The 57,671-nt window shown below is 30.4% G+C and carries 69 protein-coding genes (2 of these 69 cut by a window edge); 29 read left to right on the plus strand and 40 right to left on the minus strand.

What is annotated here, in order from left to right:
- The 3 genes in view from G9F70_RS24905 to G9F70_RS24915 are tightly spaced (at most 29 nt apart) and all read left to right on the plus strand, a layout consistent with a single transcriptional unit that may run on beyond the window.
- Positions 1–504, plus strand: the 3' portion of a protein-coding gene (locus tag G9F70_RS24905) for a Mu transposase C-terminal domain-containing protein (RefSeq protein WP_224617921.1). The gene continues 195 nt to the left of window position 1, outside the view; 504 of the gene's 699 nt are visible here — the last part of the coding sequence; the start codon falls outside the window, past its left edge; it ends in the stop codon at positions 502–504.
- Complete coding sequence (locus tag G9F70_RS24910) at positions 497–1,300, plus strand: ExeA family protein (RefSeq protein ID WP_164948101.1); 804 nt, start codon at positions 497–499, stop codon at positions 1,298–1,300. The genes G9F70_RS24905 and G9F70_RS24910 overlap by 8 nt, the downstream gene beginning before the upstream one ends.
- 29 nt (positions 1,301–1,329) lie before the next feature.
- On the plus strand, positions 1,330–1,647 hold the full coding sequence (locus G9F70_RS24915; RefSeq protein ID WP_164948100.1) for a DUF6618 family protein: 318 nt from the start codon (positions 1,330–1,332) through the stop codon (positions 1,645–1,647).
- A gap of 183 nt (positions 1,648–1,830) precedes the next feature.
- Here the strand turns inward: G9F70_RS24915 and G9F70_RS24920 are convergent, their stop codons facing one another.
- The gene (locus tag G9F70_RS24920) at positions 1,831–2,001 is read right to left on the minus strand and encodes a helix-turn-helix transcriptional regulator (RefSeq protein WP_164948103.1); all 171 of its coding nucleotides are present in this window, start codon (positions 1,999–2,001) and stop codon (positions 1,831–1,833) included.
- A 283-nt stretch (positions 2,002–2,284) separates the two neighbouring features.
- Here G9F70_RS24920 and G9F70_RS24925 point away from each other — a divergent pair, with 283 nt between their 5' ends.
- Positions 2,285–3,229, plus strand: a complete 945-nt coding sequence (locus G9F70_RS24925; RefSeq protein ID WP_224617942.1) for a GNAT family N-acetyltransferase — start codon at positions 2,285–2,287, stop codon at positions 3,227–3,229.
- 179 nt (positions 3,230–3,408) lie between these two features.
- Here the strand turns inward: G9F70_RS24925 and G9F70_RS24930 are convergent, their stop codons facing one another.
- On the minus strand, positions 3,409–3,663 hold the full coding sequence (locus tag G9F70_RS24930) for a hypothetical protein (RefSeq protein WP_224617360.1): 255 nt from the start codon (positions 3,661–3,663) through the stop codon (positions 3,409–3,411).
- A complete protein-coding gene (locus G9F70_RS24935) occupies positions 3,632–4,855 on the minus strand; it encodes a transposase (RefSeq protein WP_224617359.1) in 1,224 nt (407 codons plus the stop codon). The genes G9F70_RS24930 and G9F70_RS24935 overlap by 32 nt, the downstream gene beginning before the upstream one ends.
- A gap of 512 nt (positions 4,856–5,367) precedes the next feature.
- Between G9F70_RS24935 and G9F70_RS24940 the strand changes: the two genes are divergently transcribed.
- A complete protein-coding gene (locus tag G9F70_RS24940) occupies positions 5,368–6,609 on the plus strand; it encodes an Ig-like domain-containing protein (protein ID WP_164946787.1) in 1,242 nt (413 codons plus the stop codon).
- A 256-nt stretch (positions 6,610–6,865) separates the two neighbouring features.
- On the opposite strand, the gene G9F70_RS24945 is transcribed toward G9F70_RS24940, so the two are convergent.
- Together G9F70_RS24945 and G9F70_RS24950 are read right to left on the minus strand one after the other, a co-directional pair.
- Positions 6,866–8,365, minus strand: a complete 1,500-nt coding sequence (locus G9F70_RS24945) for an O-antigen ligase family protein (RefSeq protein WP_164946788.1) — start codon at positions 8,363–8,365, stop codon at positions 6,866–6,868.
- 398 nt (positions 8,366–8,763) lie between these two features.
- Positions 8,764–9,540, minus strand: coding sequence for an MFS transporter (locus tag G9F70_RS24950; RefSeq protein ID WP_224617923.1), 777 nt, complete (start codon positions 9,538–9,540; stop codon positions 8,764–8,766).
- Positions 9,541–10,326: 786 nt separating this feature from the next.
- Between G9F70_RS24950 and G9F70_RS24955 the strand changes: the two genes are divergently transcribed.
- Positions 10,327–10,872: a transcription elongation factor GreAB gene (locus G9F70_RS24955; RefSeq protein WP_164946790.1), complete on the plus strand. Its 546-nt coding sequence runs from the start codon at positions 10,327–10,329 to the stop codon at positions 10,870–10,872.
- Between the two features lie 708 nt (positions 10,873–11,580).
- Here the strand turns inward: G9F70_RS24955 and G9F70_RS24960 are convergent.
- The 7 genes from G9F70_RS24960 to G9F70_RS24990 form a co-directional block, all read right to left on the minus strand.
- On the minus strand, positions 11,581–12,300 hold the full coding sequence (locus G9F70_RS24960; protein ID WP_164946791.1) for a transposase: 720 nt from the start codon (positions 12,298–12,300) through the stop codon (positions 11,581–11,583).
- A complete protein-coding gene (locus G9F70_RS24965; protein ID WP_164946792.1) occupies positions 12,269–12,745 on the minus strand; it encodes an IS4 family transposase in 477 nt (158 codons plus the stop codon). The genes G9F70_RS24960 and G9F70_RS24965 overlap by 32 nt, the downstream gene beginning before the upstream one ends.
- Positions 12,646–13,023 carry a hypothetical protein gene (locus tag G9F70_RS24970; protein ID WP_224617917.1) on the minus strand — a complete coding sequence of 126 codons (378 nt, stop codon included), beginning with the start codon at positions 13,021–13,023 and terminating at the stop codon, positions 12,646–12,648. The genes G9F70_RS24965 and G9F70_RS24970 overlap by 100 nt, the downstream gene beginning before the upstream one ends.
- Positions 13,024–13,453: 430 nt before the next feature.
- Positions 13,454–14,812, minus strand: coding sequence for an MATE family efflux transporter (locus G9F70_RS24975; protein ID WP_164946793.1), 1,359 nt, complete (start codon positions 14,810–14,812; stop codon positions 13,454–13,456).
- Positions 14,790–15,125 (minus strand): PqqD family protein, encoded by a 336-nt coding sequence (locus G9F70_RS24980; RefSeq protein WP_164946794.1) that lies wholly within the window; start codon positions 15,123–15,125, stop codon positions 14,790–14,792. Before G9F70_RS24980 ends, G9F70_RS24975 begins: the two co-directional genes overlap by 23 nt.
- 2 nt (positions 15,126–15,127) lie before the next feature.
- The gene (locus G9F70_RS24985; protein ID WP_224617925.1) at positions 15,128–15,697 is read right to left on the minus strand and encodes an SPASM domain-containing protein; all 570 of its coding nucleotides are present in this window, start codon (positions 15,695–15,697) and stop codon (positions 15,128–15,130) included.
- 102 nt (positions 15,698–15,799) lie between these two features.
- Positions 15,800–16,231, minus strand: a complete 432-nt coding sequence (locus G9F70_RS24990) for a radical SAM protein (RefSeq protein ID WP_202882653.1) — start codon at positions 16,229–16,231, stop codon at positions 15,800–15,802.
- Positions 16,232–16,778: 547 nt separating this feature from the next.
- Between G9F70_RS24990 and G9F70_RS24995 the strand changes: the two genes are divergently transcribed.
- A complete protein-coding gene (locus G9F70_RS24995; RefSeq protein WP_164946795.1) occupies positions 16,779–17,009 on the plus strand; it encodes a hypothetical protein in 231 nt (76 codons plus the stop codon).
- A 356-nt stretch (positions 17,010–17,365) separates the two neighbouring features.
- Here G9F70_RS24995 and G9F70_RS25000 read toward each other — a convergent pair whose 3' ends face one another.
- The 4 genes from G9F70_RS25000 to G9F70_RS25015 form a co-directional block, all read right to left on the minus strand.
- Complete coding sequence (locus G9F70_RS25000) at positions 17,366–18,040, minus strand: reverse transcriptase domain-containing protein (protein ID WP_224617927.1); 675 nt, start codon at positions 18,038–18,040, stop codon at positions 17,366–17,368.
- Positions 18,041–18,049: 9 nt separating this feature from the next.
- A complete protein-coding gene (locus tag G9F70_RS25005; protein WP_224617930.1) occupies positions 18,050–18,289 on the minus strand; it encodes a hypothetical protein in 240 nt (79 codons plus the stop codon).
- Between the two features lie 96 nt (positions 18,290–18,385).
- A complete protein-coding gene (locus G9F70_RS25010; RefSeq protein ID WP_164946796.1) occupies positions 18,386–18,634 on the minus strand; it encodes an MFS transporter in 249 nt (82 codons plus the stop codon).
- Positions 18,631–19,068, minus strand: a complete 438-nt coding sequence (locus tag G9F70_RS25015) for a MarR family winged helix-turn-helix transcriptional regulator (RefSeq protein ID WP_164946797.1) — start codon at positions 19,066–19,068, stop codon at positions 18,631–18,633. Before G9F70_RS25015 ends, G9F70_RS25010 begins: the two co-directional genes overlap by 4 nt.
- Positions 19,069–19,329: 261 nt before the next feature.
- Here G9F70_RS25015 and G9F70_RS25020 point away from each other — a divergent pair, with 261 nt between their 5' ends.
- Together G9F70_RS25020 and G9F70_RS25025 are read left to right on the plus strand one after the other, a co-directional pair.
- Positions 19,330–19,893 (plus strand): DUF4362 domain-containing protein, encoded by a 564-nt coding sequence (locus G9F70_RS25020; protein WP_164946798.1) that lies wholly within the window; start codon positions 19,330–19,332, stop codon positions 19,891–19,893.
- Between the two features lie 116 nt (positions 19,894–20,009).
- On the plus strand, positions 20,010–20,567 hold the full coding sequence (locus G9F70_RS25025; RefSeq protein WP_224617931.1) for a hypothetical protein: 558 nt from the start codon (positions 20,010–20,012) through the stop codon (positions 20,565–20,567).
- A gap of 187 nt (positions 20,568–20,754) precedes the next feature.
- Here the strand turns inward: G9F70_RS25025 and G9F70_RS25030 are convergent, their stop codons facing one another.
- Positions 20,755–21,933 carry an ATP-binding protein gene (locus G9F70_RS25030; RefSeq protein ID WP_164946799.1) on the minus strand — a complete coding sequence of 393 codons (1,179 nt, stop codon included), beginning with the start codon at positions 21,931–21,933 and terminating at the stop codon, positions 20,755–20,757.
- Between the two features lie 338 nt (positions 21,934–22,271).
- Here G9F70_RS25030 and G9F70_RS25035 point away from each other — a divergent pair, with 338 nt between their 5' ends.
- Together G9F70_RS25035 and G9F70_RS25040 are read left to right on the plus strand one after the other, a co-directional pair.
- Positions 22,272–22,766, plus strand: coding sequence for a GNAT family N-acetyltransferase (locus G9F70_RS25035; RefSeq protein ID WP_164946800.1), 495 nt, complete (start codon positions 22,272–22,274; stop codon positions 22,764–22,766).
- A 509-nt stretch (positions 22,767–23,275) separates the two neighbouring features.
- Entirely contained in the window at positions 23,276–23,647 is a 372-nt protein-coding gene (locus tag G9F70_RS25040; RefSeq protein ID WP_164946801.1) for a hypothetical protein, read from the plus strand.
- 91 nt (positions 23,648–23,738) lie between these two features.
- On the opposite strand, the gene G9F70_RS25045 is transcribed toward G9F70_RS25040, so the two are convergent.
- Positions 23,739–24,176, minus strand: a complete 438-nt coding sequence (locus G9F70_RS25045) for a hypothetical protein (protein ID WP_164946802.1) — start codon at positions 24,174–24,176, stop codon at positions 23,739–23,741.
- Between the two features lie 220 nt (positions 24,177–24,396).
- Positions 24,397–25,593: a MerR family transcriptional regulator gene (locus G9F70_RS25050; RefSeq protein ID WP_164946803.1), complete on the minus strand. Its 1,197-nt coding sequence runs from the start codon at positions 25,591–25,593 to the stop codon at positions 24,397–24,399.
- A gap of 480 nt (positions 25,594–26,073) precedes the next feature.
- Between G9F70_RS25050 and G9F70_RS25055 the strand changes: the two genes are divergently transcribed.
- From G9F70_RS25055 to G9F70_RS25080, 6 genes are all read left to right on the plus strand, one after another.
- Positions 26,074–26,235 (plus strand): recombinase family protein, encoded by a 162-nt coding sequence (locus G9F70_RS25055; RefSeq protein WP_224617933.1) that lies wholly within the window; start codon positions 26,074–26,076, stop codon positions 26,233–26,235.
- 57 nt (positions 26,236–26,292) lie between these two features.
- Entirely contained in the window at positions 26,293–26,592 is a 300-nt protein-coding gene (locus G9F70_RS25060; protein WP_164946804.1) for a hypothetical protein, read from the plus strand.
- An 81-nt stretch (positions 26,593–26,673) separates the two neighbouring features.
- Positions 26,674–27,462: a GNAT family N-acetyltransferase gene (locus G9F70_RS25065; RefSeq protein WP_164946805.1), complete on the plus strand. Its 789-nt coding sequence runs from the start codon at positions 26,674–26,676 to the stop codon at positions 27,460–27,462.
- A 330-nt stretch (positions 27,463–27,792) separates the two neighbouring features.
- The gene (locus G9F70_RS25070) at positions 27,793–28,320 is read left to right on the plus strand and encodes a PadR family transcriptional regulator (RefSeq protein WP_164946806.1); all 528 of its coding nucleotides are present in this window, start codon (positions 27,793–27,795) and stop codon (positions 28,318–28,320) included.
- A 121-nt stretch (positions 28,321–28,441) separates the two neighbouring features.
- Positions 28,442–30,124 carry an MFS transporter gene (locus G9F70_RS25075; protein ID WP_164946807.1) on the plus strand — a complete coding sequence of 561 codons (1,683 nt, stop codon included), beginning with the start codon at positions 28,442–28,444 and terminating at the stop codon, positions 30,122–30,124.
- 824 nt (positions 30,125–30,948) lie between these two features.
- Positions 30,949–31,485, plus strand: coding sequence for a cysteine hydrolase family protein (locus tag G9F70_RS25080; RefSeq protein WP_164946808.1), 537 nt, complete (start codon positions 30,949–30,951; stop codon positions 31,483–31,485).
- A 419-nt stretch (positions 31,486–31,904) separates the two neighbouring features.
- Here G9F70_RS25080 and G9F70_RS25085 read toward each other — a convergent pair whose 3' ends face one another.
- On the minus strand, positions 31,905–32,084 hold the full coding sequence (locus G9F70_RS25085) for a hypothetical protein (protein ID WP_164946809.1): 180 nt from the start codon (positions 32,082–32,084) through the stop codon (positions 31,905–31,907).
- 287 nt (positions 32,085–32,371) lie between these two features.
- On the opposite strand from G9F70_RS25085, the gene G9F70_RS25090 reads away from it, so the two are divergent.
- Both G9F70_RS25090 and G9F70_RS25095 read left to right on the plus strand, forming a co-directional pair.
- Positions 32,372–33,289 (plus strand): class I SAM-dependent methyltransferase, encoded by a 918-nt coding sequence (locus G9F70_RS25090; RefSeq protein ID WP_164946810.1) that lies wholly within the window; start codon positions 32,372–32,374, stop codon positions 33,287–33,289.
- 154 nt (positions 33,290–33,443) lie between these two features.
- Positions 33,444–34,367 (plus strand): hypothetical protein, encoded by a 924-nt coding sequence (locus tag G9F70_RS25095; protein WP_164946811.1) that lies wholly within the window; start codon positions 33,444–33,446, stop codon positions 34,365–34,367.
- A gap of 84 nt (positions 34,368–34,451) precedes the next feature.
- Here G9F70_RS25095 and G9F70_RS25100 read toward each other — a convergent pair whose 3' ends face one another.
- From G9F70_RS25100 to G9F70_RS25110, 3 genes are all read right to left on the minus strand, one after another.
- Complete coding sequence (locus G9F70_RS25100) at positions 34,452–35,453, minus strand: anti sigma factor C-terminal domain-containing protein (protein ID WP_164946812.1); 1,002 nt, start codon at positions 35,451–35,453, stop codon at positions 34,452–34,454.
- Positions 35,440–35,949: an RNA polymerase sigma factor gene (locus G9F70_RS25105; RefSeq protein ID WP_164946813.1), complete on the minus strand. Its 510-nt coding sequence runs from the start codon at positions 35,947–35,949 to the stop codon at positions 35,440–35,442. Before G9F70_RS25105 ends, G9F70_RS25100 begins: the two co-directional genes overlap by 14 nt.
- Positions 35,950–36,604: 655 nt before the next feature.
- On the minus strand, positions 36,605–37,024 hold the full coding sequence (locus tag G9F70_RS25110) for an OsmC family protein (protein ID WP_164946814.1): 420 nt from the start codon (positions 37,022–37,024) through the stop codon (positions 36,605–36,607).
- A 137-nt stretch (positions 37,025–37,161) separates the two neighbouring features.
- Between G9F70_RS25110 and G9F70_RS25115 the strand changes: the two genes are divergently transcribed.
- Positions 37,162–38,064: a LysR family transcriptional regulator gene (locus G9F70_RS25115; RefSeq protein WP_164946815.1), complete on the plus strand. Its 903-nt coding sequence runs from the start codon at positions 37,162–37,164 to the stop codon at positions 38,062–38,064.
- Positions 38,065–38,915: 851 nt separating this feature from the next.
- Entirely contained in the window at positions 38,916–39,086 is a 171-nt protein-coding gene (locus G9F70_RS25120; protein ID WP_164946816.1) for a hypothetical protein, read from the plus strand.
- 22 nt (positions 39,087–39,108) lie between these two features.
- Here G9F70_RS25120 and G9F70_RS25125 read toward each other — a convergent pair whose 3' ends face one another.
- Together G9F70_RS25125 and G9F70_RS25130 are read right to left on the minus strand one after the other, a co-directional pair.
- On the minus strand, positions 39,109–39,450 hold the full coding sequence (locus G9F70_RS25125) for a hypothetical protein (protein ID WP_202882654.1): 342 nt from the start codon (positions 39,448–39,450) through the stop codon (positions 39,109–39,111).
- On the minus strand, positions 39,437–40,660 hold the full coding sequence (locus tag G9F70_RS25130; protein ID WP_164946817.1) for a hypothetical protein: 1,224 nt from the start codon (positions 40,658–40,660) through the stop codon (positions 39,437–39,439). The genes G9F70_RS25125 and G9F70_RS25130 overlap by 14 nt, the downstream gene beginning before the upstream one ends.
- Positions 40,661–41,653: 993 nt before the next feature.
- Here G9F70_RS25130 and G9F70_RS25135 point away from each other — a divergent pair.
- From G9F70_RS25135 to G9F70_RS25145, 4 genes are all read left to right on the plus strand, one after another.
- Complete coding sequence (locus G9F70_RS25135; RefSeq protein WP_164946818.1) at positions 41,654–42,259, plus strand: GNAT family N-acetyltransferase; 606 nt, start codon at positions 41,654–41,656, stop codon at positions 42,257–42,259.
- A 207-nt stretch (positions 42,260–42,466) separates the two neighbouring features.
- Positions 42,467–42,631 (plus strand): HDOD domain-containing protein, encoded by a 165-nt coding sequence (locus G9F70_RS27370; RefSeq protein ID WP_318011024.1) that lies wholly within the window; start codon positions 42,467–42,469, stop codon positions 42,629–42,631.
- Positions 42,632–42,637: 6 nt separating this feature from the next.
- Positions 42,638–42,931 carry a hypothetical protein gene (locus G9F70_RS27375; RefSeq protein ID WP_318011025.1) on the plus strand — a complete coding sequence of 98 codons (294 nt, stop codon included), beginning with the start codon at positions 42,638–42,640 and terminating at the stop codon, positions 42,929–42,931.
- A gap of 194 nt (positions 42,932–43,125) precedes the next feature.
- A complete protein-coding gene (locus G9F70_RS25145; protein ID WP_164946819.1) occupies positions 43,126–43,995 on the plus strand; it encodes a DUF4037 domain-containing protein in 870 nt (289 codons plus the stop codon).
- Between the two features lie 211 nt (positions 43,996–44,206).
- Here the strand turns inward: G9F70_RS25145 and G9F70_RS25150 are convergent, their stop codons facing one another.
- Positions 44,207–44,695: a cysteine hydrolase family protein gene (locus G9F70_RS25150; RefSeq protein ID WP_164946820.1), complete on the minus strand. Its 489-nt coding sequence runs from the start codon at positions 44,693–44,695 to the stop codon at positions 44,207–44,209.
- 776 nt (positions 44,696–45,471) lie between these two features.
- On the opposite strand from G9F70_RS25150, the gene G9F70_RS25155 reads away from it, so the two are divergent.
- On the plus strand, positions 45,472–45,621 hold the full coding sequence (locus G9F70_RS25155; RefSeq protein WP_164946821.1) for a hypothetical protein: 150 nt from the start codon (positions 45,472–45,474) through the stop codon (positions 45,619–45,621).
- A gap of 42 nt (positions 45,622–45,663) precedes the next feature.
- Here the strand turns inward: G9F70_RS25155 and G9F70_RS25160 are convergent, their stop codons facing one another.
- Entirely contained in the window at positions 45,664–46,248 is a 585-nt protein-coding gene (locus G9F70_RS25160) for a TetR/AcrR family transcriptional regulator (protein ID WP_164946822.1), read from the minus strand.
- A 179-nt stretch (positions 46,249–46,427) separates the two neighbouring features.
- Between G9F70_RS25160 and G9F70_RS25165 the strand changes: the two genes are divergently transcribed.
- The 3 genes from G9F70_RS25165 (at position 46,428) to G9F70_RS25175 (ending at position 49,106) form a co-directional block, all read left to right on the plus strand.
- Positions 46,428–46,649, plus strand: coding sequence for a hypothetical protein (locus tag G9F70_RS25165; protein ID WP_164946823.1), 222 nt, complete (start codon positions 46,428–46,430; stop codon positions 46,647–46,649).
- 174 nt (positions 46,650–46,823) lie between these two features.
- Positions 46,824–47,756: an alpha/beta hydrolase gene (locus G9F70_RS25170; RefSeq protein WP_164946824.1), complete on the plus strand. Its 933-nt coding sequence runs from the start codon at positions 46,824–46,826 to the stop codon at positions 47,754–47,756.
- 849 nt (positions 47,757–48,605) lie between these two features.
- The gene (locus G9F70_RS25175; protein WP_164946825.1) at positions 48,606–49,106 is read left to right on the plus strand and encodes a DUF2798 domain-containing protein; all 501 of its coding nucleotides are present in this window, start codon (positions 48,606–48,608) and stop codon (positions 49,104–49,106) included.
- Between the two features lie 236 nt (positions 49,107–49,342).
- Here G9F70_RS25175 and G9F70_RS25180 read toward each other — a convergent pair whose 3' ends face one another.
- From G9F70_RS25180 to G9F70_RS25240, 13 genes are all read right to left on the minus strand, one after another.
- Entirely contained in the window at positions 49,343–50,566 is a 1,224-nt protein-coding gene (locus tag G9F70_RS25180) for an IS256 family transposase (protein ID WP_164946826.1), read from the minus strand.
- A gap of 484 nt (positions 50,567–51,050) precedes the next feature.
- A complete protein-coding gene (locus G9F70_RS25185; RefSeq protein ID WP_164946827.1) occupies positions 51,051–51,563 on the minus strand; it encodes an N-acetylmuramoyl-L-alanine amidase in 513 nt (170 codons plus the stop codon).
- A gap of 41 nt (positions 51,564–51,604) precedes the next feature.
- Complete coding sequence (locus G9F70_RS25190) at positions 51,605–51,973, minus strand: hypothetical protein (RefSeq protein ID WP_164946828.1); 369 nt, start codon at positions 51,971–51,973, stop codon at positions 51,605–51,607.
- Positions 51,974–52,243: 270 nt separating this feature from the next.
- Positions 52,244–52,468 carry a hypothetical protein gene (locus G9F70_RS25195; RefSeq protein ID WP_164946829.1) on the minus strand — a complete coding sequence of 75 codons (225 nt, stop codon included), beginning with the start codon at positions 52,466–52,468 and terminating at the stop codon, positions 52,244–52,246.
- A 13-nt stretch (positions 52,469–52,481) separates the two neighbouring features.
- Complete coding sequence (locus G9F70_RS25200; RefSeq protein ID WP_164946830.1) at positions 52,482–52,883, minus strand: hypothetical protein; 402 nt, start codon at positions 52,881–52,883, stop codon at positions 52,482–52,484.
- Between the two features lie 19 nt (positions 52,884–52,902).
- On the minus strand, positions 52,903–53,454 hold the full coding sequence (locus G9F70_RS25205; protein ID WP_164946831.1) for a hypothetical protein: 552 nt from the start codon (positions 53,452–53,454) through the stop codon (positions 52,903–52,905).
- Positions 53,455–53,468: 14 nt separating this feature from the next.
- Positions 53,469–54,641 (minus strand): hypothetical protein, encoded by a 1,173-nt coding sequence (locus G9F70_RS25210; protein ID WP_164946832.1) that lies wholly within the window; start codon positions 54,639–54,641, stop codon positions 53,469–53,471.
- A gap of 14 nt (positions 54,642–54,655) precedes the next feature.
- On the minus strand, positions 54,656–55,021 hold the full coding sequence (locus G9F70_RS25215) for a collagen-like protein (protein ID WP_164946833.1): 366 nt from the start codon (positions 55,019–55,021) through the stop codon (positions 54,656–54,658).
- A 30-nt stretch (positions 55,022–55,051) separates the two neighbouring features.
- A complete protein-coding gene (locus tag G9F70_RS25220; protein WP_164946834.1) occupies positions 55,052–55,450 on the minus strand; it encodes a tail fiber protein in 399 nt (132 codons plus the stop codon).
- Positions 55,447–56,100, minus strand: coding sequence for a putative phage tail protein (locus G9F70_RS25225; RefSeq protein ID WP_164946835.1), 654 nt, complete (start codon positions 56,098–56,100; stop codon positions 55,447–55,449). Before G9F70_RS25225 ends, G9F70_RS25220 begins: the two co-directional genes overlap by 4 nt.
- 1 nt (position 56,101) lies before the next feature.
- A complete protein-coding gene (locus G9F70_RS25230) occupies positions 56,102–57,163 on the minus strand; it encodes a baseplate J/gp47 family protein (protein ID WP_164946836.1) in 1,062 nt (353 codons plus the stop codon).
- On the minus strand, positions 57,156–57,599 hold the full coding sequence (locus G9F70_RS25235; RefSeq protein WP_164946837.1) for a DUF2634 domain-containing protein: 444 nt from the start codon (positions 57,597–57,599) through the stop codon (positions 57,156–57,158). The genes G9F70_RS25230 and G9F70_RS25235 overlap by 8 nt, the downstream gene beginning before the upstream one ends.
- Positions 57,596–57,671, minus strand: the 3' end of a protein-coding gene (locus G9F70_RS25240; RefSeq protein ID WP_164946838.1) for a DUF2577 domain-containing protein. It continues 296 nt past the right edge of the window; the window shows 76 of its 372 coding nt (coding positions 297–372); its start codon lies beyond the right edge, outside the window; its stop codon occupies positions 57,596–57,598. Before G9F70_RS25240 ends, G9F70_RS25235 begins: the two co-directional genes overlap by 4 nt.

The following is a 57,671-nucleotide window of genomic DNA, read 5'->3' on the forward strand; positions in this document are numbered from 1 at the left end:
GTAAGAGACGGTGCATCAAAAGGGAAGGTAGAAAGGAATTTCAGGACATTAAAAAGCAGATGGCTAAATGCTTTAGACGTAGAATCCATTTCCTCCTTAGCGGAGCTAAATGATGAATTATTCACCTATATTAATAAGCATAACATAACTATTCATTCTTCTACAAAACAGCGTCCTATTGATAGATATAAGAGCGATTTAGCTCATGTAAAAGTAGCATCTGACAGTGAATGGATAGATAATTGTTTTATGAATCGCGTACAACGTAAAGTAAATAATGATGCAACTATAAGCATTGATAAAATATCTTATGATGTACCTATGCAATTTATAAAACAGAAGGTTGAAGTGCGGTATCTACCTGATGACATGGACAGTGCTTATATCTATTATGAAAAGATTAAATATAGCATTAGAAAAACAAACAAGGTTGAAAATGGTAAAACCAAACGTAAAAACCCACTTAATATAGATTATTCAAAGGATGGTGTTAAATATGTTTAAGCAGTTTTATGGTATGACCTTAAACCCTTTTGAAAAAGGTATTAAAGAAAAAGATGCATATATCTCAAGGGATTTAAAAGAAATGATATCAAGACTTGATTATCTTAATGAAACTAGAGGCATTGGATTATTTACGGCTTCGCCTGGATCAGGAAAAACTTTTGCTCTAAGATGTTTCGCGAAAAAAGTTAATCCAAATTTAACAAAGGTTATTTATCTTTGCTTTACTACCGTAACTACTGCTGAGTTTTATCGGCAGTTTTGTATCTCACTAGGACTCGAACCTTGCTCTCGCAAGTCAGACATGTTTAAAAATATAAAAGACTATATGGAAAACATGAGCAGTGATAAGGGTGTCCATTACATACTTGTATGGGATGAAGCACAGTATTTAAGTAATGATATATTGAAAGATTTAAAATTACTCATGAATTTTTCTATGGACTCAAAGGACTGTTTTTCACTGGTTTTAATAGGTCAACCTATACTTAATAATATCTTAGAAAAACAGATACATGAAGCATTAAAGCAAAGGATCATAATAAATTATGATTTTGAAGGGTTTTCAGAGACTGAGGCTGTAGAATACATTCATTCGAGACTATCACTAGCAAGTGCTTCTTCTGAAATAATTGATGGTAATGCCATTTTAGCTGCATACAGAAGTTGTACTGGTTCTATAAGACGTCTAAATATGATATTAACAAAGGCCTTAATAATAGGTGCACAGCACGAAAAAACGGTAATTGACACTGACACAATAATGGCTGCCGCCAATGAAATGTCGCTTCGTTAACCGTAGAATATTTTTTAGGAGGATTTTCTATGCCAATTAAATTTGAATGTACAATGAAAACAGGTAAAAAAATAGAAAGCTGGTCTGGGATGATAACTAAGTTAACTAAATTCGGAAGTCATTACGAGTTTAAGATTGAAAGTAGAAGTGGATTTATTGTAGTTATAGGCAAAACAAATTATGGTAATTTCGCTTGTATTCCTGATTATGATGTAGGATGTCATCTTTCTACCTTAAACGATTTGTTTTGGAACTCTGAACGCTTATGTGAAATTATGAACAAAGTAGATGCGATAACTGTGGCTCACGCCCTAGAATCTGTCGCTGAACATATTGATTTAAACTAACATACTTGAGTAGCTATTATTGCTACTCATTTTTTATATAAAAGTAGCCTGCCGGCTAAAAGAAATTATATTAATAAAATGATTTTTCCTTATTCATAAAGTGATTTTTTAGAGATAATCTGACGTAAATCACCTACTAATAATAGAAATAAAATGACGTTTCAATTAGTTATAATTTGACGTTTAACAATCTGTATTAAAAACACAAGCTATCTTATATGCCAGCATAATTGAGGGGTTGTACTGACCTTTCTCAAGTGAAATAATCGTTCTTGAGGAAACAGAAACTAAATCAGCAAGTTGCTGTTGTGTTATATTTGCTAGGGTTCGTAATTCTTTTACTCTATTTTTCACTTATACACCTCCAAACAATATGAAGCAAGCTTCATGTGAAGCTTGCTTCATATTATCACTATATAAACATATTGTCAATAAACATAATACAATTATTTACTCTCGCTGAAGACACACCATTGGTATAGTAGTATAGCTGGGGTATGTCTTATATTCGTATGAAAAATTCTCGGAATATACATTTACGCCTTATTCTTGTAAAATAAATATTATTGTGGGACTTGAAAAACTTGGAAATGAAGATTATAATCAAAAACCCATTAATAAGCCTTCTACGAAAGGGGTGAATATTTTGAGTATTTCTTTTAGATATTATATAGATGAAGATTTTTTAAAATTAGAAAAACTTATTTTAGCAAGTTATGCATGGGGAAATCCACCATGGGGATTAAGCCATCATGAGTTTTCTCGTGGAGTTCATAGTGCATGGGCAAATGTAAAAGATAATTGGAGACATATCGTTGGAATATGGCACGAAGATGGCAATATTATTTCAGCAGTTATATGCGAAGGCGTATGGAACGCAGATGGGTTTTTCCTTTTTGATTCTTTAGAACGACAAAGAGACAGCGAACTACTTGTGAAAATGTTTCATCATGCAGAGACACATTTGTCCTGTTTTACAAGGGGCACAAAAGATTATGAAAATAAGATCAGACATTTGCATATAGTGATTCCACCAGAATATGATTTGGTAAGAAAGATGGCGAAAGAGAGGGACTATACGTTATCACAGGATGTTGAGCGGTCACTTATACTTCCATTTTCAGGAAAGAAATTTGATATTGTGCTTCCAGTAGGATATACGATAGCTGATGGAAACCAAACACCAGACTTTTTCCTTTCCAATTCGCATATGTTTTCCTTTAACTATACACTTCCAACATCGGATACTGGTGAAAGAGGATTTCATGATTTGAGAAAAATGCCAGGGCATAAACCAGAACTTGATTTGTGCGTATTGGATAAGGAAGGAAAACCAGTGGGAGTTGCTATCGTCTGGTATAATGAAAAAATGCCTTATTGTGAATTAGAGCCACTTGGAGTTACATGGTGGTGTAGACGAAAGGGAATAGCAAGAGCATTGATATATGAGCTAGCCAACCGTGTTATGAAGATAGCACCACAATGTAGGGGAATGCTTGGGGGAGACCAGTCATTTTATTGGGATTTAGATTTTAAAGTTGAAACAACTAATGAGATTTGGGATTGGAGCATAAAATTTTAATCTTCTTTTATTGTTCAACAACTAAAGCCACATGATGGAATTAATATCCATTATGTGGCTCATTTTTTCACATATGCCAGCTTTACCCCATAAATGGTGGTTTATCGGGCTTTTACAAAAAAGAACAAAATCTCCCTACGGTCGAGTAAAAACCCTTATGCCAAGCAAATATGATAATTTCATCGTCCTTTAATTATCATATTTGCATCACATTCTGGGCATAGAACAATAGGACTACCACTCTTCTTGTCAAATTCCTCAGGTGTATAACATTCAAACGCAACAAATTCTGGTACCTCTTCTTCATACCCACATTTCTTACATTTAAAAAGTATCATCTTATCGGGCCCCTCTGTTTGAAATGGTATCTCCCTTTCATCCATTTTAATTTTAAAAATCCTTTTAATACGTTCCCATATCATAAATATACCCATACTTTCTGTGCCAAATTTGGAATAACTCCATTAGCTGACCGCATTTTGAACATTTCCCTGGATCTTTAGAAAAATTAATAATCATTAATTCTCTATACTTCATTTTTCTTATTTCCTTTTTCCAATTTATTTTTAATGTGTACTGAATTGCTTTAAGCCCACTTTTTATGTATTGCAATAAACCAAAACATTTTCTAATCTTTATACTTATACTTCCAGCATATACTCCATATAATCTAACCATTTTAAAATATTTAGGCGATATATGCATTAGTAACCTGCCTATAAACACTTGTGCCGTAACTGTTTCTTCTACTCTCTCATTAGTTTCATGACTCTTATACCAAAACGTTACATTTTTCCCATCATAGCTAAGTATTCTATATTCTGCTATCGCAGGTCTTGCTAAATATCTACCGATATATCTTGCTGCACCTCTTGCACTTTTCATTCTTGATTTGGCATTTATGTAAAATCCGTTAGGATAATCTTTGAACATTTTTAAGTACTCTGCTTTTTTATCTGGGTTTTTACTAACCATATAATTTATTAATTTGTACTGCCAAACTTTTCTAAAATATTTATAGTCAAAGAATTCCATATCCTTAACTTCATTATCCCTTGTTTTTATTTCTGGAACCAATGCATGCACATGTGGGTTAAACCCTATATTCCTTCCAAAAGTATGCACTACGCCAATCATTCCACTTTGCCAAAGCACTCCACCTTTTTTGCTTCTTTTCTTCTTTTTATATTCTTCTCTATTTTTATAGTTTACACCATTTGCAAACTCATTTATAACCTCATATACCATGTCTTGCAGGTCTTTCAGACTCTCTCTATTCCAAAAAAAATATTTTCTGTACTCAGTCGGTATCGTAAAAACACAATGCCTATGTGGAACATCCAAGATTTTACTTACTTGTTTCTCTACCCATTCGCTTATGTATTTTTTACCACATTTACTACAAAACCTACTTTTACATGTAAATCCTATTTTAAATACTTCCAGACATTTTAAACATATGTACGCAACAAAACCTAATGAAATATCTCCACATCCTATCATTTTCATTACTTCGATATTCATATGTTCTCTCATCTTTTCAGGATACTTTTCTTTATTCAATTTCCAAAACTTTGAATAATTATCTTCAAATATTTGTTTTATGGTAATCTTATTTTTTCTCATGATTTAATCATCTCATATTTATCTGATTTTTTCTATATATCTTTTAGCTAGAATGTTATCCACAGCGGCTTCCGCAAGCTGTTTCCTATATAATAAAAAAAGTAACCTGAGAAAAATTCAGTAAATTTTTTTTGCCTAAATTTCTCCAAAAGTACTTACCAATACCAAATGTATGGTAAAATTAATCATATATAAGAAATTTAGATATTCAAATTGTAATTTTATGACTAAATGTTGAATGAGTTACAAACTCCTTTGAAACTTCATCATCATTATTTGTATGCCTATAACTTTTGAGTAACATCAAAGTTAATGCTTTTGCTTGCGAAAAAGTGTTATGCTAATAAAAAAATTGGACAACTTGTAATTATAATGTAGGAAGTCATTAATTTACCTTGAAATTTTTTGAAGATCAAATTATATATAATTATTAGAAATCAAAGGATTAAAGCAAAGGTTGCTTCTCTACTTTTGCCAATACCTAAATTTAAGATGGGGTGTAAATATATACAATGAAAAAACATATTAAAAACTTAGCTAGAATTTTTATTATTTGTATTGTGTTTCAGAGCTTGAAATGCAATATTGTTTTTGCGAAAGAAAACACTTTAATTAAAACAAATGCAGAAATCGGTAGTTTAAAAATCACAAACGATGTAGACTATAATTTGGAGGTAGATGAAAAAAGTCCTACTGAACATAATAATTTATCAAAATCTGTTAGTGCCAAAGTTAATACTGATTCAACCTTAGCAAGTGTATCTGTGAATAAGGTTTGGAAAATTAAATTTAATAATGAATTAGATATTAATAGTGTAAAGAATAATGTAAGAATTATAGACAAAGATACAAATGAAGAATCAAATATTAGTATAGATTTTCAAGAAAATAATAAAACTTTGAGCGTTTCTTGTAAATATTTACCAAATAAGAATTATACTTTAATTATTAATAAAAATGTTAAGTCAAAAACAAATAAATATTTAAATAGTGAAATTTCAAAAGATTTTATAACCAATAAAGCTATAGAAGCAATAATAACACACATAGCTGATATTAACGTAGCTATACAAGAAAAAGAGGAATTCAAGTTACCTGCTACAGTAAATGCACTTATGAGTGATGGTCTTGCTAAACAAGTAAATGTTAATTGGTCTGATTGTCCTGAGAATATTGATGTACCAGGTACATATGTTTTTTGTGGAGAGGTTTCTGGATATGAAAAAAAAGTACTGTTAAATTTAGTAGTACTTCCAACTCCTATAGAAAAACCAACTGATGATAATGATTTACAACCACGAGGCACTTTGCACAAAAACTTATATGATTATCTTATGAATGAAGAAAATAGACAATCAGTAATGAAAAGAGCTGTCCAATTACATGATGGAGATTTGAGTAATAATTGTGTATATTTTTCAAGTGAAGCATTAAGAAGAGCAGGGCTTAATAAATTACCTCAATCTGTATGTAATACAGTACAACTTACAAATAATCTAAAAAGTATGGGTTGGAGTATAAGCACAGATTTTTCTAAACTTCGTCCAGGGGATATATGTTTTACAAAAGCTTATGGTTACGGACCTACACACGCATATGTATTTATGAAATGGGTTAACCCAGGTAAATATGATTATGCTTATATATGTGATAATCAAGGGTCTGAATATGATAATCACATATATCATAAGAGAAATGTAAATTTTGCCACGAAAGCTAAAGATCCTACTACATATTTTATGTACAAGCCTTAACAGGTTGTTAAATCATCACCTACGGAGCTGCAATTAACGACTTCAGAAGGAGATTTACCTCATTGCAGACCTCTGGGGGGGATAACAATTCTCAATTGTTATCCCCCCACTGAAGTTTTCTTTTTGTTGTAGCATGTAACTCCCACTTATAGAAGTAGGAGACTTTCCTTCTGAAATGTCGTTAAAAATAAAAAATTAGTACAGGAATAAATCCCCATACTAATTTCTAGTTAGATATACACTTCTAAATTTACTTTTAGTTATTTGAAATAGTTTGTTCTTTCACTGTTATTAATAAAATAGTCACTAAACTAATTAATACAAATGCTGGAACCACGCTTATAGGATGCTTTGAAGTAATGAATGCCTGGCCTGTAACATTACCATATGCCATAAGTGAGGTCATGCCTATAAATGCTGGAAGTATAATGCTTTTATTATATTTTTTCTTTTTAGTAAATCCATATATTAAAGCTTTAAACATGGTACCCCACCAAGAAAAGAAAAATACTAGTGCAAAAGGTACACCAAATTCAGTAGCTACATTTAAAAATATATTATGAGCATCAATGTATGCTTTTTTTAGTTCCGGTGCATATGATGGAAAATAATACTTAAAATTAGCTGGGCCTACTCCAAAATAAGTATGGTCTTCTATCATTCTAAGTGCTGCTGCCCCGATAGGCCTTCTATTACGAGTCTGCTCAGCTAATTGATAAAAGAATCCTTTATGGTTTGCTACATTTCCTTCAATTTTAGGCACTCCAACATTTACAATTGATTCCTTTATTTCTGCCATTTCACCTCTTTGTAATACATTAAAAGTAATACACCCTAGTATTACTAGGGACACTATTAAATATTTTTTATAATTTTTATGATCTATTATAATAATAGCTACAAAGGTTATTATTAACGCACCCAAGAAACCTCTAGATCTTGAAGTACATAAATTAACAATCTCAACTAATAACAGTAACCTGTATATAGAATTATACTTGCCTGAAACTTCTTTGTTAACAGCATATATTAATATAAATGGAAGCACCATTAAAGTATATCCAAGCATAAAATTACTGCCTAATACTCCATACAGGTGAGTATTTTCCCCACTTAATATTAAACTATATAGAGCTATAAAAGTATCTGGTATTCCTGATATTGCAACTCCTATACATAAAAACAAAATAATTTTTTTATAAAAATCATGTTCCTTTATTTCTAAACATATTAATATTAAACTATAAAGAAGCATAAATATGACTCCGATAAATGTTAATCTAAATGCTTCAAATTTATATGCACTTCGTAATGATGAAATTAGTGCAATAGCACATAGGAAAACATATACTATGGTAACTATTCCATATTTACTTTTTACATTAATCTTTTTAAAATTTAATTTTTCTTTTCTTATACCAATTATTAAAAATATAAAATATATAAAATACATCGTAGCACCAATACTATTTAGGTTCAATCTATTTAATAAGTATAACTGCATAGGCAGTATTGGTATGGAAATATTATATATTAGTATGGCAGTTTTTGAATCCTTTAGCATTAAAACTAATGAACTAATTATAAATATCGTTGTAAAAAAACTAGCTGCAAATATAAAATAGTTGGTTTTTCCTATAAGCATATATATACCTAATTGACAAACTAAATATGCTACTAAAATTAACATTTTATATTTTAATAAATACTCTAAATATTCTTTTGACCCGTCTCTAATATCCTTTAGTAAATTCATTTATTACCTCCTGCAATTCCTCTGATGTGCTGAACAATTATGAATTATTCATTTTTTACTTTATATAGTTTGTCCTAAAAACATTTTATAAATGTTTTCCACTTTAGACAAAACAATTTTGTTTTACTATATGCCAGCAGATTTGCTATTTAAAAAATCACCACTTTTCTTCTTAAAGCTAAAAACTGTTATTAAACAAACCATGGTAATTATACCATATATTATAACCCATTTGCCTTTAATGAAATAAAAAACCAAGATACAACTATAAACAAAATCCCATATATAAAATGCTTAATTTTAAATACTCTTACATCAACACGGTGATGTAGCTATAGGAAAGCTGTGCCCGTATGTCTCCTGGGTCGCTGCAATTAATGACTTCAGAAGGAAGGTCGTTAAATTAATTCATTTATATTATCTAGTTTTATTTCTTGATTTTCAATTGAAAACTGTTGTATAGATGCTGATTTTTTTCCGTATATAAAATAGTATAAAAAGATAGACAAAAACACAATAGCAGCTAGTGTCATATACATTCCACGAAAACCAACTATAGGCACTATAGTTCCTATTAGTAAAGGGCCAACTCCTATTCCTGCATCCATAAAAATGAAAAAGGTTGAAGTAGCAAGTCCTACTCTGTGCTTAGGTGATGATTTTATAGCAATGGCTTGAGTACAAGTATAGACAGTTCCATAGCCAAGACCTATTAATGCTCCTGCTAACAAAAAAGTGAGACCAGTGCTAGCTTGACTAATTAATGCTAAGCCCAAAACAAATAATATTAGTGAAGGATACATCACAGTATTATCACCTTTACTATCCAACAACTTACCAGTAAATGGCCTTGAAATAAGACAGACTATAGAATATACAAGAAAAAAGAAACTCGCAGCTTGTGTTAAATTAATTTCCAGTGCATATGAATTAATATAAGACAGAATTCCTGAGTAAGCTATACCCATAATAAATGCAATAATTGAAATAGGAATAGCTTTTTTTTCAAAGAAATCTTGCAATTTAAATCCTTTCATAGCTTTGATCTGTTCTTTTGTTAATTTTGCTTCGGGAATCTTTGCAAATAACATAACAACAATACTAATTACTGAAAAAACAGTACAAGCAACAAATATCAAATTAAAATTTGCATGTTGAGCGGGTATAGCCGACATACGTGCAAAAATGAGCCACATCGTGGATAATATTTCCATGATGTGGCTTTTTAAGCATTTTATTTGAAAAATACAATATATTTCACCAAGTATACCCTAATGACACTATAGGGTAGTAACCGCAAAACACGGATTTTATACGTTAATACATATATTACCAAAGCGACGATGGATTCATGGAAAATACATCACCGTTAATTTAATTATTTCCACAAAGATTTTATATTAGCTAATAAATATTTTAGTTAGCTTTATTAATACTATTATCATAATTTAACTAACTCATTTTGAGATAATCAACAAAGGCATTATCATTTAGTTATTAGCCCCTAAATAGAGATGCAAATAAACTTCAATATGTAGGTCCTCTTGTTTTATTTTTAAAATTTTCCTAGTTTCTTTAATTTTTTCACTTTGCGTTAAGTATTACATTTCCGTTATTATAATAATTTATCCTAATTATTAATTAGATTAAACTCAATTATAGTTTTATTTATCGTTACTTACAATATATTGAAAAATGCAATGTAACAAATATTAAATTAAATAATTTCATAACATTTAACTTCACTATTTAATATGATATAATATAAGAATAAGTAAAAAATATACAAATATTAAAAAAATAAGGTTGTTCATGCTGAAACTTTATAATATTTAGGGGGACCAGTTGAATCATAATAATGACTAGTCCTGTAAATATATTGATTGTAAAGCCTTGAAGTCACTTAACTACAAGGTTATGCAATTAACTACTATTAAATAAATTAGGAGGTACCTTTAAGTATGAAAAGAATTCGAGGTTATTTTTTATTAGTTATAATAAGTGTACTCACAATACTTATTGTGAGTACAGCTTGTAATAAAACACAATCAGTAAAAACTAATATGTATAATGATAAAGCTTTACGGATTGGAATTATTGGTGAGACACCTAAATTAATGGAAGAAAAAGTGACGTTTGACAAAATACAATTTTCCGATTTAGAAAAAAATACGTTTGATTCTCAGTATGATGCAATTTTCATAACTAAAAATAACTTATCCGAAGCTTCACAAGAGAAATATGCAGCTATCTACAAGAAATCTAAAATTCCATTCTTTTTTATTCAGACTGAAAAGAGTTTTGTCCCATTTACAGAGAAAGACCTCACTTACGATAATGCACCTAAGTTTACTGATCACTCATATGCAACAGGTATTATGTATAATGGTGATAAATTGAATTTCTGGGGATACGGTTTATATAATGATATTGAAAATCAAGCGAATATTAAAGATGTCTACTTTCGAATGTTTGAGACCATTTCTCAGAACACAACGCAAAAGTAATATCGTGTAAAGCCGACATACGAGTATTACCTATACTAGAAAAACCATAGTGCTGATAGTACACATAAAAGCTAAAAATCAAAGTTTTATACGTTGGGTATTTTTGCCTATCTCCCCGAAAAGGTATGTTAGGATGCTAATGTGAGGCAGTACCAGTGTTACACGCACTTAAAAATACTATTTAATAATTTTAAACCATGAATGTTACATAGCTTAAATATTGGTATCGATAAGTAACATTCATTTTGCAATTTTCATTTAAACTCTTGTAAAGCGTGATAAATCAAGGAATAGAAAGTTACACAAAAAGGTATGTTAGGCGGATGGAATACCTTTTTGAAGTGATTTATTTTAACCTTTTTAAAATATTTGAAAGTTACACAAGTACTTGTGTGAGGGGATAGGCAAAAACACCCTACTAGAAGAACTAGAGAAGAAAAAAACAACTCCAAGAGCAAAAAGAAAGTGCAGTAGTAAAAAAGTAACTTTATATAAAACATAGGTAAAATTGGGGTACCGCCACATAGCCATCAAGCTAAGCAATATTAGATAATATTGGATTATCACAAAATAGAATATTTTACCATCGGTTTTTCCTTCATGAATTTAAATGATGTATTGTAAGTGCATATTAGCATTTGAACGATTTTAAGGCGCACCAAAAAAAACACGTATACAGTGGAAATTTTATGATTTTATTAATTTGATTTATGCTGCAAATTTAGAATTTGCTGACATTTGCTTATAACATACTCCGAGAATATCAAAAACAGTTTTTTTGTCCTTTTTATGAGATTTAAGGCCATTTTTAACTACATTTTCAAACACTAACTTTAAGTTATTGAAAGTTTTACTAGGAAACTTTATAAGATCAAAATACAGTCTATCAATATATCCATGAACTATCTCGGAACCCTTCATTTCACTGGCTTCAAGCTCTTTGTTTTTCATTGCCAAAGTCCTCATTTTAAACATTACAGAAGAGCTTAATAATAGCAAAATAAGTTTCCCGTAAAGCTGACATTGAAACCGTTCTATTTTAACTTGCTTTACAGCATGTATATGAAATATGGATTTCCACGTTTTAAAAATTATTTCAATTTGCCAACGCAATTCATAAAACTCATATACTTGCTTTGCACTTAAAACTTCTTGCTCAATATTTGTTATATACATAGATATTCCTAATAATTCAGTCGTATTATCGCTTTTTTCTATACCTTTCTTTTTAGCATTCTTTTTACTTTTTTCTGACCTCTTTTTCAATTGCTCATTTGTTAGTTTATATAAAATAAGCCTGGTTTTCAGCTTTTTCCCTTGACCAATATAGACATCATTAATTTCATAATGTTCTCCATCACTCATCTGTTTCATGATGTCAGAAATATAGATTCTTTTAAAAAGGCTTGATTTTTTTTGGAGTACCATTCTTGTAATACTCTATATCATTACTTTCTATATACACTGCTATATTAGGTTTGAGTCTTGATATATAAAAGGCTTTTCTTTTTTCTATGTCCAAAAAATCTTCAAAGTTGAAATATCCAAGGTCTCTTAAAATAAGATCCCCGGCTTTGATAGTCTCTCTTATTTTGCTCCCAAAAGTATTGTCACTTCCAGAGCCAGCTCCTACTTGCACATTAAGAAGATTTCCGGATTTTAATTCATATTCTAGTTGTATTTTTACACCTGAAGCTTGAGAGCATCCACCAGATCCAGGATAAATATTTTTATAGCTTTCTGGTACTTGAAAAGCAGTAGAATCAAGTATTCTTATTCGTTTAAAATATTCATCCCATTTACTTGGTATACGGGTATTATTTGTGATTGTTTGGCGTAATTTTCGAAGATCTTCTTCAAAAACTTTACACATCTTTCATTTAAACGTTGGTCTAATGCCTGATTGGAAACAAGTATGCCTGTATTTTCACTAAGTTTTGTGCATAAGATCACAAGTGTATTATTCGCAACCTCTACATCCATAAAGCAGCATAAGCAAACGAATTCCCATGCGCGAATTTTACTTTTTCTTTTCACAAAACCCGTCTCTCTCGCGACTTCTTCAATCTCGTCTTTTGAAAAACAGAGTTTAAGTTCATCTGCAAAAAGCTTTATATCTCCATCCAATTTTAAATTTTTTCCTCCTGTCATGTATAATTCCCCCCACTGTATCTTTTTATTGTCTCTTTAATAATAACATTTTTACAAATGGGGGGATTTATTTTTATAGAGTTTTCTTAGCTTGATGGCTATGGGTGTAGACAACGGAACCAACCAAACTTTTATCCACGTTAAGCCAATCACAAGTACCCCCATATCATTGATGTGGGGGTTAATAAATTTAGTATCTCTTAATATTCTGAATGTAACACAACTATAATTGAGTTACATTCATATTGGCGCTTAATCAAGAAAATCACTAACTATTAAAAGTTAGTGATTTTCTTGATTAAAGCATTGGTTTATATGTGCTGTTAAGCATTCAGTTAAATTTAACTAAGCAATTATGCTTTTGAATGTATCCTTTTTTATTCAATATAACATTTAATTATCTTGAACGGGGCTTTTGGCTTAGAACCCCTTAACTTGATTTTTTCATAGTTTCTATAATAAATTTTGTGTATATTGTTTTATTATATTTATAATAAAACAATATACAGAGTAATAAATAATTTATACCTATTCCTATATAAATCCCTGAAAGAGTCATTTTAAAAATAAATACTAAGCATATAATAATTGTCATACTAATAATATTTACAATTAAACTTACGATAAATACCCAACGTTCCTCGCTAATACCTTGTAAGCTATACTTATAAATTGAATGTGGAAAATTAAAAAATTGAGTAAATATTGCAAGTATGATATAGGCACCTGCGAAGTTAATAATTGTTATATTATTTGTCATCAATCCTAACACTGGTGTTTTAAAAACAATATATACGAGCGAAATAACTATATAAAATAAAAATGACATCATTAAGCAAATTTCTGGTATTGTCTTCAATTTTTTTTTGTATTTACCTACCGAATATTCACTTACAAAATTTAATGAGGCTGAAGAATATGCATACATAGGCATCAGTAATACATTTAATACATTCCATAGCAATGTATAGGCAGCTACTTCTACAACTCCTATCCTAGAAATAATAGCAATAATACTAATATTAAAAAGAGTACCTTCTAAAAACTCTTGTCCCATTAATGGAGTCGTTACTTTTAGTAGCTGTTTTATATAAACTTTACAATCATTTACTTTTAATTTTAATATACCTGTATTTCTTACTGCAAATATGTATATAATTACATTTATAAGTAATGCGATTATGGAACCTATTGCGGCTCCAGTTACCCCCATTTTAGGGAATCCAAGTTTTCCAAATATTAAAATATAGTCTAGTATTAAATTACTTATACTCGCACTTAAAGATCCATAAAAAATCCATTTCGTTTGTTTAAGTATTTTAAATAATGCAGAAAAAACAAATAAAATTAAGGTTAAGCCTACTGACATACTATATATATTTATATACTTTATGGCTTCATTCAATATTTCTCCATCTAACCCAAAACAAATTTTTAATATAGGGACTTTAAAAAATAAAATAAATATATAAAATAACACACCAATGAATAGACTTAAGGCCATAGTTATTCTAGTTTTATTAAATAAGTCATCCTTATCATCTAATCCCTTACTTTGCGCTCCTAAAATATTAAAAGATACTCCAATCATTCCTAGTATCCCACTTATGCTATAAAGTGTTGTTGCTACTACACCCACTGCTCCATAAGCAAAAATAGAAATTCTACCTACCATCGCTTGATCTACCAGCCCTATAATAAGGGATGAAATAGAATTTAGTATTAAAGGAAATGCCATACTATTAATAGATTTAATATCATTAATTTTATTTTTGAAATTGAACATCATCTGTTAGCACCCCTATTGGAAATTTCAAATAAACCAATAGCTCATAGATTATACCTAGGCATGTATATCTTTTTAGAAATTCCACGAGGTCACCATAAATGGTTTTTTTATCCACATTGTATTTATCAACAAAATATTGAAGTATGTCACTAAACTCATATTTTTTAGAAATTAAATATAAAATTTCTGAACCAATTAGATTGATTTTTACAAATTCTAAAGCTAAAGGATCAAAACTTATAAAACATTCCCCTTCTTTTCTAAAAATCAAATTCTTTTTTCCAGTTATATAAAATACATTTACTTCGTTCATATTTAACACTCCTCTGTTACAAAATAACAACTTTCATCTGAACCATAAATACTTTCATATAAATTATATGCTGCTGACCTGCATCCACCGCCACACCAATTATTATTACATTTTTTACATTTACCTTCTATCGTTTCAAAATTTATATTGCGAAGCTTTTCAAAAACTGGAGATTTTTTGCAAATATCTTCAAATGAACTATCTTTTATATTTCCTGCTCTAAACTCATCAATACCAATCATTAAATCACACCCATAGATATCACCATTTTCTGTCACCGAACATGCCTTTACTCCAGCTTGACATGAAACTTCCCTTTTGGAAGCATCAATATTTAGATCACTTTGCCCCCATACGGAAAGTAAGTCTAGTCTATTGTAATACTTTAATGGAAAATAATATAACCAATGAACTTCACTTTCATTTGGTGGAACGATCTTAATTTTAATTTTTATCTCTTTATTAGCCATCAATTCCGATAACTCTAAAAAAACTGGATACCATTGATCTTTATTGACCGATATGTTTCCATCTGCTGCTCGGCCAGTAGGACAAACTACCATTACTGACATATACTCTATCCCTAATTTCTCATTAAACTTTATACACTCAATTAAGTTATCAACACTATTTTTATTAAGAGTAAATAATGTTGATACAGGTAATTTATACCTCTAAAGATTTTTAATCCCATCTATAGTTTTTTTGAAAGTATCTTTCCCTCTTATCTTTTCATGAACTTCTCTATTACTTCCATCTAAACTTACACAAATTCTATCAAATTGATAAGTAGATAATTTTTTAGCGGTAGCATCATCTATTAAGGTTGCATTTGTATTTATTATCTTAGCAAATCTGTATTTTTGAGTTGCTTCTAATATTTCAAAAAAATCTTCTCTAATAAAGGGTTCTCCTCCAGTTAAAGAAATTCTATGTACATTTAATTTTTCTAAATTATTAAATAAACACTTATAATCATCTAGACTTAATTCTTGATTGCTCATAGCCTCCGGACCTGAAGCTGCGTAGCAATAATCACACTTCAAATTGCATCTATTGGTGATACTTATGTCAACTAATGATGGTGCTGAAAAGAATTTTCTCAAATTATTCACTCCTTAATTTATAATTACGCATTACAAAGTTATATCTTTTATCAAAATAAAACCTATGTTTTGCATAGGGTTTATTTTGATAAACATTGTTATAGTTTACTCTTAACTAATTCTAGTGTTTTCCCCATACGATTACTGTTTCTACTGTTGGCTTTACATAAGTCATTTTGCTCTCCACCCCATATTATTACATTTTATTGGATAAATTTATCTATTAACCCAATAATTTTACTTTAACACAGGTTGTCTTATATATCAATTTATATAACATTATATATATATAATCCTATTTTGTGGTACGGCAACCATTCATGTAAAAATGGGCCACCTCCCATATTATGTAATAATCTAAGTTTTTTTATTAACTTAAAGCTGCTACTTCTTATAAAAACCAATTTAATAGATAATTCAAAAAATTTACTCTAAATAATAGTGACATGTGATACATACTGGTATACTTTACTTGTAAGTTAATTCACAATCATAATAAATGTGAACTGTAGATTATTTATTTAAGTTTGAGTAAGGAGGTGCTAAAATGGAGAGGAGTAATTTAGAAAAAACATCAAAAATTTCTTTATACATTATGATTGCCCTGATTATTGTAATGATAATCCATGTAGCAATTGCAATACTTGTACATATGCAACATCCCGAATACAGTGCTCCTGCATATACGGATTTGTTTAATGGAGTAATTTATATCATTCCAATAATTATTTCTTTAACGTTACATTTGATTTTCAAAAATAAAGTGCAAAATAAATAGTAGGTACTTAAATTATGTGCATAATCTTTACATATTGTTCATCAACAAGGGTAGAAATGCTCTTGTTTTATTTTTTTGTAAGAGCACCATAAACGACCGTTTATAGTTCTTAATTACTAATTAGGTAGGTCAGACCTACTAATGCTATGCTAACGGGTTCTATAACTCAGTACCATAATCAAAGTACTAAGTTATATCTAATTTAACGTTTATGGTACTTTGAAATTTTAATGATAATTTCAAAATAATGTTAAGTGGCCCTAAATTAGGTAAGTAGACGGTGATCTTCACAGATACCGCCCCTTTCAGAACCGGACGTGCCCAATTAAGGCATCCGGCTCCCCATATGAACCTCTTTACACATAAGCAGGATTTAGATTAACTAAAGATTTTGGTTTAGGATTTTCTAAAGGATAATGTTTTAGAAGTTTACTCATTTTATCCCAGTTTAAGCTAGTTCGCTGACTTCTCTTTTGAAGCCAATAGAGCATACTTTTTACAATTTGCCTTTTATATTTTACTAGATTGCTCCAGTTATCACTAACACCGTAATAATTATAATGACCTCTTAGTTTTAGATTCACCTTTTTCCATATTAAACCTAGTGGTAGATTACGATTTTCTTTTATCCACTTATTAAAATCATTTACTTTAGCATGAAATTTCTTTGATGCTGTTTTCCATTTTAATTTAAAGTTTCCATTTCTACTTTTACTGCAATAGTGTGTAAATCCAAGAAAATCAAAGGTTTCCGGTTTCTTTATTCCTCTTCGGTTTAATCGTTCTTTAGCATAGCGTCCAAATTCTATAGTTTTAGTCTTTTCTTCTGCTATACTTAATCCGAATTTTGCTAGTCTACCTTTTAGTGCTTCATAATATCTTTTTGCATCATTTTCATATTGAAAACAGGTTACACTATCATCTGCATACCTAGTTATGTAACATTCGCCTTTACAATGCTTAGTTACAACTTTTGTAAACCACAGGTCAAGAGTGTAATGCAAGTATATATTTGCCAGAAGTGGGGACAAGCTGCCGCCTTATGCACTTCCTTTAGGGTCATATATCTTACACCCTTTTTCAAAGTATCCTTTTTTAATGAAACGATATATATAATTCAAAATCACTTTATCTTTAATACCAATACTCCATAACTCTCTATACATTACATCAGCATCTAATGTTTCAAAATAGTCTTCCATATCAACTGATAATACATAAGGCATAGTTGTGCATTGATTTTTAACTTTAGCTATTGCATTATGTGTAGATACTTGCACACAACGTTTTCGCTAACTAAAAAGGTCGCACACCCAGTCAATTCTACCTCGCTAACTTTCTGTCTACGCTTAAAATGTTACGTTACCGCAACACCTCTAAGACTCGATACAAAGCGATTTGCTAAATCTTACCTTGACAGGATTCCCACCTGCTAGAATACGTGAAAAAAGTGCACCAATAACGAACATACTAGAAGCAAGACCAGCTTGGCTTTGCGAAGCACTAAATTGTTTAATAGCATAAACAGTCAATGTGGTCATTAATAAGTAAAAAGTTAGATAAAGAAAAAATGTAGTTAAAGTAATAATTGTAAAATCTTTAGTCCATAATTTAGATTTATTCATTTTTTTCCTCCAGGTTCATTATTTATATTGTTCATTATTTTAAGTAGCACTTGAAAGGTAGTTTCTAGATCCTCCTTTGAAATACCCTTCATCGGATTATCGTCAAACTTTACTGCAATTTCATAACCTAAAACATATGCTTCTTCTCCCAAATCACTTAGTTTGATTCTTCTTTCTCTTTTATCTTTTCCGGGCACTGCTTCGATGAATTCACTCTTTTTCAGACGATTCACAGTACGAGTAACCGACGATTTTTCTACACTTAAATAATCAGCTATCTCCACAAGCGTAGAAGGACCAAATTCTTTTAGAAAACGGATAATCCTCCACTGAGAATGATGAAGGTTATGTATAATGATTTCTTTATTGAAGTTGCTAACAAGAGTTCTAGAGAGTTTTAAAAGTCGATGAAAAAACTCATAATAATATGTCAAAAGATTACCTCCTTTAAAAAGATTGCCTATGCAACTATATCTTTTTTTTCTAATATGTCAATAATTTAGTTTATCTTTGCTTAAGCTACCTTATCAGATTGTTTTTGTAATTTCAAGTTCTAAATTCTTATGTAATCATTTAATCTTTCGGTTAAAATCATACATTCCTTTTTATATCCAATTTACGGTAATAATAGTATAATTAAATAAATGTTTTGTGTTGCAACATTAGAATGATGTGAACTAAAAGAAAGGAGCTTTATGAGAAAAAGATTAAAAAATATGAGTGTTATATTGATGTTTGTTTTATTTTCATTTAGTTTGATTGGGTGCAGTGATATATCAAAGAAAATTTCAGTAGATAATAATGATTTTAATAAAATAAAGTCTGAGTTATCACTTTTTCCAAAAGAATACAAGGCAGATATGGCTGTTAAAGATGGTTGCTTTGTCATTGTACGTGGCGTGTTAGAATCAAAAATAAGTATTATGGATGCCTTTGTTTCTAATTCTAAAAGCGGAAAATCATCTTCAATAACCATTGTTAATTATATAGATGGAGGAGATGCTCTAATAACAAAAATTGTATATAGTAACCATAAATATTATGGTATATATGATGGTACAAGAGATGCTTTTGCAAGTTTGGAATATAGAGAATTTGAATATAAATACTTAAAAGTATTTGAAGAAAAAAATAATATAGCCTATTATTTGGTCAATGATGACAAACTGTCAAGTAACGACATTTGGAAAAGTAAGATAAGTAGCAATTCAAAGGATTTTATAAATTATAATTTTCTATGTTCTTATAATAACCAATAGAATTTTAACCTTTTAAAAGTATGTCACTTCAGAATATTCTTAAGCTATGTAACAACTGTATAGTGTAGCGAACTTAATAATGATATTATAAGAATAGAAATAGGGAGGCTGAAAGCATGGATAAATATCAATTTGTTATCAATATATTAGATTTATACTGGACACATGGTGAAAACGATGAAGAAGATAATCCAGAGGATTTGTGCCTTCATGGTGATGTTTATGTAAGAATAGGTGAGGAGATAGTTGCAGATAACTATTCATGTACAGTAAGTTCAACTGGATTATATTTATTGAAATCGCTTAAAGAGAACCATGTACTCGGAGAAAGTCAAAATCAGATGTTACCCTGTTGTGGTTTTTTTATTATTCCGAATGACGTTGATGATACTGTTGAAATAAGTGGTTGTCCTACAGGGGTAGATTGGTCTGTTTTGCACACTAATGACTATGTAAAGTTAATTACAGAAAAAGGAAACGAGGTGGATATAGAACTAAATTCATATCGGGAAATAGTATTTAGTTTTGTGGATAAAATTGAAGACTTTTATAGGAAGTGCCAAGAAAAAAATATTCCACAAAAACATATTCCAACAAATGATTTTGAATATAATGGATATATTAAATTCTGGCGGGAATGGAGTAATAGAAGGAATAAACAAAATTACAGGTAAAAACACAATGTAGCATATCTTCATTTAAATAACTAGCAATGCAATTTAGACACTTTAAATGCAGTATTATTCAGTATATTAGAAATATCCTTAGTATTATGGGTGCTGGAAAGTTCATTTATTTGACTATTCAAGAAATCTAAAACTTCACATATAGAATATTTTAATGATATATTATATTTGATAATTATCTCCCCCATCTTAAATAAAAAAGAAATAAAGGATCGGTTATATAAATCATGTCATCTTTCCATTCTAATACCTTGAAAATATCATCTTTATCAGTAATTATTTTTTGCATTTGAGTCACTGTGTTTTTGATTTTTTGTCTATCTGGTTTGAGAGTATCATTTTCTATTAAATCCTCTACTCTTTCTTTAATATCATCTATTGTGAGTCCCATTAATGGTGGATTTTTAGATAGAGATTCCACTACTAATTTATATAAATCCATTTTTTCACCCAATTTAGTGGCATACATAGTTCTTTCCTTACCCTTACTTAAAGGACCTTTTGAAATTAATTTTATAACATCTGCATAGTCAAGATTAGACGTTGTAAATTTATAAGCTTTCTCTAGGATATCCGATGTTATTTCCTCAGTCTCTCCATTATCAACATTAAGTGCGATACAAATACTTAGACATATATATTGCATAAGCTGTGGTGAAGTTAAGCTTTCTATAGCAATATTTTTAGCAACCTGCTCTGAAATCTTAACATCTAGTTGGTTAAATCCTTTTATAGCTATTTCTTCTAATTCATTTATTTTCCATGCTTCAATATCAATTAAACTTAATCTTCCAGCTAAATCAGCATTATTTCTAATGGGAGCATCTGCTCTGTGTGGTAATGAAATTATAATTGATCTTAGACCTCTCCTTATGGCATCTTTAAGATGACTTGCAATACTCTTTTGGGCTTCATTTGACGCATAATGAAAGTCATCTAAAATTAAGACTTTATTATTACTAGCAAAATATTTAATAACCATATCCTTAGTCAAGATAAAAGATTCGGTTTTACTATGCTGCTCAGTATTACTAATTTGTTTACTTTCAGTTGTTTTACCCTCAAAAGGTAGCCCAATCTTCTGTGCAATTACACTCCAAAAGTCCTCTCCATTTGAAAAATCAGCACCGGATATGTTAACTTGTCTTTCAAGGGGGATAACTTTTTCACATAAAACAGTTTTACCCATTTTAGACGCACCAATTATTGAAATTAGTGCACCTGATACATTTAGAGCTAAATTAAGCCTTTGCTCGTAGTCTATTCCGAATTTAGACTCTCTTGGTATGTATGTATGCTCTGGAAAGTTGCAGGGTTTAAAAACATCTGAAGATAATAATTTTTTAGTATACATAAATACCACTCCTCTACAAGTAACCTTATTTTTTATAAATCAATCTGTTTAATCTAATTTATGGGATGTCTATAGTATTTAATACATTTTAAATAGGAATCTTCCACTAATATTAATATGGTGGCCCAGATGCATTAATTGGCAAATCCGGTTCTGAAAGTTGGTATTCGTGAAGATTACCGGCTACTTGCTTAAAAACAGCCATAGTACAATATTCACCTCTGAATACTATCACAGAAGTCCTATATTACTTTTTGTGACAGCTTGCATAAAGCAATGGTATAATATTGATAAAATTATGAACAAGTCATGCTTTTAAAGTATGGGGAGGAATCAAAATGATTTTTCAATCAAAAGGTTTTTATATAGATTTAGTTCAAAACAAAGATTTAAAGGATATTGTTGAAGTATATAATTCAAATAAATATTTTTTAACAAATCATATGGATACAGACATTATTAAATACGAATGGATACTTGAGGAGTTAGCATCCATGAAAAAAGCCGATTTTTATTCTTGTAAGGTAGTTGAAAAAAGTCCAGGTAAAATAATTGGTATAATAGATTTCAAAATAGGTGAGGAAACTTATTTATCATTATTAATGATACACAATGATTATAAAAATAAAGGGTTTGGAAGATTAATCTATCAGGCTTTAGAGGAATATATTACATCAGTAAAAAGTAAATGTATGAGAATAGATGTAGTTATTAACTATGATGATAGCGTACTTAAGTTCTGGGTTAAAAATGGTTTTTCTAAAATTAAAGATATAGAATTAAATTGGACAGGAAAAATTTTACCAGCTATTATTATGAAAAAATTTCTATAATTAGTTATTCCGCATCTTTCTTGTTTTATGTCATACCCGCCACAAAATAGTAGTTCATCAAAAATGCAAAATACTGTCTTGTAGCTGTTTTTTTCACTAATCATTTCAAAACACATATATTTAAAAGCTGTTTTAAGAAAGATCGATGAATATGCTTATTATAATGATGTTGATAGTAGGGATGAAGTACAATTTATTTGGTATCTTGATTTATAAGTAGATATGGATTATGAGCATAATGTGAAGTAGAGTTAATTCGCACACTTAATATATTAAGTGTATATTGATATTCTGAGTGTAACACAATACCAATTGAATTACATTCACATTGTGTCTATTCCTCATTTTTGAGTAGTGTAAATATACTCTATTTTTAAAATTAGGGAAACAATTTATATATAATTATGTTAAATATTTGAATAATTATATTAATATGTGTATAATGAAATAAAGACATAATTGTGAAATTAACCTATTTGAAACATTATACATAAAAAGGAGGTGATTATATGCGTAAAAAAAGACCTTTAGGTATAACACTACTTGGATGTTTATATATTTTGCCAGCAATATCAATTATAGTAATGATAATTACCAATCCTACAAAAAAATTTGAAACTTCATTCAGATTTGGCGTATCAATTATATCAGGAAATGTTCAAATATTAATATTTGCTATAATTTCTTTGATAATAAGTTATGGATATTTAAAACTTAAAAAATGGGGCTACTGGGCTATGATAATTTACACAATATGCTTTTTAGTAGTAGGTAATTTTACCCTATCCTTCCTTATCGCAAATATGATAGGCTCAATTATAGTATTAGTCTATACTTTTAGCAAACGAAATTATTTTCTTGACAAGGGTTTATGTCAATAATATCCATAAAATGCGAATTAAATCATCATCTGCGCAGCTGTTTATCTTCTTCGAAGCTGCAATATTAACGACTTCAGAAGAATATTTAGAACTATTCTTTAAAACTTTTATTGGTGTTATCTATATTGTCACTTTCTACTTTACAATTTTCTTTTAATTGTCTATATCTATCCTGACCTACAATGTATTGAGTTAGAGAATTTATTAAACCAAAAATAATACCCATGAACAAAGCAACAAACAATGTTTGTCTTTGTTCATATCCATACATAGTAAATTTGTTCAATAAAAAAAATATACCGATTATGCCCATTGTAACAATCCCAATAACAATATTTTTAAGTATATATTTTAATACGCCTTTATCCTTCATTTTTTCCCAAGACTTAATGAATTTTTCATCATCATCATAAAACAACCTTGATAATTTACTTATTTTAAGCTTTTTTATAGTAATAAAATATCGGAGAATTAAAGCTATAACTACATATGTAACAACTACAATAACAGTTATTTTAAATATACTCATATAAATATCCTCCTTAAAAATTGGCTCATCATAAACTACAATTATGTAGTAATTATAGCTAGTATTCATACTAATTATAACATAAATTTAAAATATTAGGAACTATAACATAATCTATTAAACTCAAAGAAAACACAGGTTCTTATCCTGTGTTTTCTTGCTTAAATAGTAGATTAAATCATCATCTGCTTAACATACCCCTTTGATAGCTTTTAATTCACTACTTATTATTTTCAGAATAAAATTTTAAAGCTTCTCCGATAAATTTAGATGCACCACTGCCATATTTCTTGTCCATTACTTTTATATACGTAGGATTTGATAAATAAAGTTCTGCTGTATAACCCCAATGATTTTCTCCCTCATCTACTTTTAAAGCTTCATTTATTTTTCGGTTCTCATTTGTTATTTCAGAAACAATTTGTTGAATCTCTTTTGAAGTAGGGTCTTTACTTAAGTCAGATCCAAGTTTTTTATATAGTGTTTCTATTTTAGGCTCATAATCTCCCAAATAAAATTTTAACGCTTTTCCGATAAATTTAGACGCACCCTCTCCATATTTTTTATCCATTGATTCTAGCCACGACATGCCACTTCCATCATAGTTTTTTTCTAAGCCCTTAGGAAATTCCAACCACAATTTTACTATAATGTACCAATAATAATCTCCAAGCTCATTTTTAAAAACTTCATAATCTCTTTTAGCTATACTCGTTATTTCACCAGCAATATGTTGAATTTCACCTGAAGAAGGATCTTTACTTAAGTCGGCTGTAAGTTTTTTATATAGCTCTTTTAATTTAGGATGTCTATCATAAAGACAATCTTTTTTAAAAAAATCAATTTGTTCTGCTTTAGTCATTGCATCACTATTAAAATTTTTCTTCATAGATTTAACATATTCTTCAATACTTCCATATTCCTTTATAGCCATTTTAGCAATTTCAGCTTCCTTAGATTTACATGTTTCAATAAATTCATCATATTTATCCATACTACCATAAGATTTAATTATAATATTTTTGTGTTCAGTTTTAAACTCTTCTAGTGCATTATAATATTCACTCATATCAAATTCTTTAAAACTCATTGTGTTTTCTCCTTTTAATGTTTTATTTACAAGCTCTATTAAACCATTCAATCTGTTGCGTTTTAAAATAAGCAACTTTTCATGACTTTTTAGTGCTTGCATTTTATCAAAGTGGGCACTAGCCATGATTTCTTTAACTTCTTTTAGTGGTATATCAAGTTCCTTAAAAAATAAAATCTGTTGCAAAATTTTAAGAGCTTCATCGTCATAAAGTCTGTAACCTGAGTCTGTGAATTTACTTGGTTTTAACAATCCGATTTTATCGTAGTAATGTAGCATACGCACACTTATTTCTGTCAAATCCGAAACTTGTTTTATTGTTTTCATTGCTGCACCTCCAACTTTGATTTTAGAGCTATCAATACTGTCTAACACTCGCCGGCTATGAGTTTTTGTCAATATAATTAAACTCTATTTTTATATTACACTATGACATAGTGTTAGGGTCAACGCTTTTTTAGAAAATTTTAATCCTTAAGCCAGATAAAAAATAGTAATTGCTGTTCAAATCCTTAGCGTATAATTTCCACGTTTTGATGCCAGTACCCTATAGCCATCATGCTTAGAGAATTCTATAAGAATAAAGCCCCCCATTTAGAGTAAAACTAAAATTTCATAAAAAATAGCACCTGGAATTAACCAAATGCTAAACAAATATCTCAAATACCATGGTATTTGAAAATCAATGATTTTACTAAAAATTACTGCATCCAATGCACTAAAACGGTTATTAAAACCATTATCAAAAACATATTAACATAAACTACCTATTATCATAATATTAACATATAATTAGGAGGTGCTGCAATGATTGAAAATTATAGTTATGGGTATGCCAGGGTAAGCACAGTGCAACAAGATTTAAGCAGGCAATTAGATTTACTTAATCAATATAATTGTATTGAAATAGTAACAGAGAAAATGTCTGGAATTAGTCAGGCAACATTATATCGGTATATACATAAATAAGGAAATAGCTCCGAAACTAATATTAATCCTTCTAATGAAAAAACAGCGCAAATACTCATGAACCTTAGAGTTGAGAACAATAACAAATTTGTACGTGGAAAGAAAAAAGCTAGAGAAACCATTGAGAAATACTTGAATTACTATTATTGTATGCAAAAATCACCCTCAATAAATGATGACTATATAATTTTTGTTAAATATAAAGATGATGATTTGAAAAATGTAGTATATGAAATATTCCGTGAATCTTTGTATGGCTTCAATCATCCAAGCCACTATGGTGATGTAATAATCAAGCCTGTAAGAAAGATAAACACTGATCTTATTGTGGTTACATCTCAAATATCAAGAAAATAATAGTACTGATAATACATCAGTTCGCTTGCTTCCTAACAAATGGATATAAAAATAACTTGAAAATTAAAAGGAGGAAATATTATGAACCAGTATTTAAAAATCCAAGAAAAGATAAAGCATAGCGAGATTACTTATATCAGCTGCTTTTCTGAATGTTTCGAAAATGAACAGATTATTAGATTTCGTGACAGTAAAATGAAGGATATGCATTTTCACAATTCTACAAATATTAAAAAAACATTATCTAAAGATGTTTTACAACAGATTATTAAAGAGGAAATAGAACTAAATTATAAAGAAAGTAAAGATTTTTGTAGGATTACTATAGATGAACTGCCTGCTGAAAAATGTTTAGAAGGATATCATGAAAAACTAGAAATTGAGCATTATGGTAACTATGTATATGTACCTATGGAATCTCCAAAATGGAATACCTTAAATAGGTATTCGATACGTAAAATTGCAGATTATTCTATGGTTGAAGATTTGGTATCACTAGATCTAATTCAGGACAGTGAGACTTTTGAAAAAGATTTTTGCCAGCGTAGAGCCAGACGTATAGGACAGGCATCTTTGTCAGAAATTCCGGTGGATACATATATTTGTTATTATGATAAAATTCCAGTTGGAAGTTGTGAATTGTTTTTATATAATGGAATAGCTAAAATAGAAGATTTTACAGTGTCCCCAGAGTATCAGCGTCGTGGAATAGGTACTACTATCTTAAAATATGTGATAGACATAGCTCTTTTAAAGAAAGCTGAAGTGATATATCTCTGTGCCGATGAGGAAGATACAGCAAAAGAAATGTATAAAAATTTGGGGTTTGAAAAAGTAAGTGAATCCTATGCATTATTATATAAATTGTAAAGTATAGTTAGGAATATAATATTTGGGTATTTTTGCCCATCACCCCGAAAAAGGGGAATAAGCAAATTATTAGTCAGGTAATACCTGAAACTGAGCCAGTTCCTGAATTATTACACCCATATCAAAATTTAATATCAACACCTTACATTCATATAAATCAGACTATGAATGTAAGGTGTTTTTTTACTGTAGCTGAATAGTTACGAAACATAAAATTCAAAAATTATAATTGTAATTTTCAGTTTAAAACAATTTTACCAAATTCTATATTGACAAATATACCATACACCACTATACTTTATAGTAGTATAATAAATGGTGGTGATTAAAGTGTCTTCAATAAATTTAATAATACTTGGCTATTTGCAGAACAAAGAGAAAAGTGCCTATGAAATGGTTAAAGAATTTGATATCTGGAATCTTACTAAGTGGCTAAAAATCAGTAACCCGTCAATCTATAAAAATATAATTAAATTATGCGATAATGGATATTTAAATTCAAGAACTGTTAAAGAAGGTGAAATGCCCGAAAAAACATTATATTCACTGACCGAAAAAGGAAATTCATATTTCATTGAACTAATGGAGGAAAGTTCAAAACATATAGGAAATCTTTATTTAGATTTTAATGCATTTTTAGTTAATATAGAGAATTTACCAGAAGAAAAAAGAAAAGAATACCTTAAAAACTTCAAAAACAAGGCAGAAGAACGTAGAGCGTTTGCGGAGTCAACTTATAATTACGAAAAACAGCACAATGAAAAATCTGGTTCTGAATTTCTTATATTAGATCTATATAACGAATTCTATAACATTTTACAAAAATGGTCTGAAAAAGTTTTTGATTATTATAATTAATAATTTGATGTCTCTAATAAATCCTTATATTGCGAGACATTTTTTTTACCCAACTACTATAATTTATAGTAGTTTATCATATACTAATATATCTTACATTATTATTTAGGAGGTTTATCTTATGAACAAAAAATATCAAATCATTTCTTTTGTAGCTATTATTTTAGGATTTTTTATGGCATTATTAGATACAACTATAGTAAATATCACTTTGCCTAAAATGACCGAATACTTTAATACTAATATGGCTCATATTTCTTGGGTAGTAAATACCTATAATCTAGCTTTTGCAGCTATTGTACTAACTGCTTCGAGACTTTCAGATCAATTTGGCAGAAAAAAACTGTTTATTACAGGAGTATTTTTATTTACTATATCTTCACTGCTATCTGGTATTTCAAATTCCCTTGAAGTACTTATATTACTTAGAGCAGTTCAAGGGTTATCCGCAGCTTTTGTTGTGCCTGTTGCAATGCCTCTTTCTGCTGAAATATTCCCACCAGAAAAGAGAGGAACTATTATGGCACTTTGGGGAGCTTTTGCCGGTCTTGCTGCTGCAAGTGGACCAACGCTTGGCGGTATATTAACTCAATGTTTTAATTGGAGATATATTTTCTTTATTAATGTACCTATAGGTTGTATTTGTATACTACTAACTATGAAATTCATAAAGGAATCTTATGACCCGACTGCAAGTAAAAGTATAGACTTTGGGGGGATTATAACAATCTCCACTGCTATGTTTTGCTTAACTTTAGCATTAATAAAGGCTAATGAAAAAGGTTGGACTTCAAGCTTTATCCTTTCCCTCTTTGTTGCTTCCGCTATAGCCCTTATACTATTTATTATTATCGAACTAAAAGTTAAGGATCCGATGCTTCCACTTAGTTTATTTAAATCTGTACAATTTACTAACGGCTCGATTTCTCTATTCTTACTCGGACTTGGTATGATGTCTGGTTCCTTTTTTCTATGTTTTTTCCTAATTCAGGTTAAAGGATTAAATCAACTATCAGCAGGACTTATTATTTCAACTATGTCCTTATGTTCAATGTTTTTTTCAATATTAGCTGCTATTTTGACAAAAAAATTAGGCAGCAGATTTCTTAGTGCTTTGGGTCTTCTTTTGCTGTGTGCCTCCTGCTACCTAAATAGTTCTCTTACTCAAAATTCTTCAAATACAGATATTATTTTAAGATTAATTGTTGCTGGTGCTGGTACGGGTCTCAGTATGGCAACACTAATGAGTTCTACAATTGCTAACGTTCCTGTAGATAAAATAGGAATAGCTTCTGGAATAAATAACATGACAAGAACACTTGGAACTGTACTTGGAGTTGCCTTATTTTTAACTATATTTACATCAAATATGACTACCCAGATATCTGATGCTAAAGACTATGCTGTGCAAACAATACAAAATGACACTGTATTTGATAATGAAACCAAGTTGCAGATGATTTCTTCTATCAAATCAAGTAGTGATAAAAGTGTTAGTCTTTCAGAAATATTAAACACAATTGATAAAAAAGAAACTGCTGTGTTAGCATCTTCGCAAGCGTTGGTTGAAAATAAAATCAAAGAAAGTTTTGAAGCTCAAAAGAAAGAAACAAAAAAAATAGTACCTGTTATCCAAGATACCTTTTTGACCTATACTGTTAAAGCTTTTAGTTTTACATTTAAAATGAGCTCTGTAATTCTTTTACCAGGTATACTTTTTGCATTATTCAGTGATAAAAAGAGAAATCCTGATACAAAAAATAAGCAGTTTGTTGAAAACACAAATAATGCTTCAGTAAACTAACTTGAGTAGGAGCTGAATAATTATTTTATTCAGCGACACCTCTAACACCACTGTATGTACCGTTGGGTATACGGCGGTTCATTAGGAATTAATGTATCTTTTGATATTTGCTTGTTAGGCTAACAAATCCTAGTGATTCTAGATATTTGTTATTTATAGACTTGTGTACTATAGGACTATTGGATATTCTCCAGTAGCCTTTTCTTGTATTTGAATTATTTTTAATCCTACAAATGGAAAGCATGGACATGATGAACTTGCTATAAAAATGGCACCGGTATCAGGTTTTGTTATGACCTGTTCTTAAAAGCCCACTGTCTATATAGACGGAGATACAGTCTGGTGTAAAGAAGTTGAAGATTCAATAGATAAATTCAAACCTGAAATTGTTGTTTGTAATTGTGGTGGTGCACAATTTGACCATGGAGAACCTATTACTATGACAACTCAAGGTATAAATGAATTATTCAAGTCTAAAGGTTGTTGTTGTACACATGGAAGCATGGAACCATTGCAGACTATCAAGAAAAAATTTAATTAATTATATTAATACCAATAATATTAATACTAATGTGCTTATACCCCAAAATGGAGAAGAATTAAGTTTTGAGGTTTAATCTAAGCTATTCCACACCCTAGTTTGGAGCAAAAACAAAAGACATTCAAAATAATCTTCATCAAATAAAAATTTCACGACATTTGTCTTTGAAATAATATTTTTAAAGGATTATAGAGATATCTATAGAATAACTATTCAAATATCTTATGTCGTACTCGTATTTTATAACGGACTTAAAATTAAATTTATAGGGGGAAATAGAGAAATGGGAAAAATAGCACTCTTAGTTATAGATGTTCAAAATGCATTAGTATTAGCAAAACCTTTCGCAGTAGAAGAAGTTATAAGTAATATAAAAAATTTAATTAAAACATGTAGAGAAACCAACGTAGAGGTGATTTATATTCAACATAATGATAAAGTTGGTGAAGAATTAGAACCTAATTCAGAAGGATGGAAGATATATGGAGAAATAAGTCCGAATATAAATGAAAAAGTAATAACCAAAAATTATAATTCTGCTTTTAAGGAGACAAATTTAAAAAAATATCTAGATAATAAGGGAATAGATCAATTAATTATTACAGGTATGCAAACAGAGTATTGCCTTGATACTACTTGTAAAGTTGCATTTGAGTATGGGTTTAAGATGATTATACCAGAGAAAACAAATACAACATTTAATAATGGGAATATATTAGCAAAGGACTTGTATGAGCATTATAATTTTAATATATTTAATGGCAGATTTGGTATTGTAGAACGTATAGAGAATACAATAGAAAGATTAATTAGTGAATAAACAATGTTCTTATATGTCGTCACAGATAAACCCATATCATTAGATGTGGGTTTTAATATATTTATAAAAATGTAGTTATTTTAAAGCATTAAATACATTAGTATTTGATGCTTTATTAATCAGCTAAATTTAACAAGAAGCTCCCACCTCTTAGGTGGTGAGTGGTTCACGATAGTTGCTAATGAGTAATTTGCTTACTCCCCATTTTTGTGGGGATAGGCAAAAACACCCATATTCTTAACTTCTTAACTTCTTAACTTCTTAAGAACTTAAATTCTTTATTAAATTATCCATTGCTGACATTAGGTCCTTAATTCATATTTTAAAATATGATAAATTAGTATTAATACCTTTTTAAAGCCTCCATAATAAAATGACTCTCTGTTTCACTATCTAACATAATTGTTTATTTTATTGTATTAATTCTCTTTTGGAATTTTTACATCTGTGGAATACACAAAAGAATTACATATTGAACAATGATAGTTATTCGTTATAATTTTTACAAGGTCCCCCTTATCAACTTTTTCATCTTTCTCATATGTTGATAAAACCATATCTCTCAATGCATTACAATGTTGGCAAAATTGATTCGACATTTAAATAACCTCCAATAATTTATTAGTTATATTATTCTATACATGTTATTATAATCTAGTTTATTTTATTGTGCAAATGCTTTATAAATCACGAATCCATGAGATATCAATCCCTCACTCTCATAATATTTTGCTACACTATTGTATTAAAAAAACCGCCACTATAAATGTGACGGTTTTGTAAATTATTCATTTCTTCTACCTTTATTATACCATAAAATAAGGAAAATTTCAAGTCTTGTACTGTTGGCGATGAAATGGTATTAATTATTAGAGGTGATAATTTTATGGAACAAAAAAGCAGCATGACTGCATTGGTAAGTGCATTTTCAAGGGCATATCATTCAGCGCAAAATACAGAGAAAGTATTTGATGATTACTTGGCAAAGGACATTTTAACTCAGAGCGAATACGAACAAATTGCAAGTAATATGTTAAAAGGAATCAATTTCTTCAATCCATCATTTGATGGTACACAGGGAGAAGCCTTGCGTTGGATTGTAGATAATCAATTATCTCCATCGCCACTTGGTAGAGCGGCATTTGCAGAAAAAGCACTTGAAAATGCTGTGAGAATTGGTGCAAAGCAATATATGATTTTTGCTGCCGGATATGATACATTTGCATATCGTCAGCCTGACTGGGCATCAAAAATTCAAATCTTTGAACTTGACCACCCCATCACTGGTTCTGACAAGCAAAAACGTATTCAATCAGTAGTATCAGAAAAGCCTACCAATCTGCACTATATATCTGTGGATTTTACGGAAAACAACTGGAAAAGCAATTTAATTGCCTGTTCAGAATTTTCTAAAAGTAAAATCAGTTTTTGCAGTTTACTTGGAATAAGTTACTATTTGTCTAAGCAGACTTTTGCTGAAACAATCAACGCTATTTCATCTATTGTACCAAAAGGTAGTGGTATTGTTTTTGATTATCCAGATGAGGATACCTATACCCCAAAAGCAGGAAAGCGAACCCAAAAGCAAGTAGCAATGGCTGGTGCGGCTAAAGAAAAAATGCTTGCAAGCTATTCTTATTTAGAGCTTGAAAAATTATTGGCTGATAGTAATTTCTTGGTTTATGAGCATTTAACACCAAATGAAATAACAGAGCAATATTTCAAAAAATATAATCAATCAAATCCAGAGCATCCTATAGCAGCCTTTGACAATGTGAATTATTGTTTGGCGGTGAAGAAATAAAACCAACATAAGAAAATTAGTAACTTGCTGAATACAAGTTTATATAAAAGCTTAAATTTATCATTAGCAGACTATATAGGATAATACAAGTAAAACTACTTTGCAGTTATAAGGTATTCGCTTGTATTACCCAATATAAATGAAAGGAGAAATTATGTTACAAACACTAGAGGTTCATAAATTATTAAGTGGTAATATATTTAAAACGAATTTGTTTTTTGGAAACAGTATGGTCTTTATTGAGCGCCCAGATTTCTTTACTAATCCAAATCAGCAATCAGGCTATATTAGTATTCAGAGATTTAATTATATAACCCAGGATTTCTATAGATTTCAATTTAGTAAACCAGTTGATTTAATTACATATACGAGTTGTCATTCTGTAATTTATTATGCATATATCAACAATGAAAAAGGTAATTATTATATAAATTTAAATAAAGTTAATTGTATTAATTGGAATGATGAAAATATACTGACTATTGATATGGAAGTTAGTGAAGATAATGTTATACAAACATGTGATATGAATAGTTGCTTAAGTGTTATTGGAACTGATAATGATAAAATTATCTATTTAACGACATTTCAGAAGGAAGTCCCCCACTTCTATAAGTGGGGGGCACATACTACAACAAAAAGAAAACTTCAGTGGGAGTCTAAATCTCCTTCTGAAGTCGTTAATTATAGCTCCGCAGGAGATGATTTAACACAATGTTTTAAAGAAAATACCACAGAGGTGATCTTTTTTAATTTTAAACTTAATCAGACAAAAATTATTAAAATAAAAGAAATGTTTAACCACATAGCATATTTTAATGAAAAATTATATGGGGTATTGAACAAAGAGAAATGTATAGAGATCTATGATATTAATAAAAAACAAAAAATATTCACCACTAATACTGATGAAGGTATAATTTATATAGATGATGAAAATATTGTTACGTGTAAATATATAAGTGGTGAATTTAAGAATTTGTTTACTGTTAACAACTTGATAATTGGAAATATAACTACTTTTAAAAGTAGATTTAGTGAATTTGTTTGTGATAAAAACATGTTGGTGTTATTTTAATAATTCTTTATTGTTTAACAATGGATTGAAGAGAGTTGATATTCTTCTAATCCATTGTTATTGCTATTAGCAAACCTGCTGCAATCATCTAAAAACTATATCCTTAGTTATAATACCAACACTTGATGCCTTTATATGCGGATTTGACTTTAACTTCTGCAATTCCTCTGGATTACCATAAACCACTACACCTATTACATCTATCTTATTTGCTGCTAATTGCTCCTTAGACTTTAGTGTGGAATAGATACCTCTAAACTTATTTTTATAATAAATATCTTTAAAATCATACTTGAGATTATTTAAAAACTCCTCGTAATTTTTTGATACTTCATTGGCTTCATAATCAAACCATCTAGCTCCCTTAAATCCTATAAAATTGAACTCTTGAATAAATGTAGCTTTTCCATCATTCTCTGAGGCTTCCTTTTTATAAATTTCCATTTCCCCGTCTGTATAACCATCGATTAGTAGCTCAGATATTTGAACTTTCGGTAGAATACCTGAAAGTTCATTAATTTTATATTTTTTATCAAAGGATAAAGTCATCTCCAGTAGTGAGTCAGAACTTACTTTATTAAGTAAGGCTATATCATTTTTATATTCCTTATACTTAATATCCGGGTGAAAGGCCATCATAGTTAAATTACCCGAACTATCAAAATTAACTGGCCACTCACCTGCCTTTTGTCCACCGCTATTTGAAGACAGAATACGATTTGGCCCTTTAATATCTACTAATCCATATTTGCTATTTCGATCGTATAGCTCTACAGATTTCCAATTGCCGATTCTTTTAGATACTGTATATTGACCGCTTGCACTCAAAAAACTGATAGTATCATTTGCCTTGCTAATATAAGTGTTAGGTTTTGTAATCTCTAGCATTTTTTCCACTTCAGCATAATAATTAGTTCCCATTTTATAAGTAACCATAACATTGACCTTGGTAAATACTACATATAGTGGTATCACCACTATAATAACTATTACAATTATTCTAATAGTACTTAAAATTTTTGATTTTTTGTATGCTTTTTTTAGTTTTTCATCATCAAGTAAAAACTCCATGTTATCTTCTTTCATAATTCTCCCGCCACCTTTCCTTGAATTCTTCTCTCGCCCTGTAAAGATATGTCTTAACTGTATTCTCAGGGATGCCAAGTAATATAGAAATTTGTTTATAGCTTAAATCTGCTTGATATTTCATAAGAAGTAAAGTCTTATATTGCTCTTTTAAACTTTCTAATGTTTGTTTAACATATTTACTTTTTTCCACTACTAATACTGAGTTTTCAACTTCATCCTCGCTATAAAAACTATTACAATACTGTTTCTCATCCAAAGAAAAACTTAATCTATTATTTCTTTTTTTTAAGGTTCTAAAAATATTAGTGGCTACAGTAAACAACCAGGAAGGAAGCTTTTCTACTCTCACACCATCCATATACATCATAGCTCTAGTAAAGGATTCTTGGACGATATCCTCAGCTTCATGCTTTGAACATCCAAGCTTTATGAGATATTTGTAAATAATACTAATTTGGCTTATATATAATTGTGTAATAACACCGTAATCCATTTCACCCTCCCTCTAAAGCTACTTATATATAAGACTATCATAATGTGGAATTGTATACAAAATTGTAAAGTTTTATTTTGAAACAACAACGAGTTTTTTATAGAAGTGTAAAAGCTTGATATAGAAGGTTTTTAAGATTTTCATAAATATCGAAGTGTGTTTTATGTTCCCTTAGACTTATTAAGTTTGGGGATTTTTTTTGCTTAAGGGTGGGGGAACAAAACTAAAGAAATCAGCATGCTACACATTTTTAATGTGATATGCATGCTGAAATTTTATTTCCTATTCAAATCTCTGTAGCAATAAGAATCCAATTAATTTGGATAAAATAATTTCCGATTTGGTTTTAGAATAAATTCACAAAAAGTGTATCATCAAAAATTTCGGGTGTTAAGGCGTAGAACCCCTTAATATGTTTTTATTGATAGTATCCTTTTTCGCAAAATCAAAACTCATTGAACAATTTGGAGTTTATTTTAACACGACATCTTTTTCAGAGGGTATAATTAAAAGACCCCAATAAGGATTCAATAGAATAAATAATTATTTATTTTCTAAATACAAAAGTGGATTCCGACGAATCGACTTTTGCTTACATTGCTACGGACACCTATTTAAATTTTATCTTTAAAGTCTTATAACGGCAAATATAAAATTATTCTTCAATAAGATTAAAAGACCAAGTAATATCGGATTTGTAAGTATTTGCAACACCACTTTCAACTTCAAAGGCAGTTTTAAGAACAACTTCTATCATTTCAGAGGTCATACCTTTTCCCTTTATGTTATATAAAAGGTTGATTTTTTCCATAGGCTTTGGAGCCACTGTTCCTCTTTCTCCATTTACAACCACTTCGTACGCTGAAATTTTAGCCCCTCTAGCCTTAAGCATTGTAACTATATCTACACTTGTACATGCTGCAACCGCATGAAGAAGTATTTCAATTGGCTTTGGACCTAGAACTTTTCCGTTATTCATTTCTGCTGGACCAGCTAGCAGAAATTTTACTCCCTCTGGAGTTGTACATTCAAATGTTACGCCTTCTCCAACCCATTTTACTACTGCATTCATCATAATAATTAAATCCTCCTATATTCGTAATAAGCTATATGTTTAATTTAATAGTAACCCATAGAATTGGAAAAGAAAAATTGATATAATAAATCATTATCATACAAAAAAATTATGGATGAAGAAAGGATAATAATAATATGGAAATTCGCCAACTTAATACATTCATTGCTGTGGCAGAGCTCAATAGTTTTACTCGAGCAGCATATATGCTCGGATACACTCAACCTACTGTTACAGCTCAGATACAACTACTAGAAAGTGACCTAGGAGTTCGTTTATTCGAACGTATTAGAAAGAATATATCGCTTACTCATGAGGGCGAAAAATTTCTTGTTTATGCAAAACAAATCGTTGCTCTGTGTGAAGAAGCAAAAGATACAATAAAAGATCATACCATTCCAAAAGGAGTTCTGGCTATAGGCGCATGGGAGTCATTATGCACAACACGTATAGATAGCCTTATTAAAGAATTCCATTATAGGTTCCCTGATATTGAAATCATATTAAAAACTATCAAATCTAGGGAGTATCAAGAACTTTTACTTGATAACCAGATTGATGTGGCCTTTTGCTTGGAACGTATGATAGCAAGTTCGGATTTCATTGTTGAACTCGCAATACCCGAACCTTTAGTATTACTCGCAGACCCTAACCATCCTCTTGCAAAGTCCCTTTGTGTATATCCCGAAAACATCGTTAACTATACTCTCATTTTAGCCGAGGAGGACTGCAGCTATAGGAGAACACTAATGACCATACTTAGTGATTGTGGTTTGACCCCCAAATCAATAATGGAAATCGGTAGTATCCAGTCTATGAAACAGCTTGCAATTAGCGGTTTAGGAATCATAATTCTTCCCAAAATTACAGTTGAAGAAGAACTATTAAAAGGGAAGCTTGTTGAGTTGAGCTGGTGTGGACCTTCTTTTGAATTCTTGACTCAAGTAATTTACCATAAGGACAAATGGATGTCACCCGCTTTACGGGCTCTGCTGAATATGACTAAGAAAATCCTTCCCCTGCAGTATTGTCGGAAATGATTATATGATGCACAAGTAAAAATTAAGCTGCAAAAGAATAGAGTAGAGAACAAGTGCTACCCACGTGGCAAGTATGCGGATGTTATGAAAATTTTAGATTTAAAGAAAACTACATTTTATAAATTAATTAATCAGTATCACGTTCAAGTTGTGCAACTGTGAGCATGAATACTCCTGTAGGTATTGTAGAAATAACTTCTCTTTGTCATTTATAACTTTGGTATTTGAATGCAATTCTTTCTGTGTTAACTTGACTCTTAACATTTCATTTAAGAGTTCTTCTCTAGTAACAATTTGTCTTTGATACAGCTTATTTAAAGCTAAATCTATATTTTTATTCAAGGTATCCTTCCTTTCAATTTTTTACTTTTGTTCTGAAAAAATTACTTTTTAAACATACAGTCAAAACAAAAATAATTTTGTAGCAATATCAAGATGTGGAATATGATATGTTTTTTTTATCCACTCTAAGAAATATCAATAATTTATTGTATAATATAGTTAATGAGGCATTTTGTCTTCGTAAAAAAATACACACTAACCAACTGAAAATTTAATTACTTTTCATAGTTTATTTATATATATGTAAAGATAAACAGCTAGGGATATTGGCAAAGGAGGGCCGACTGAGATTGCTAACTAAATTCAAAAAATAAAAAGGAGTTGTTAGTTTGAAAAAAATAAAGTTATCGATATTAGTGGTATTTTGTTTTGGTGTTTATTTTGAAAAGATTAGAAATTTGTAAGTTTATTATCTATTTAAACTGGGACAAGCTTGCAATTCGTAATCTATTATGCAATTAAGAAAGATGTTAAAAATATTAGTCAAGAATTTTAAAGGGAGGATTGTTATGAGAATGTTTGCAATAGGAGTTCTTATTATTTCGGCACCTATAATTGTAATTATGAGTGCAACTTTTGGGTTTCTCATTACTGAAAATGGAATAAAACCAAATAGGTTAACAAAGTCTTTTTATTCTGATGATGAAAGTTTCATTAAAAGAAAAAGTGCATTAACCTAAAAAGGTAATGCACTTCTTCTAGTTAAAAATCACCATCTATTATATCTGATTCATCAATTTCACTAATTACTTCATTGATATTTTCAACAATTATACCTTCTTGCAGCTCATCAACAGTTACTGCTGCTTCAATACCAATTTCTTTTTTAGTTATACCATTGAAAGTAATATTATCAATTTTCGATTCAATATTATCTAGTTTTTCTAAAATGAGTTTGTATTTTTGATTGTCCCTTATAATTTCCACTATATATGGCGTTAATGCTCTTTTAAGGGCTTTTTCATTTAAAATTTCGTATACATCATCAGGCATATATTTGGCATTCAATACCATTCTGCCTCTTTTTTCTTCATTCACCATCATTTGTTTTTCTCATTTCATTAATTGATAATATTTCAAGTGCAGCAAGGTTAATTGTTCTTGGAGATGGTTTGAATATTTCTTTTTTGTCATCTTCTAGTATTTCATTCAAGAAAAAGTGATTGCTTTCTGCTGCAGCTTCACTCATATGCTCTAATAAAGCTTGTTTTATAAAAGGCTCTAAAATAGACGCTTCTCCCCCAAAATAAATAAACTTTATTTGCTCTCCACTTTCAGGTATAAATGAGTATAAAAGCTTTGTAACAAGTACACTGGCATATTCTTGTAATACTTCATTAATTTTATTTGTAAAATCATAATTTTCGCCTGTGTTTTCATCTTTAAATATATATTTTTTTTGTTTGTAATTTTCAACTACAAACTTCTCCACGGCCCTTAAATTATGAAAATATTCTAAGAGCTTATCTTTTCTTAATTGTTCTAGCTTCCCGAGGAATGGCTCTATATCTATTACTTGAAATGATTCCCTGGATTGAGGTGTAGTTAATCCTTTAGCAAGTTTTACAGCATCGGTAGATCCTCCACCTATATCAACTAAAACAACTGGATAATTTGCAAATTCTATATTATTTCTTTTTTCTATTATTAAAGTGTTCTTATCAGTTTCACTTGCTATCATCTTGTACTTAAGAGCGTGCCTCGCAACCTCTGATTCAATTCTACATTTAGTATTTTTAACCACAATTTTTAATTCTTTTTCCATTCCTAATGTTATTATTTTTACACTATGTTCTCCAATAAATCTTTCTTCCATTCTTTTTTGTGCGCAGCTGAATTTATCTTCTCTTTTAAGTAGCCAGATTGGAAGCATCATACTCATATAATCTATTTCTATTTTGTTATCTTTATTGTCTAAATTTAAAGCAGTATAATATGATACCGCACTTAAAAAACTTAAATAAGGTATATTACTCTTTAGTTTATCATGCATCATAGCAACATGACTATTACTTAATTTAGACATCTCTGCCATTTCTCCAACAAGATAATACCTTTCTTTCCCATCTATTTCAGTTGAAATAACTAATCTTTCCAGTAATTCGTTAGATTGTGTAATTGGATTTACAAATAATTCATTTGCTTTTGTTTCACTTATTTCAACAACATTGGTGGGTATTTCTAAATAATATCCATCAATTATAAAATTATTTGTACTATTACCAAAATCCCCATTAAATCTTCTTATATTCATATTTTCTCCTTTTTCATTAAATCTATTTTTTTAATGACACTTAACAACAACTTATGATTTTATTTTATCATAAACATATTAAAAGTCAATGTTTTTTTAGTCAAGTGTCACTCTGATGCTATTTGGTTACCAAGTACTTTACTATAAGCCACATAAAATATTAAGCAAATTATTTGTGTTGATTTCTTGCTTCCGTTTCTAATGTGAAATCTATTCATCTCCATAATTATTTAACATCCTTTTGTTTACTATTTTAAAAAAAGATACGAAAAAGCACCTCTCAGTATATAAATAATAAAAAGTGCTTGAAGTTTTTTTATTATTATGTTGTAACCTATCCATAAATTGAATATCGATAAACTCTTTACTAAAAATTATATAAAATATCAAACAAATTTGAGGATATAGGCATATAAAAACCACCTTATCTATTTAAAACAAGGCGGTAAGCTTTTAATTGTATAATAATTCTAAAGCGAGGCAAAGTGTATTTTATATTTTCTTCACTATATAAGAAAAATGTTAACTAAGGGAAGTCAAAAGTCTTCCCTTAAAACCAGCCTCAATGATTACGAAAAGCGCCTAGATAAATAAATCACAAAAATATATTTCTACTATAATGCAGAAGTGACTTATATATATAATATCATTTTCCATTATATCACCCACAAATAAAATGTCTCACCTGGTGCGCATTGTAAAGAGGCGTGGTGGGTTCTATTATTATCATACTTTTTCGCTTATATTTTTCTAATTGTTACTTATGTAAAAAACATGAGACTCTCACTCATTCATTTGCCCATGCACTTATTAAATAGAATGAAAGCCATTCATGATAACCTTTAATATATTAAATGTTATTTTATGGCATTAAATGGTATAATCTATTTATGAGTTGTTTCGCAGTTGTAAAACAGTGCGGCATATGAAGGATGCAAGACAACTCAATAAATAGTAATTTGGCAAATTATTTATATTAGTGGAGGTAATTGAATGAATGTTGAAATTAAAAAATTGACACCTGCTCACGTAGAAGAATATATAAACTTTTTCGAGACGACGCCACATGATGACAATATCCCTGAGCATACCTGTTATTGTGAGTGTTGGTGTAGTGCCGACCACCGTTTCGGAACAGGTATTCCATCGCGTGAAGAAAGAAAAGCAATGGCTATTGAATATGTTAAGAGCGGAAAAATACAAGGATATTTAGCATATTTTGACGGTTGTATCGTTGGTTGGTGTAACGCAAATACAAAGACAGAATGTTTGAACTGTATCGGCTGGTATCGTTTTATGCCCCAAGTAAATGAATTGGAGATTGACGCAAATAATAAAGTAAAATCTATATATTGTTTTCTTGTTGCACCTGATATGAAAAGAAAAGCAATAGCAAAACAATTATTGCAATATGCTTGTCAAGACGCGATGAATGATGGTTATGATTATGTTGAAGTATATCCAGAAAAAGAAACTACAGATGAACGTAAACATTTTATGGGGTTTGTTGATATGTATAAAAACTTAGGCTTTACTATTCATGCAGAAACAAAGCAAAAATTTGTAATGAGGAAACAGCTAAAGGGCATCATAGTATGATGCATTATATGAAGCAGACAAATTCCAATTTGCAGAGCTTAGGTAATATAAATTTAGATTCAGTTATCTCGTATCTTTCTTAAATTATGTAACAAATTTGACTAAAGGGAGTTGTACATATATGAAAAAATGTAATGAACAAGGAGTGCCCACCATAGATGAAGCCAGGTTATTATTGAAGGAAGCAGAAGATTTATTTCCGGGACCATGGGTACAACATCACTTTGGACTGCTCAAGCAGCTAAGCTAATAGCTGAAAATTATGGAGAGTTGAATCCAGATGTGGCATACGTATTAGGGATGCTCCATGATATTGTAGCAAAAATTTGTATAACCCATTTTTGCCCATCTAAAAATATTAATGATATTTAAGAAGTTGTGAATAAAAGCTGTAGCCATGAAGATTATAAGTTTGTTGAGGATTTTTTTAATAAACTGGAATATACTGAATACGATAAATTAATACAATTATGTGATGCTTTAGCATTACCTGATGGTTTTACACTGATAGAAAAAAGACTGATTGATGTTGCCCTGCGACATGGAGTGAACGAATATAATGTTCCAAAATGGAAAGCCTTCATCGAACTAAAAAATTATTTTGAGAAGAAAATAGGAAAATCTGTATACAGCATATTACCAGGCGTTATTGAAAATACTTTTGAATTATAAAATTAAATTTTCTCTCAAGAAGATACCAATTTAATTCGTAATCTTTCTTAAAATAGGACTTAACTTAAAAAGCGTGGATTATAAGGAATTATTTTAAGTATTTGGTTATACATTTAATGGTATTTGAGTGGGTTTGTAGTATATAATAATTATGCTGTTTTAATAAAAAAACCTATGAGATAGGGGGACTTATTATGTCAAAAGATATATTTAATAAAGAGTGTGAATCTAGAATTAAGTTAGCAAGAGAAATTGCCAGTAAATGTTCAATAGAATATGGAAGGGAAATTATTATTGTTGGTTCTGTTTCAAGAAATCTTGCAGATGAAGATTCTGATATTGAAATAGAATTTTTAGTAGATAATTTAATATCAGAAGAAAACATGATTAATTGGATTAAACAGATTGGCGGAACAAATATACATCCCTATGGCGTACCACTATGGGATGGATCAGTTTGGGTAATATTCAAGTATAAAAATTATTGGATTGAATCTGGATGGCAGACTATTAGTAGCATGAAAAATAACATAAATTCAATTATAGAAGGTAAAGTAATTACCCATGATAAACTTATTATTGCTTCAGTATTAAAAGATGCAATTTTTATCAGGGATAATGGTATATTAAGTGATTTACAAGGACAATTAAATCTTTATCCAGAAGAACTTCAGAAAGATATTATAGCAAATACAATTGAACCTTGGACTATGGGTTTGGCAATAGATGTTAGAAAAATGCTATCTAAGAGAGAGGATAAAATTCCATTCCTTCAAAGAATTATACCAGATGTCCAAAAGATTTTAAGAATTTTATATGCAATAAATAGACAGTGGGAACCAGATTGGAAATGGACAAAATATATAATCAGTAATCTAGAGATAAAACCAGAAAATCTAGAAGAGAAGATAGATTCAATTATATGTATAAAAGATACTAAAGAGAATCTAAAGAATTGTTTTGAGTTAATAAAGGATACATTATTACTTATACCAAAAGACCTTGAACTAGGTGATACCGTTGCAGCTATATTAAAAAATATTGATACAACTACAATAGTATAATAGTATTCAATTGAATTTTACGGCATTTTTAGGGATACTCAACTATTCCTGCAAAAAACAGCCACAAGACAGTATTTTCCCATTTTCGATAAACTGTAAATCAAAAACTAAAAAAAAAATTTGGCACTACTGATAGGATGGGTTACTCATTGGATAGCCCATCCGTCATGACTCAAATTGAGTATTGATTCTGAATTACATCTCACAAAGGTTATTTCAAAAAATACTCAAGGGCTCCATAGCTTACAACAGATCTTAAGGACTGAATGCCTTTAATTTCATCATCATCAAACCCCGCGATACCATTTTGAAGCAAAAAAGTATTATAACCCCTTTCAATAGCACCATTGTAAGTAAATAGAACACAATGCTCTGCTGCAAATCCACTTATAACAATACAGTCTACACCCTCACTCTTTAGAATAGTATCTAACTCTGTTTTCCAAAAAGCATTGCTATAGGTTTTATGTACAAATAAATCATTATCTGATACTACTAATTCTTCTACACATTTAAAGCCCTCAGTCTCTGCACCCCCTGCTTCAATGTCCTGTATGATTACCACAGGATATTTTTTCTTGCGGAAATATTCACTGATTTCATTAATATATTCTACTGCTTTTTCAAAGGATAGCCTGCAAGATGTGGATTCTTTACAATTTTTTTGCATGTCTATTACTAAAAGTGCTATTTTTGACATAATGTCCTCCTCCTATAACTCTTAATTATTAATTATTAATCATTATGTTTACCACTATTTTTGTTAACTCTTTTAACCTAATGGCTCATCACCATATGTATTCATTCAAAGACTGTAACATATATATAATTTTACCAAAACATTCTACCTTATCCAAGTTAAAAATTAATTAAAATAATACTTTCCTTCTATAATAGGTTCTCGCCAAGATTTCTCATTAAAGAGCAGGATTTATTTCTGTTTTTATTGAACTTTATACTTATCTAAAAACTGTTTAAGTTTATCTAAAGGGTTTGTAATGCTAATAATGGATAGGGTTTAATCATTAAATGATAAAGCTCTTATTTTTTTGCTCAAAACAAGTTCGTTAAAGTAGAATTACACTATTGATAATGCTAACTAAAGTAATTATAAAAAATATATATTAGTTAATGTAAAGTCTTTAAAAAAATATCAAAATAATACTTAACTTAAAAAGCGTGGATTATAAAAAATTATTTTAACTATTTTATTATACATTTAACGACATTTAAGAAAGAAAGTCTCCGACTTCTATAAGTGGGAGTTACAAGCTATAACAAATAAAAAACTTCAGTGGGGGGATAACAATTGAGAATTGTTATCTGCTCCAGAGGTCTACAAGGGGGTAAATCTCCTTCTGAAGTCGTTAATATTGCAGCATCGCAGATGATGATTTAATGGTATCTTAGCGGGTTTGTAGTATATAATAATTATACTGTTTTAATAAAAAAACTATGATATAGGGGGGACTTATTATGTCAAAAGATATATTTAATAAAGAGTGTGAAGCTAGAATTAAGTTAGCAAGAAAACTTGCCAGTAAATGTTCAATAGAATATGGAAGGGAAATACATAGCATTTTCTTCAAGGATGGATTCAGTGCCACTTTCATAAATTTTTTATAGCTAAATATCTGTAATGACAAGGCATTTTAGCAGATTTTTTCGCTACTTCTCTGACATTGGCGTATGGTAAATTTTAAGACAAATTTCAGTCATCTCATCAATGGTCTTGAAAGGGTCTGATTGTATCCACTTTGAAAAAATATTATATAGCGCGCCGACATTAAAGTATATTCGGTATATGTTTTCATCGGACTTATCTAGTACATTTGCAAGCATTATATCGTTTAAGCGATCTAAAATGATATAATTAAATTTCGCATCGATCAGCGTTATATATATATCACGTCGCTGGTAAAAAATTTCGAAAAGCACTTTGATAAATTTTTTAGGTTCTTTTGCTTTGCCGGTTCTTTCATCGGTATAGGGTAAAAGCTTTTGATTAATCTCGAAAATAAGCGAATTAACGAGATCGATTAAGATTTCCTGTTTCGATGAATAATTGCTGTAGTATGCAGTTCGTGATACCCCTGCACGCTTAACGATATCTGTAATTGTTATCTTGCAAAACTGCTGTTCCTTGATTAATAGCACCAGTGCAGTGCAGATGGCTTCTCTTGTTAAACGATTCGTTTCTTTATTTGAATAGTGTTTAGATGTGTTTGGAATTAATAATTGATAATCTGACATAACATTTTCCTCCTATTTGTACGTTATGGCGTTTCATTTATTACTTTTCATTGTTTTTTATATTGCTTTCTAATATACTATATATCACACGAGATTACAAATGTAATGCAATAAGGATAATCAAGTAAAAATAATAAAGAGAGACGATTGTTTCATGATCGGAACAACAGTTGACCAAAATGGGGTTTGAGGTACACCGTGACACGTTCACCTTTGACCGCTGGGAAGAAAAGAGAAGTTCTGTATTTGTTAACAATGAAGAAATTCATTTGTCGTCAGCATTTCCACAACAACATCCTGTTGTTTCGGGAGATGGCAATCTTGTATTGAATACAACGTTGCAAAATACTCACTTAAAAAAAGCAAAAGAAATGGGAGTTCAAGCTGTCATCTTAGTTTAGAAAGGTGTATCGAATGAAAAAGTTGAAGATCAATATTTACCCATGAATATGTGGGTATTCCTGCAGTTTTGGTAAATGAAACAGAAGGACAAAAAGTGATTGAAGCCTTTATCAGTACTAATCTCATTAATGAATGAAACAAATTAAACGAAACATTAGGAAGGGAATTGAATTATGAAAAAAATACTTATTATTATACTTAAAGCAATAGGAGTTATAGTTATAGCAATAGGACTTTTTCTAGCCATTGTTTTTACAGTTAATATCATAAGCAACAAATCGGAGCAAGGAAAAATACAACCCTATGGCCAGTTAGTATCTGTAGATGGGAAAAATATGAATGTTACAATTCAAGGACAAGGCAAAGAAACAGTCGTGCTACTACCAGGCTATGGAACAGCAGCACCAGCACTTGATTTTAAGCCCCTAGTGAAAGAGCTATCTCCATTTTACAAAGTAGTGGTGATTGAGCCTTTTGGTTATGGATTAAGTGATGATACCGAAAAAGAACGAAGCACAGAAAATATTGCAAATGAAACTCATGAAGCTTTACAAAGTCTTAAAATTGACCGATATATTCTAATGGGTCACTCCATTGCAGGCATTTACGGACTAGATTATGTAAACAAATATCAGCAGGAAGTAAGTGCATTTGTCGGGATCGATAGCAGTGCTCCAATGCAAGGCGGTATGGATGCTGAATTTCCAATAGAAACTTTTAAACTACTCAAAAAATCAGGTTTAGCCAGATTGGTAATGAAACTAAGTCCTGACCCCTATGCTGGACTACCATTTGATGATGAAACAAAAGAACAAATGAGAATGATTACTCACAAAAACCTGTATAATTCCACCACTTCCAATGAAATGAAAAATTTGGGTACTAATTTTAAAGCAGCTAAAAATTTAACATTCCCCAAAAATCTACCCGTTATTTTCTTTATACAAGCGAATAATACAGATGTGAAAAGATGGATACCACTGCATGAAGAGCAAGTAAAAGATTCTGTACATGGAAAAGTGGTAACATTTGAAGGAGGACATTATTTACACCATACCAAATCAAAAGAAATCGTTGAAAACCTTAGGAGCTTTATGAAAAAATAGAATAAGGTGGTCAAGAATGAGAGTATAAAAGAAGTTATTTAGTATTTAAGAACCCCATTCATTTATGTGTGGGAGTTTCAGCCTTATAATATTCCGCTACATATGCTATGTAAAAATATTATTTAATATATCAACACATAAAAAAACCCGCTATTTGTAATTAAATTATAAATAGCGGTTTTTTTTATTTAAGAATACAACTTAATTGTATTTTATGCTTTAGTTCGCTTGAAATGATTTTTATGGTACAAGTATAATTTTACATATATTGGTACATAATCTTAATAATAGAATCTATACAAGGTGAGGTTGAATATATATGAAAAAAATAAAAGTGAAAGTTGGAATAGATAAAAGTAAATTAATAAAAGGTGACAAAAGGGTAGTTGCTTGTGGTAAGAACTTTTGAAATATTTGTTAGATTAGTAGCTACTATAAACCTATCCAAAAATCCAATTAAATTCTTAACTTCTTAACTTCTAAAGAATATTAATTCTTAACTTCTTTTAACGACATTTCAGAAGGAAGTCTCCTACTTCTATAATTTGGGGGATAACAATTGATAATTGTTATCTGCTCTAGAGGTCTACAAGGGGGTAAGTTTCCTTCTGAAGTCGTTAATATTGCAGCTTCCCAAAAGATGATTTAAGTTTATGAGTATGTTGCCGTACCCTTAAATGTTATCTATAATTTTAACAAAATTAAGAAAATAAAATTAGGCTATTACATGAATTAAAAAATTATGCTACACTATAAAAGTCAAATCAAATTCAATGCGTTGTACCGACGGTCATATCATCGTCGATACAGCGCATTTTTTTTAATTTAAGTAAAATCGAGGAGGAAATTATGGAAAAATGCATGCCTAGAAATGGGAAAGAAGGATTAGTTTACGGGGGTATTATATGTTCATTGACTTGCATATTCATGGCAACTATGAATATTTCTATTAACATGGGTGGAGTGTCAGGAAAAGCAATAGTTACATCGTTAAAAGCATTTCCATTAGTTTTTATAATCGCAATGATACTAGAAACGTTTGTTGTAGGAAAGATAGCAGGTAAACTAGTGAATGTTTTTAGTTCACCAACAGATAGTTTAAATGCTCATATTCTGTTTAGGACATTTTTTACCGTTATTGGTATGTCCATTATTATGACAACTGTGGGAGGAACTTTAGCAAGTGGGTTCAATCTGGAAGTTATTAAAGAGTTCCCAATTTCCTGGCCACGCAACTTTTGTGTAGTTATATTTTTGGAACTGCTTATTGTACAGCCTATTGCAAGAAATGTGATGAGAATAATACATGACAAGAATGAACCTGATTTAGATGATAGGTTAAGTGCATAGAAACAAAAATGTTTTGAGCAATGAACAATCTTCTTTTGTGAGAATGTTCATAGATTTGTGTAAATAACTTTAGAAGTGTATATCTAACTAGAAATTAGTATGGGAATTTACTCCTGTACTAATTTTTTATTTTTGGGGCAATACTAATACTGGGGTTGTGTGGATATTATTATATTATTTGTAAAAAGTTTTAAATTATACATTAAAATATAGAAAATACAAATTTTAATTTTTAATTATGCTTCAATCCTATCTTCAAACATAATTGTCAGTTGTGCTAATGAGCTGGACCAATTTTGAGCAGGTGAAGTCCATTTTTTCATAATTTCTAAGGTTGCTAGGTATAACGACTTTTTTAAGGAATCATCTGTAGGGAACACAGTTTTAGTCTTTGTAAACTTCCTGAGTTGCCTGTTAAAGCCCTCCAATGCATTAGTTGTATATATTATCTTCCTTATCTCTGGTGGATAATCAAAGTATGTTGATAAATTGTTCCAATTATTGTACCAAGAATTAATAACTATACTATACTTTGCACCCCATTTGTCTTTTAACTTTTCAAGCTCATTGGTGGCTATTTCTTCCGACGAAGCCTTATAAACACACTTTAAATCCCTCATGAATTCCTTAGTGTCTTTAGACGCTATATATTTAAAAGAGTTCCTTATTTGGTGTATTATGCATGTTTGAATGCTTACATCAGGGAAAACCACTTTTATTGCATCAGGTAAGCCTTTTAGACCATCCATACAAGCTATAAGAATATCTTGAACTCCTCTATTCTTAAGATCATTGCATACTGTAAGCCAAAACTTTGCTCCTTCTTGTTCGCCAATCCATATTCCAAGTATATCTTTATGTCCTCTCATATCAAGGGCCATACAGATGTATGCGGCCTTTGTAACTATCTTATTCTCTTCCCTAACCTTAAAGTGGACTGCGTCCATATATACAATTGGGTAAATACTATCCAGTGTTCTATTTTGCCAATCTGCGGCAGCACCCATAACCTTATCGGTTATCTTAGAAATCATTGATGGTGAAACATCAATTCCATATAAATCTTCTAGCTCTGTCTGTATATCTCTTGTTGACATGCCCCTTGCGTAAAGTCCAATTATTTTGTTATCAAGCTCATCACAAACTGTTTCATATTTTTTTACTATTTTAGGTTCAAATTTAGCGTTTCTATCTCTTGGAATATCAATTTCAACGTTTCCAAAACTACTTTTTATACTCTTTTCACTGTAACCATTTCTGTAGTTCCTATCTGAATCATCCTCAACTCTTTTGTACTTTTCTCTACCCAATAACTCCTCCATTTCCCCTTCCAGCATTTGCTGCATGACACCTTTTAGTAGTCTTTGCATTAAACCATTCTTACCAACTACATCCTCCATAGTCTTACATTTTTTAACCTCTGCCTTTAAATCAAAATCTGGTGCTTCAATTTCTTTCATAACCATTCCTCCTAACTTAATTATTAGATATTATTACCACAAATACCATTTGTTTATACAAAAAAGAATGTAGCTAGATTTATTCACACAAATCTAGCCACATTCCCTCTTTTGTAAAGATACCTAATAAAGCTTACTAAAGTAGTAAATCCCTTTACCATCAAGGGAATTTACTACTTTCTTCATTTTTGATTATTGGGCTATATTTAAGAATATTTAAATTTCATGATATAATATTTAAGATACATTTGTATATTAAAGAGAATTAAAAATAGCTTTTATTTTTATATTCTACAATTAAGACTGTACTTAATAGTGCGGTCTCTTATTATATTGCAAATCAACACTATTCTTAAATATCTCCAATTATTCAAATAAAAAAAGATTCCACCAAGGTAATCCCTTCGTGAAATCTTTTTACTATGCTATCTCAACTTCATTAGTATCAGTAAGAACTACCTAAGCATTATTAATTTCCATTTTTTTATCTTATAGTTTGTCCAATAAGTCCTTTTACAATAGCCTCTGAAATAGCTTCAGCATTATATCTATCCATATCTTCTTTGCTATCTACAAATGCACATTCCACAAGTACTGCTGGCATTTTGGTATGTTTTAATACGTATAGATTGCTGCCAATTTTCACACCTCTATTTGTATATCCAAGAGCTGCTATCTTATTTACAATACTTTCAGCTAGGTGTTTTCCCATACTGCTTATTGCAAAGACCTCTGTACCATGGCCACCGCCTGCATTGAAATGTATACTTACAAATACATCTACATTGTTTGTATTGGCTATTTTACATCTTTCTGCTAGACTGTCCATTAAGCTTTTTCCATTTCTTCCTGTGCAGTCAATCACCATATGTCCAAGGGATTTAAGTTTTTTAACTACGAAGATTCCTACTTCTGTATTTAATTTATCTTCTGTTTTATATCCTACTGCTCCAGTGTCAAAAGGATTATTATGACCAAAGTCTACACCATAAATCATGTTTATCACTCTCCTATTTAATTCTTTATTAATAAATATGCTTATTCGTCTACATTTTTTTTATTTATAATGCAGGAATTAGTTCTATCATCAATTCGTGTAACTCTTCTATGCACATCAATTATAAGTTCTAGCATTTGTTCAAGTGATTTTAATGTACTTTTTTGATCCTTATCATTTGTTAAAAGTACTTCATTAAGTTTTTGAGTGTTTTCAGCATAACTTGTAATAAGATTATCAATCTTATCACAGAGCTTATCTATACGTACATTCTGACTAGTATTTTCATTGAAATTAATCTTTGTAAATAACTTGAAAAGTAGAATTATAAATACCAATATTAAAAGTAATGCTGCACCGCCTATACCTAATTGTAAAAATAAATTTGCTATTTCACTTTTTACTGGCACTAAGTTCCCACCCCTTTTTCAGTTTTTTAATAAATAAAAAGCTTCATTCGTTTTAAAATGATATGAGAGCTTAAATTAAAAATACATACTAAATGTATTCGTATTTGGTGTAAGTTTGTGCTTTTAACAGGTGCGTAATATTTCCCTAATATTTAAAAAAAGGCAATAAAAAAAGACTATTTAAAGTCATGTCTATTGCCTTAACTTTATTCTGTTTAAAACCTTTATTTTATATGGTTTCTTGAGTTATTAATACGTCGTCATATTTTCCTATTCCACCGCAACTGACGTAACATAAGCAATAGTATCTGAGTATTCTTTTTCTGTTATATATCCGTTTACTAATGCTTTGTCAATTATTTCTAATGTGTAATTTTCACCTGCATACTTCTTTGCTGGTTCATGGTAATCCACCATTATTGCTGAAAAGGCTCTAATACCATATTGGTATACACATACTGCATACTGTTTTACTAGTAATTTGTTAATTAACATTTTTACTTTCCTCCTAAGGTAATATTATTGTTTCCATTAAACCTAGTAGTGTTGCATTTGATTCTGCCAGCAGACTTTGCGTACTTGTTAATTCTATAGTTAGTCTATCTCTTTCCTGTCTCAAGAATTTTATTGAATCTGGTTGTCTTATCATACAACTTGAAGTTAAATTATCTTTTGCATCTACTTCCTGCACTACAATATAGTTGTCATATTCAGAACCCTCTTCAAAATTAATGCTGTTTGATATAGCAATTTTGTCACCTTCTGCTATTATCTGTGGAAACTCGTTGTATATCTTTATCACATATCCATCTGAAATTTGATACTCCAAGTATCTGTATTCCATATTTTTGAGCACACCTTTGACATCAGTGAACTGTATAACATTACCTTCATCATTTAAAACATACATACTAAAACCTCCCTTTAATTTATTCTAACCACATATTATACATATTTATGGATGTAGTAGACACATTGCCATCAGCTGACATATATATTTGTGGATACCACATGCCTGTTGCACTTGTGATATCTATAATGGTTATTTTACGTGTGAATCCTCCACTTCTACTTATAGATACACCTAGGCTAGGTAGTCCTGCATTTGGTACACTGTCGTATAGTCCAAAATACAGACAGTTATTAGCATTTCCTGTAAAGGTTAAATCCCAATCAATGCACAGCTTAGTATATGCAGTTACATCTATTCGATAATAGGGGTAGATATAGTTTTGGGTAGATTCATTTCCTTCGTTACTGTGCCAACCTACTACTGAGGTATAAACATGGTCAGCTAACCAATTAACAGTAGTTCTGCTATTTGGGGTGTTATTCCATACTACATTTTGTACACCTAATGTGTATAGTTGTAAGGCTCTAGAGTAGGCTTTACCCCAAACTCCACTTACCCTTTTCCATACTTTAGACCATGATTCAGTAACAGCCCATACCCCACCTGTTTTTTTCCACATCTTGCTCAAATTAAAAACCTCCTTTAAGGCTGTATCCAAAAATCATTGTCAAAACCCCCACTCGGGGTGGATGCACTTACTGTTGTGCTAGGTAATGTTCCTATTACTCCTCCTACATTACTGCCATTTTTAACATTGCTTGCTACTAAATTACTAATGTTGGCAGTTATTGTGCCTCCTCCTGTAAATCCTAAAGGCACTACTTTTGTTGCACCTTGTGCAGTAATTGTAGCGTTTTGATACCCGTTATCGGCCATTGCTCCTGTAATTTTAACACCATTTATATAGGCAGTTTTTCCTGTATATATACCACCCGCATCTGCATTGGCATCCGATGTCGCAGTTCCAACTACTCCTCCAACAGTTTGTCCTTTCAATATAGTAGATGCACTTAAATTAGTTATACTAGCAGTTATTGTTCCTCCCGAAGTATACCCCTCTGGAACTACTTTAGTAGCACCATTTGCTGTAAGCATAACAGTTGGCGACCCATTGCTAGTCATTGTTCCTGTCACTTTAGCACCTTTTACATATGAAGTTTTACCTACTAAGATTTCACTTGATAGTGCTGTTGCATCACCTGTGTATGCACCCACTATTCCACTTGCAATACTACCTACTGGATTACCATATTTAATGACAGATGGGTTGAATCCATATATGCCACATTTTGTTGTTGATGTAGTGTCTACATAACCCGCAGTACTCAATTTAAAAGTAGGAAAACCATAATCACCTAGAGCATCACCACCAAAGGATACACTTACAACATCAGCAGCATTTGCATTGTTAGGTAAATATGCACCCGCATAATTAGGCATTGTCCCAGCGATAGACATAACAGCATTGCCCTTTAATAGTTTTGAAGCGTCAAATGTGATAGCATTTATCTTACTTGCCAATACCGTAAATGTATCAGTAGTTAATGCTGAAACACCCTTAGCAACTAGCGCATTTGCTACTGCTGTTTTACCGTTATTGGCATTTGTAAAAAGTACTTTTGTCATTTCTGTAAGAGATTTACCCTTTAGGGTTGCATCTAAGCTTTGGTCATTTATATTTCCTATTTGTTTAACATTTTCCGCCAATTGCGTCTCAACAGATTGTCCATTCTCACATTTAACTACTGAAGCATTTGTGTGCGGATAATAAATAGTTCCAGTATCATCTTGTATTTCTACATTTTTTATTGCCATTTATATCACGTCCTTTAAACAATTTTTAAAAACAACTTTACTTGTGATCCATTTGCATAACTTGTTCCTACTTTAACAACCTCCCCGGAAGTTCCTTGTGATCCGGTAGCACCTGTATCACCTTTAATACCTTGTATTCCTGGGTCACCCTTAGCACCAGGGTCACCATTCTTACCTTGTATACCTTGGGAACCCACAGCACCTGTATCTCCTTTAGGACCTAGAGCACCTCTTAATACCCCTGCATCTAATTTTTGTTGGAACGTTTGTCCATCTCCAAATAATACTGAATTTGCACTAGTAAGTACATCAACTTCTTGCAATACTGCTCCTGTGCTAGAGTCTAGTAATTGAACTCTTACTTTATTTAAATCTGCCATAATATTATTCCCTTCTTTCTTATAAATTCATTAAATTACTTTGATTCCCATTGTAGGACTAACTTTTAAATTATTGCTTATATCTGTATTTAATGTGTTTGTTGCTTTAAAATACAAAGTATTTGCTTTTCTGTCTGCTATTATTGGTAAGGTTTCTGCGATGTACAATTCTACCTTTTTAGCCAACTGCGTATCATTACTGTTAACCTTCCCTAAGGCCTCTCCCCCCCTATCATAAGCACATTTTACTGCTTTACTAGTAGCGATGGTGTCTGAGCTATCTGAATTTATTGAATCACTTTTTTTTGAATTATCTATTTTTAGATTCAATATATCATCTATTTTCTTTGTATTTTCATTCAGCGCCCCTATATCTACAGTATCGTTGCCTTGAGGTTGATTCAATCCATAAATTGGTGTTTTTATCATATGATCACCCCTTTCCTGTTAATATTTGTTTTTGCTTCCCCCCATGTCATTGATTTCATATCATTCCATGTGTAGTTGTAGCTCTTACACCAATCCCATATACAGTAGGTGTATTCATATTCAAATCTTAGGTGAACAGGTTTAATCTCTTCAATGGTTTTTGTTAAATCCAGCATGTTAGGGGGAATACCTTTACCACCAATAAACTTGACTATAAATTTATACTCTTCAGGTTTTTCTATAATTTCTACTTCACAGTTAGAATAAGCACTTGCTACTTGATTTATCATCTTTTTAGTTACAGTACCTGTTCCACGTACTTTGGCCTTTATTACGGATTTCCTGTACTCCACAGGTTTATTCTCATCAATAGGTATTCCAAGAAACTGCTCCCATAATTTTAAGCCTGGTGCCTCTTTGGTGACTGTATCAATAAAGCATTGTTCCAGCATACTCTTCATATGAAAATTCAGTCTTCCTAATTCCTTAGAAAGCACTTCCTTTTGCAAAGCCTTAATTGTGCTGTCATTGTGCAGATATTGGGGTAAATAGTTCATTAAATTAGGGCACATTTTTTCTGGAATTGTCATTGAATTTTCATTATCTATGGCATAAGGGATACCTCTTTTATTTAAATTTTCATTAATCAATTTATCCCTCCTTGGGTAAGCAATACAACTCAATGCCTTTTAATACTGCAACTTCATTTTCCATTAGGATAATATCCCTATCCAAAGAATTAATAGTAAGATTTTCATAATTCTTTACTCCTAGAATTGATATTAATAAGGATCCTATCTTTTTATAAATAATTTCATCCTCTTTAAATGTTATTTCATGTATAAAATCTTCAATGCTTTTTTTATAAACTTCTTTAATATCATCTAAGCTGTGATCACCATAAAGACTTACTCCTACCTTAATTTCAATTTCCTTTGGAACTGCAGATCCTACAATTACTTTCACGCCTATAGGTCTTTCATCTTCAATATGATTTTTAACCTCCTCAACTATTTGCGGAGCAACTGCTTTTTTATCATTATCAATAAGTATTAATTGTATTGTTCCAACTTCTTTTACTGATGGTATTACTTTTACATCTCCAACGCCTGGAGTTTCTAATGCCCATAATTTATAATGGTTTGCATTTCCAGAAGTACAAGGATGTCGAACCTTTGTAAGCAATCTTTTTAATAATTCCTCATCATTTTCTATATCCCCACCACCCGTAACAGCGGTTATATTAATTACGGTGCTTATTCCATTAATCTGCATTGGGAATTCTATTATCTGATTTGATAACACATTATATTTTTTACCTATCTCTGCCGCTTCTACTTGGGCTGTTCCCCTTCCAAATTCTACTTTCAAAGGTTCAGTAGTTTTGAATCTAAGCCCATTCTGTGTCTGAATCAATATATTTGTATCATATACTCCATCAGCTCCTGTAAAGTAAGTTTTACCTCTCGCCTTTGCACCTTCCTTTCTGTATACTCCAAATTCATTAGCTCTTTTATCTAAGTACTCTCCACTGGAGGTTTGTGCAAATACATTTTGATAAAAAATATCAAACATCATATATGCATTTGCAAGCTCCATACTTACTGGAGAAATAGCATCATAAATAAAAGAACCTTCCAATTTACATATATCGGAAGGAACCTCATTTAACATTCTCTTTTTTATTTCATTTTCAGTTACATTCTCATACATTTATTCTCACCTCGCTATACATAGTGTCTACTAAAAAGTTTATACTAAGCTTACTTCCATCCAATTTTAAATCTATATTATTAATAGCTTTAATATAGGGATTCACCTTCAAACATTCATTTAGATATCGCTGCACCTCGCAAAATAAAGCTTCTCTTGATAAACCTAAACTTATAAGTTCCTCCAGTTCATGACCATAGTCCCATGAATAAGCTCCATACTTATATCTTGAAGTGTTAAGTGTCTTATATATCCACACCTTTATAGCTTCAGCCCCAGTAACTATTTTATTGTTTCCTTTTTCTAAGATAAATTTATTTCTTTCAAAATCCCATGCATATTCCTTAGGTACAGGAAGCTCCTCTGAAAAACCTATTTTGTTTGTTTTAATAATATCATATAGATTTACCTTAAAATCATCTGGGAAAATACTCATATACTCACCACCTTTGAAAGCACAATAAATTTCTGACCGTCGTAAGTAGATAGAATCGCAACTAAATCTCCT

Source organism: Clostridium sp. FP1 (assembly GCF_011065975.2).
Lineage (GTDB): Bacteria > Bacillota > Clostridia > Clostridiales > Clostridiaceae > Clostridium_AD > Clostridium_AD tagluense.

Excerpts from the sequence above, each read along its gene's own strand:
- G9F70_RS25105 (WP_164946813.1), bottom strand. The coding sequence starts at position 35,949 with ATGGATTACGGTGTTATTACACAATTATATATAAGCCAAATTAGTATT.
- G9F70_RS25060 (WP_164946804.1), top strand. The coding sequence starts at position 26,293 with ATGAACCTTAGAGTTGAGAACAATAACAAATTTGTACGTGGAAAGAAA.
- G9F70_RS24995 (WP_164946795.1), top strand. The coding sequence starts at position 16,779 with ATGGAGAGGAGTAATTTAGAAAAAACATCAAAAATTTCTTTATACATT.
- G9F70_RS24985 (WP_224617925.1), bottom strand. The coding sequence starts at position 15,697 with ATGTCAGTAATGGTAGTTTGTCCTACTGGCCGAGCAGCAGATGGAAAC.
- G9F70_RS25210 (WP_164946832.1), bottom strand. The coding sequence starts at position 54,641 with ATGGCAATAAAAAATGTAGAAATACAAGATGATACTGGAACTATTTAT.
- G9F70_RS25035 (WP_164946800.1), top strand. The coding sequence starts at position 22,272 with ATGATTTTTCAATCAAAAGGTTTTTATATAGATTTAGTTCAAAACAAA.
- G9F70_RS25120 (WP_164946816.1), top strand. The coding sequence starts at position 38,916 with ATGAGAATGTTTGCAATAGGAGTTCTTATTATTTCGGCACCTATAATT.
- G9F70_RS24960 (WP_164946791.1), bottom strand. The coding sequence starts at position 12,300 with ATGGTACTCCAAAAAAAATCAAGCCTTTTTAAAAGAATCTATATTTCT.
- G9F70_RS25080 (WP_164946808.1), top strand. The coding sequence starts at position 30,949 with ATGGGAAAAATAGCACTCTTAGTTATAGATGTTCAAAATGCATTAGTA.
- G9F70_RS24965 (WP_164946792.1), bottom strand. The coding sequence starts at position 12,745 with ATGTGTAAAGTTTTTGAAGAAGATCTTCGAAAATTACGCCAAACAATC.
- G9F70_RS24930 (WP_224617360.1), bottom strand. The coding sequence starts at position 3,663 with ATGGGTATATTTATGATATGGGAACGTATTAAAAGGATTTTTAAAATT.
- G9F70_RS25165 (WP_164946823.1), top strand. The coding sequence starts at position 46,428 with ATGGGGTTTGAGGTACACCGTGACACGTTCACCTTTGACCGCTGGGAA.
- G9F70_RS24945 (WP_164946788.1), bottom strand. The coding sequence starts at position 8,365 with ATGAATTTACTAAAGGATATTAGAGACGGGTCAAAAGAATATTTAGAG.
- G9F70_RS25050 (WP_164946803.1), bottom strand. The coding sequence starts at position 25,593 with ATGAAAACAATAAAACAAGTTTCGGATTTGACAGAAATAAGTGTGCGT.
- G9F70_RS25180 (WP_164946826.1), bottom strand. The coding sequence starts at position 50,566 with ATGAAAGAAATTGAAGCACCAGATTTTGATTTAAAGGCAGAGGTTAAA.
- G9F70_RS24975 (WP_164946793.1), bottom strand. The coding sequence starts at position 14,812 with ATGATGTTCAATTTCAAAAATAAAATTAATGATATTAAATCTATTAAT.
- G9F70_RS27370 (WP_318011024.1), top strand. The coding sequence starts at position 42,467 with ATGGGTACAACATCACTTTGGACTGCTCAAGCAGCTAAGCTAATAGCT.
- G9F70_RS25030 (WP_164946799.1), bottom strand. The coding sequence starts at position 21,933 with ATGTATACTAAAAAATTATTATCTTCAGATGTTTTTAAACCCTGCAAC.
- G9F70_RS25090 (WP_164946810.1), top strand. The coding sequence starts at position 32,372 with ATGGAACAAAAAAGCAGCATGACTGCATTGGTAAGTGCATTTTCAAGG.
- G9F70_RS25075 (WP_164946807.1), top strand. The coding sequence starts at position 28,442 with ATGAACAAAAAATATCAAATCATTTCTTTTGTAGCTATTATTTTAGGA.
- G9F70_RS25055 (WP_224617933.1), top strand. The coding sequence starts at position 26,074 with ATGATTGAAAATTATAGTTATGGGTATGCCAGGGTAAGCACAGTGCAA.
- G9F70_RS24955 (WP_164946790.1), top strand. The coding sequence starts at position 10,327 with ATGAAAAGAATTCGAGGTTATTTTTTATTAGTTATAATAAGTGTACTC.
- G9F70_RS25135 (WP_164946818.1), top strand. The coding sequence starts at position 41,654 with ATGAATGTTGAAATTAAAAAATTGACACCTGCTCACGTAGAAGAATAT.
- G9F70_RS25170 (WP_164946824.1), top strand. The coding sequence starts at position 46,824 with ATGAAAAAAATACTTATTATTATACTTAAAGCAATAGGAGTTATAGTT.
- G9F70_RS25195 (WP_164946829.1), bottom strand. The coding sequence starts at position 52,468 with ATGTTAATTAACAAATTACTAGTAAAACAGTATGCAGTATGTGTATAC.
- G9F70_RS25145 (WP_164946819.1), top strand. The coding sequence starts at position 43,126 with ATGTCAAAAGATATATTTAATAAAGAGTGTGAATCTAGAATTAAGTTA.
- G9F70_RS25045 (WP_164946802.1), bottom strand. The coding sequence starts at position 24,176 with ATGAGTATATTTAAAATAACTGTTATTGTAGTTGTTACATATGTAGTT.
- G9F70_RS25100 (WP_164946812.1), bottom strand. The coding sequence starts at position 35,453 with ATGAAAGAAGATAACATGGAGTTTTTACTTGATGATGAAAAACTAAAA.
- G9F70_RS24950 (WP_224617923.1), bottom strand. The coding sequence starts at position 9,540 with ATGTCGGCTATACCCGCTCAACATGCAAATTTTAATTTGATATTTGTT.
- G9F70_RS24980 (WP_164946794.1), bottom strand. The coding sequence starts at position 15,125 with ATGAACGAAGTAAATGTATTTTATATAACTGGAAAAAAGAATTTGATT.
- G9F70_RS25215 (WP_164946833.1), bottom strand. The coding sequence starts at position 55,021 with ATGGCAGATTTAAATAAAGTAAGAGTTCAATTACTAGACTCTAGCACA.
- G9F70_RS25115 (WP_164946815.1), top strand. The coding sequence starts at position 37,162 with ATGGAAATTCGCCAACTTAATACATTCATTGCTGTGGCAGAGCTCAAT.
- G9F70_RS25095 (WP_164946811.1), top strand. The coding sequence starts at position 33,444 with ATGTTACAAACACTAGAGGTTCATAAATTATTAAGTGGTAATATATTT.
- G9F70_RS25185 (WP_164946827.1), bottom strand. The coding sequence starts at position 51,563 with ATGATTTATGGTGTAGACTTTGGTCATAATAATCCTTTTGACACTGGA.
- G9F70_RS25125 (WP_202882654.1), bottom strand. The coding sequence starts at position 39,450 with ATGATGGTGAATGAAGAAAAAAGAGGCAGAATGGTATTGAATGCCAAA.
- G9F70_RS24940 (WP_164946787.1), top strand. The coding sequence starts at position 5,368 with ATGAAAAAACATATTAAAAACTTAGCTAGAATTTTTATTATTTGTATT.
- G9F70_RS25110 (WP_164946814.1), bottom strand. The coding sequence starts at position 37,024 with ATGATGAATGCAGTAGTAAAATGGGTTGGAGAAGGCGTAACATTTGAA.
- G9F70_RS25085 (WP_164946809.1), bottom strand. The coding sequence starts at position 32,084 with ATGTCGAATCAATTTTGCCAACATTGTAATGCATTGAGAGATATGGTT.
- G9F70_RS24910 (WP_164948101.1), top strand. The coding sequence starts at position 497 with ATGTTTAAGCAGTTTTATGGTATGACCTTAAACCCTTTTGAAAAAGGT.
- G9F70_RS25160 (WP_164946822.1), bottom strand. The coding sequence starts at position 46,248 with ATGTCAGATTATCAATTATTAATTCCAAACACATCTAAACACTATTCA.
- G9F70_RS25020 (WP_164946798.1), top strand. The coding sequence starts at position 19,330 with ATGAGAAAAAGATTAAAAAATATGAGTGTTATATTGATGTTTGTTTTA.
- G9F70_RS24915 (WP_164948100.1), top strand. The coding sequence starts at position 1,330 with ATGCCAATTAAATTTGAATGTACAATGAAAACAGGTAAAAAAATAGAA.
- G9F70_RS25065 (WP_164946805.1), top strand. The coding sequence starts at position 26,674 with ATGAACCAGTATTTAAAAATCCAAGAAAAGATAAAGCATAGCGAGATT.
- G9F70_RS24970 (WP_224617917.1), bottom strand. The coding sequence starts at position 13,023 with ATGACAGGAGGAAAAAATTTAAAATTGGATGGAGATATAAAGCTTTTT.
- G9F70_RS25175 (WP_164946825.1), top strand. The coding sequence starts at position 48,606 with ATGGAAAAATGCATGCCTAGAAATGGGAAAGAAGGATTAGTTTACGGG.
- G9F70_RS25025 (WP_224617931.1), top strand. The coding sequence starts at position 20,010 with ATGGATAAATATCAATTTGTTATCAATATATTAGATTTATACTGGACA.
- G9F70_RS25200 (WP_164946830.1), bottom strand. The coding sequence starts at position 52,883 with ATGTATGTTTTAAATGATGAAGGTAATGTTATACAGTTCACTGATGTC.
- G9F70_RS25010 (WP_164946796.1), bottom strand. The coding sequence starts at position 18,634 with ATGAATAAATCTAAATTATGGACTAAAGATTTTACAATTATTACTTTA.
- G9F70_RS25150 (WP_164946820.1), bottom strand. The coding sequence starts at position 44,695 with ATGTCAAAAATAGCACTTTTAGTAATAGACATGCAAAAAAATTGTAAA.
- G9F70_RS25230 (WP_164946836.1), bottom strand. The coding sequence starts at position 57,163 with ATGTATGAGAATGTAACTGAAAATGAAATAAAAAAGAGAATGTTAAAT.
- G9F70_RS25235 (WP_164946837.1), bottom strand. The coding sequence starts at position 57,599 with ATGAGTATTTTCCCAGATGATTTTAAGGTAAATCTATATGATATTATT.
- G9F70_RS25220 (WP_164946834.1), bottom strand. The coding sequence starts at position 55,450 with ATGATAAAAACACCAATTTATGGATTGAATCAACCTCAAGGCAACGAT.
- G9F70_RS24935 (WP_224617359.1), bottom strand. The coding sequence starts at position 4,855 with ATGAGAAAAAATAAGATTACCATAAAACAAATATTTGAAGATAATTAT.
- G9F70_RS25040 (WP_164946801.1), top strand. The coding sequence starts at position 23,276 with ATGCGTAAAAAAAGACCTTTAGGTATAACACTACTTGGATGTTTATAT.
- G9F70_RS25155 (WP_164946821.1), top strand. The coding sequence starts at position 45,472 with ATGTCAAAAGATATATTTAATAAAGAGTGTGAAGCTAGAATTAAGTTA.
- G9F70_RS25130 (WP_164946817.1), bottom strand. The coding sequence starts at position 40,660 with ATGAATATAAGAAGATTTAATGGGGATTTTGGTAATAGTACAAATAAT.